This window comes from Bacillus sp. FSL K6-2861 (genome assembly GCF_038630725.1).
Taxonomy (GTDB): domain Bacteria; phylum Bacillota; class Bacilli; order Bacillales; family Bacillaceae; genus Bacillus; species Bacillus velezensis.
On record NZ_CP152037.1, the window covers coordinates 2057219 to 2114889 of the forward strand.

The 57671-nt window shown below is 44.5% G+C and carries 29 protein-coding genes (2 of these 29 running past the window's edge); 18 read left to right on the forward strand and 11 right to left on the reverse strand.

Annotation, left to right across the window (positions count from 1 at the left end; genetic code table 11):
- From NYE62_RS10285 to NYE62_RS10325, 9 genes are all read left to right on the forward strand, one after another.
- Positions 1-637 carry the 3' portion of an SDR family oxidoreductase gene (locus NYE62_RS10285; RefSeq protein ID WP_342497468.1) on the forward strand. The gene continues 200 nt to the left of window position 1, outside the view, so the window shows 637 of its 837 coding nt (coding positions 201-837); its start codon lies beyond the left edge, outside the window; its stop codon occupies positions 635-637.
- Positions 638-720: 83 nt separating this feature from the next.
- Positions 721-1722, forward strand: a complete 1002-nt coding sequence (locus tag NYE62_RS10290; protein ID WP_342497469.1) for a substrate-binding domain-containing protein — start codon at positions 721-723, stop codon at positions 1720-1722.
- Positions 1723-1796: 74 nt separating this feature from the next.
- On the forward strand, positions 1797-3068 hold the full coding sequence (locus NYE62_RS10295; RefSeq protein WP_254003773.1) for an MFS transporter: 1272 nt from the start codon (positions 1797-1799) through the stop codon (positions 3066-3068).
- Positions 3069-3186: 118 nt separating this feature from the next.
- On the forward strand, positions 3187-4002 hold the full coding sequence (locus NYE62_RS10300) for a hypothetical protein (RefSeq protein WP_342497470.1): 816 nt from the start codon (positions 3187-3189) through the stop codon (positions 4000-4002).
- Positions 3999-4607: a DUF4166 domain-containing protein gene (locus NYE62_RS10305; protein ID WP_060561630.1), complete on the forward strand. Its 609-nt coding sequence runs from the start codon at positions 3999-4001 to the stop codon at positions 4605-4607. The genes NYE62_RS10300 and NYE62_RS10305 overlap by 4 nt, the downstream gene beginning before the upstream one ends.
- Positions 4601-6229, forward strand: a complete 1629-nt coding sequence (locus NYE62_RS10310) for a YndJ family protein (protein WP_342497471.1) — start codon at positions 4601-4603, stop codon at positions 6227-6229. Before NYE62_RS10305 ends, NYE62_RS10310 begins: the two co-directional genes overlap by 7 nt.
- Positions 6230-6336: 107 nt before the next feature.
- Positions 6337-6555 carry a hypothetical protein gene (locus NYE62_RS10315; protein WP_342497472.1) on the forward strand — a complete coding sequence of 73 codons (219 nt, stop codon included), beginning with the start codon at positions 6337-6339 and terminating at the stop codon, positions 6553-6555.
- A gap of 306 nt (positions 6556-6861) precedes the next feature.
- Positions 6862-7002 (forward strand): hypothetical protein, encoded by a 141-nt coding sequence (locus NYE62_RS10320; RefSeq protein ID WP_186314451.1) that lies wholly within the window; start codon positions 6862-6864, stop codon positions 7000-7002.
- Between the two features lie 501 nt (positions 7003-7503).
- Positions 7504-8106, forward strand: a complete 603-nt coding sequence (locus NYE62_RS10325; protein ID WP_060674251.1) for a hypothetical protein — start codon at positions 7504-7506, stop codon at positions 8104-8106.
- A 121-nt stretch (positions 8107-8227) separates the two neighbouring features.
- Here NYE62_RS10325 and NYE62_RS10330 read toward each other — a convergent pair whose 3' ends face one another.
- Positions 8228-8563 (reverse strand): hypothetical protein, encoded by a 336-nt coding sequence (locus NYE62_RS10330; protein WP_031379082.1) that lies wholly within the window; start codon positions 8561-8563, stop codon positions 8228-8230.
- Between the two features lie 772 nt (positions 8564-9335).
- Here NYE62_RS10330 and NYE62_RS10335 point away from each other — a divergent pair.
- The 3 genes from NYE62_RS10335 (at position 9336) to NYE62_RS10345 (ending at position 11021) form a co-directional block, all read left to right on the forward strand.
- Positions 9336-10433: a Rap family tetratricopeptide repeat protein gene (locus NYE62_RS10335; RefSeq protein WP_232321919.1), complete on the forward strand. Its 1098-nt coding sequence runs from the start codon at positions 9336-9338 to the stop codon at positions 10431-10433.
- A complete protein-coding gene (locus tag NYE62_RS10340; RefSeq protein WP_186314450.1) occupies positions 10430-10570 on the forward strand; it encodes a hypothetical protein in 141 nt (46 codons plus the stop codon). Before NYE62_RS10335 ends, NYE62_RS10340 begins: the two co-directional genes overlap by 4 nt.
- Positions 10571-10742: 172 nt before the next feature.
- The gene (locus NYE62_RS10345; protein WP_144664859.1) at positions 10743-11021 is read left to right on the forward strand and encodes a hypothetical protein; all 279 of its coding nucleotides are present in this window, start codon (positions 10743-10745) and stop codon (positions 11019-11021) included.
- A gap of 163 nt (positions 11022-11184) precedes the next feature.
- Here NYE62_RS10345 and NYE62_RS10350 read toward each other — a convergent pair whose 3' ends face one another.
- Positions 11185-12303, reverse strand: a complete 1119-nt coding sequence (locus tag NYE62_RS10350; RefSeq protein WP_199021962.1) for a DUF2325 domain-containing protein — start codon at positions 12301-12303, stop codon at positions 11185-11187.
- 313 nt (positions 12304-12616) lie between these two features.
- Here NYE62_RS10350 and NYE62_RS10355 point away from each other — a divergent pair, with 313 nt between their 5' ends.
- From NYE62_RS10355 to NYE62_RS10375, 5 genes are all read left to right on the forward strand, one after another.
- A complete protein-coding gene (locus tag NYE62_RS10355) occupies positions 12617-12976 on the forward strand; it encodes a lactococcin 972 family bacteriocin (protein ID WP_199021963.1) in 360 nt (119 codons plus the stop codon).
- Positions 12977-13072: 96 nt separating this feature from the next.
- A complete protein-coding gene (locus NYE62_RS10360) occupies positions 13073-15238 on the forward strand; it encodes a DUF1430 domain-containing protein (RefSeq protein WP_199021964.1) in 2166 nt (721 codons plus the stop codon).
- Positions 15235-15855, forward strand: a complete 621-nt coding sequence (locus NYE62_RS10365) for an ABC transporter ATP-binding protein (RefSeq protein WP_059367392.1) — start codon at positions 15235-15237, stop codon at positions 15853-15855. Before NYE62_RS10360 ends, NYE62_RS10365 begins: the two co-directional genes overlap by 4 nt.
- A gap of 13 nt (positions 15856-15868) precedes the next feature.
- A complete protein-coding gene (locus NYE62_RS10370; RefSeq protein WP_144664855.1) occupies positions 15869-16078 on the forward strand; it encodes a bacteriocin-like WGxF protein in 210 nt (69 codons plus the stop codon).
- 250 nt (positions 16079-16328) lie between these two features.
- Entirely contained in the window at positions 16329-16598 is a 270-nt protein-coding gene (locus tag NYE62_RS10375; protein ID WP_052250225.1) for a hypothetical protein, read from the forward strand.
- Positions 16599-16889: 291 nt separating this feature from the next.
- Here NYE62_RS10375 and NYE62_RS10380 read toward each other — a convergent pair whose 3' ends face one another.
- Together NYE62_RS10380 and NYE62_RS10385 are read right to left on the reverse strand one after the other, a co-directional pair.
- Positions 16890-18026: a choline esterase gene (locus NYE62_RS10380; RefSeq protein ID WP_039063171.1), complete on the reverse strand. Its 1137-nt coding sequence runs from the start codon at positions 18024-18026 to the stop codon at positions 16890-16892.
- A gap of 259 nt (positions 18027-18285) precedes the next feature.
- Positions 18286-19785 carry a cellulase family glycosylhydrolase gene (locus tag NYE62_RS10385; RefSeq protein WP_342497473.1) on the reverse strand — a complete coding sequence of 500 codons (1500 nt, stop codon included), beginning with the start codon at positions 19783-19785 and terminating at the stop codon, positions 18286-18288.
- Between the two features lie 449 nt (positions 19786-20234).
- On the opposite strand from NYE62_RS10385, the gene NYE62_RS10390 reads away from it, so the two are divergent.
- Positions 20235-20546, forward strand: a complete 312-nt coding sequence (locus tag NYE62_RS10390) for a DUF4870 domain-containing protein (RefSeq protein ID WP_007410147.1) — start codon at positions 20235-20237, stop codon at positions 20544-20546.
- Positions 20547-20597: 51 nt separating this feature from the next.
- Here the strand turns inward: NYE62_RS10390 and NYE62_RS10395 are convergent, their stop codons facing one another.
- The 7 genes from NYE62_RS10395 to bamA form a co-directional block, all read right to left on the reverse strand.
- Positions 20598-21998, reverse strand: coding sequence for a HAMP domain-containing sensor histidine kinase (locus NYE62_RS10395; RefSeq protein ID WP_094032675.1), 1401 nt, complete (start codon positions 21996-21998; stop codon positions 20598-20600).
- A gap of 2 nt (positions 21999-22000) precedes the next feature.
- A complete protein-coding gene (locus NYE62_RS10400) occupies positions 22001-22708 on the reverse strand; it encodes a response regulator transcription factor (RefSeq protein WP_094032674.1) in 708 nt (235 codons plus the stop codon).
- Between the two features lie 143 nt (positions 22709-22851).
- Positions 22852-24123 carry a glycoside hydrolase family 30 beta sandwich domain-containing protein gene (locus NYE62_RS10405; RefSeq protein ID WP_158185892.1) on the reverse strand — a complete coding sequence of 424 codons (1272 nt, stop codon included), beginning with the start codon at positions 24121-24123 and terminating at the stop codon, positions 22852-22854.
- Positions 24124-24184: 61 nt separating this feature from the next.
- Entirely contained in the window at positions 24185-25723 is a 1539-nt protein-coding gene (locus NYE62_RS10410) for a glycoside hydrolase family 43 protein (protein WP_342497481.1), read from the reverse strand.
- Positions 25724-25893: 170 nt separating this feature from the next.
- A complete protein-coding gene (gene bamC / locus NYE62_RS10415; RefSeq protein WP_342497474.1) occupies positions 25894-33753 on the reverse strand; it encodes a bacillomycin D non-ribosomal peptide synthetase BamC in 7860 nt (2619 codons plus the stop codon).
- 83 nt (positions 33754-33836) lie between these two features.
- Positions 33837-49961 (reverse strand): non-ribosomal peptide synthase/polyketide synthase, encoded by a 16125-nt coding sequence (locus NYE62_RS10420; RefSeq protein WP_342497475.1) that lies wholly within the window; start codon positions 49959-49961, stop codon positions 33837-33839.
- Between the two features lie 44 nt (positions 49962-50005).
- Positions 50006-57671, reverse strand: the 3' portion of a protein-coding gene (bamA, locus tag NYE62_RS10425; protein WP_342496922.1) for a bacillomycin D hybrid PKS/NRPS BamA. Its footprint extends 4283 nt past the window's final position; the window shows 7666 of its 11949 coding nt (coding positions 4284-11949); its start codon lies beyond the right edge, outside the window; it ends in the stop codon at positions 50006-50008.

The window sequence follows — 57671 nt, forward strand, 5'->3', positions numbered from 1 at the left end:
TGTTTCAGCCCGTGATTCGCTCGAAAAGGCAAAAGACGAGATTATCAGCCGGTTCGGTTCTGTCAATCTTTTAATTAACGGAGCCGGGGGAAACCACCCTGATGCGATCACTGGCAGCGAGACGTATGAAGAGGATGAGCAGGGCACATCATTTTTTGATATGGACGAAACGGGGTTTTCCAGCGTATTTTCAACCAACTTTACCGGTGCATTTCTGGCATCGCAAGTGTTTGGAAAAGACCTACTGAAGGCGGAATGTCCCGCGATTATTAATATTTCTTCTATGAGTGCGTATACACCGATGACAAAGGTGCCCGCCTACAGCGCGGCCAAGGCGGCGATTCAGAATTTTACGATGTGGATGGCTGTTCATTTCGCAAAAAAAGGGCTGCGGGTGAATGCCATCGCTCCGGGTTTCTTTTTGACAGCGCAAAACCGTGGGTTGTTATTACAGGAAGATGGAAGTCTGACAGACCGATCCAATAAGATTATGGCACATACACCGATGAAACGTTTCGGGAAACCGGAAGACCTTCTGGGAACGCTCCTGTGGCTTTCGGATGATTCATGCTCGGGCTTTGTCACCGGGGTCACCATTCCCGTCGACGGAGGTTTTATGGCTTATTCCGGAGTGTGACAGAATCCATGTCCCTGTCAGATTGTAAACCATTTACTTCTGACTTATACTAGTGAAAAATGAAGACAGACGGGGATGAGTCTATGAAAACCATTACAATTTCTGATGTGGCGAAATATGCAAACGTATCTAAAAGCACCGTATCTCAATTTTTAAATCAGCGCTATGACTATATGAGCGAGAAAACGAAACAAAAAATAGAAGCGGCCATTCAAGAGCTGAACTATCAGCCGAATTTCGTCGCCCGCAGCTTAAAACAGAAATCAACATTTACAGTAGGTGTGGTGGTGGCTAATATTCTTCACACTTTTTCCACTCAGGTCATCAGGGCGGTGGAAGACTATTTTCATGAACAAGGATTTCATATTATTGTCTGCAATGCGGATGATGAACCGGAAAAAGAAAAGAAATATATTGAAATGCTGCGGGCTAAGCAGGTGGACGGAATTATTATTTTTCCGACGGGCGAAAATCTCTCTTTATATGAAAAGATGAAACGTGATACGTTTCCGGTCGTGTTTATGGACAGAACCATTGAAGAACTCGGGATTCCGACAGTGATGCTTGATAACCATCATGCAGCCGGTCTTGCCGTTGACCGGTTTATCGAGAGCGGCATTAAGAGAATTGCGATTATTACGACGTCCATTATTCGGGAAATCAGTCCGAGGGTAGAAAGGATTGAAGGGTATAAGAAGGCGCTTGACCGCCACGGAATGATGGTGCGGGACGAATATATCAAAACAGCCGATGCGGCTGATATTTCCAATGTTTTGTCAGAGCTGTTCTCACTTGAGGAGCCTCCGAAAGCGATATTGGCGGCAAACGATATCGTTCTTGTTGAGGTGCTGAAGTATATGAAGGAGCATGATATGGCAATTCCGGATAAGGCAGCCGTCATCGGAATTGATGAAGTTCCTTTTGCTGGTTTTTTTACTCCTCCAATTACGACGATCGTCCAGCCTGCGGCAGAAATGGCGCGAAAAGCGGGAAACCTTCTTCTTCGCCAGATACAAGAAAAAGATGGCGGTGAAAAACGGATTCACCGCTATAAACCGGCGCTGCTCGCAAGGCAATCCGGATAACCGGTTTCATTGCATAAATCGGTTTACTCCGGCAATTTAAATGTCTGAATATTATGAAATTAGAGGGGGATTTTATGTTCTCAAAAGATAGATTCCCTATTATTCTTCTTTTATTTTCAGCCGGGGTGATTAACTATTTAGACCGCTCAGCGCTGTCTATTGCAGCGCCGTTCATACAGCAGGATCTCACATTGTCGGCAACCCAAATGGGGCTGATCTTCAGCAGTTTTTCTGTCGGATACGCTGTGTTTAACTTTCTCGGCGGTGTTGCATCTGACCGGTACGGGGCTAAATTGACATTGTGTACGGCGATGATCGTTTGGTCTCTTTTCAGCGGAGCGGTTGCGCTTGCTTTCGGATTTGTAAGTCTATTGATTATCCGTGTTTTATTCGGTATGGGGGAGGGGCCGCTGTCGGCTGCCATAAGCAAAATGGTCAACAATTGGTTTCCTCCGTCTCAGCGCGCCACGGTCATTGGCCTGACAAACAGCGGCACGCCGCTCGGCGGGGCGATTTCCGGCCCGATTGTCGGGATGATTGCTGTGGCGTTCAGCTGGAAAGTTTCCTTTGTCCTGATCATGATCATCGGTTTAGTCTGGGCGGTCATCTGGTTTAAATTTGTCAAAGAACGGCCGGCGCCGACGGAAGACGCCCCGGCAATGAAAGCGGAGATTCAACCGCATGAGCAGCATATCCCGATGACCTTTTATTTGAAACAAAAAACGGTTCTCTTCACGGCTTTTGCCTTTTTCGCCTACAATTACATCTTATTTTTCTTCTTAACATGGTTTCCGAGCTATCTGGTGAAAGAACGCGGTTTAAGTGTTGAATTTATGAGCGTGGTGACTGTTATTCCCTGGATTCTTGGATTTATCGGTTTGGCGGCAGGCGGAATGATTTCTGATTATGTATTCAAAAAAACCGCCGGAAAAGGGGTTTTGTTCTCACGGAAAGTCATTCTTGTCACTTGTTTGTTCGCTTCCGCTGTACTGATCGGATTTGCCGGACTTGTTACCACTACCGTAAGTGCCGTTATTCTCGTTGCTTTATCAGTCTTCTTTTTATATATAACGGGCTCTATCTATTGGGCGGTAATTCATGATGTGGTTGATCAAAGGAATGTCGGGTCAGTCGGCGGCTTTATGCATTTTCTTGCAAACACGGCCGGTATTATCGGGCCTGCTTTAACCGGCTTTATCGCGGACAAAAGCGGATCATTCTCCGGGTCGTTTTTGCTTGCAGGCGGATTAGCCGTTTTGGCCTCGGCTGCGGTAATCCGTTTCGTGCGCCCGATTATCATTCAAACCGCTTCTGAAGATAATAAAGACACGATACCTTATTCATAAGTCATCAAAGCCACTGAGGCTGTCCTGCCGATAACGGGATGGCCTTTTCGTTCTGCCGCTTGATCTGTTCCTATGATAATATAGGAATTGTTTACAAAAGAAGGGAAGAGGAGGGGGCATGAAGCAGAAGCCGATATATGTTGCAATCAATATTGCATCTGATATAGAAACGCTTTGGGAATATACGCAAAACCCGCATCTTCATAAGGAATGGGATCTGCGGTTTTCTGACATTACATATCTTCATAGGCTGCCAGATGAACCGCAGAGATTTCTATATGAAACACGAATCGGTTTTGGGCTGAAGGTATCCGGCACGGGCGAATCAATAGGTGACATAAGGCCTCGCTCGTCAGAAAGAGTGTCTTCGCTCGCTTTTGCCTCTGATCATCCGCTGTCACTTATAAAAGAAGGCAGGGGCTACTGGAAGTATATAGAGCGGGATAACGGACAAACCGCATTTTTGACTCAATATCAATATGAAACGGCCCGCGGTCTGCCGGGAAGTTGGATAGACCGGTTTTTATTTCGTCCTCTGCTAAGCTGGGCTACCGCATGGAGCTTTGATGCGTTGCGGCTTTGGATAGAACAAAACAGACATCCGAAGATATCAATCCGTTTCGGGTTTGTCTATGTCTTTATGTGTCTCGTATTCAGTCTGTATTGGTTTTTTCAAGGCTTTCATGATGGCTGTGCCGATGCAGAGATCGTGAGGGGAGCGCTGGAGACAGGGTTAGGGGTATTATGGCTGCTTCCCATGCGGAGAAAGTGGCTGATTCACACCGGGCAGTCAGTCTTCTTTTGTGTAACGGCACTGCTATATTCGTGCGGCGGATTCGTGATCTCATTAGGAGTGCTTACGATAGCCGCAATGATTCTTAAGCTCAAGCTGCCGAGCGCCTGGCATACAAAACGAAAGAGAGAAGTGAAATGACGGATTCAATGTATGAAAAAGCGATTACTCATTATCAATCACTGCACCCGATGCTGCAGAAGCGGTACAGATTTGACGGATCACGCACGTTTTGCGGAGAAGGAGTTATGTCAGAAATAAAGGGAGGTTCTTTTCTTGTCAGAATGCTTTTAAAGACAGGTGTTTTTTTCAGATGTTTTTTCTCAGAGAGGGGAAACGATATCCCTTTCACTATCGAAAACAAAAACAGGCAAAATGGCGTGGAATGGAATCGTACCTTTTTCTTTAAAAGCAAAACGCGTTTTTTTGATGCAGTCATGGAATATGATGAGCGGGAAAACAGAATTCTTGATTACTTCGGCAAACCCCGCATCCTACTGTCTGAACTGCATTTAGAAGCGTCTTCAGACGGAGGGCTTGTTATTACATCCGGAAGGCAGTGGCTCCTGATAGTCGGAAAGAAAATCCCGCTTCCGGCATGGCTGTGCGGCAGTTCAACCGTTTATGAGGCTTATGATGAGGAAATGAATTGCTTCAGCATAAAGGTTCATGTGAAAAACCGGATACTCGGCACGCTTTTCTCTTACCGGGGGACTTTCCGTGAAACAGAGGGGGAAACATGCTGAAGCGTCATCTCATGGTAAGCGTGATTTGCTTTTTGGGATTTGCGGCGGCTGAAGCTCCGTATATATCAGCTGCTGAGACGTTTGTTTTATTTTCCGTACTTTTTTTCGTTCCCGCTGTATTCGATTTTGCTTTTCGGCCGTCAAAGACCTTAGAGAATGTGTTATTACGAAGTTATCCTGTTGCCGCTTTATGTGCGGCGCTTGCGCTTGTCACAGACTTCAGTTTTTTTGCCGTTGTGTGGCTCATTTATACGCTTGGGCTGGCACTGTATGCTGTCCGGCGGCTGATGAAAACAAATATTCACAGAACAGAAGAGATGTCTGTTATGGCGGGTTTCATTTATTTGGCCGGGGGCGGATTCTGGTTCTTCGCATATGTCCTTGAGATTCCCGTTATGAATTTCGGTCCGCTTATCGTTCTGCTGACGGCGGTGCACTTTCACTATTCCGCTTTTCTCATTCCGATCTTTAACGGATTGCTCGGCAGGATCATACGGGAGAAACGGGTTCTTTACAGATGGAGCACGGTCATTATTTTGATTTCGCCGATCCTTATTGCCTTGGGGATTACATTTTCAAAAACACTTGATGTGATTGCTGTCGCTCTGTATCTGGCGGCTCTGTATGTAAATGCATATCTCGTCTTTACGGTGCCGTTTGTTACGAAAACAGGCAGGATCTTGATCAGGAGTTCTTCGGCTGTGTTAATGATCACAATTGCTTTTTCTTTGATATATTCGTACGGTGTCTACCGCGAGGAGGCAATGCTCACGATCAGCCAGATGATTTGGATTCACGGGGCCGTCAATGCATTCGGCGTTATCCTTCCGGCTTTGGCGGGGTGGAGGTTGGAAAATCCGAGACCGTTTGATGAGGGCAGCGAAAGAACGTTCAGCCGTATTTACGGGAAGAGAACGATAGGCAAAGACTTTTTGACTGATATTCATGCAACAAATGACATCCATTATACCGGCCTTCTGGATCAGATGAGAGAACTGCATTCTGAAGACTTTTCAACCCAAAAACTGGCGCCGGCCGTTATTTCCTTTTATGAAGAGACAATTGATTATGACATCATGGCAAAAGTGACGTGGAGCGGATGGTTTCGTCCGTTCGCGCGCGTGTACGAGCCGTTCAGCAGAAGAGCGGGGCAGATTCACCTGTCCATGAATCCGGATTGGTATATCATGCACAGTGATATTATAGGAGTTGACTCTGACAAAGACGGCAGAAAAAATGTCCGTGCGTGGATCAGAACAAATGAAAAGCAGGAAACCGTTTTTACTGCGCTGTATTCAGCGTACAGGGCAAAAGGGGAAGGATACATGAATATCTCTCTTCCGCTGCCGTACGGCCAAATGACGGGCATTTTAAAGCCTTATGCGCGTAAGCAGAATCTTGTTTTGACAAGCAGACGGCGAAAAAGCGGAGCGGGTGATGAAGGGATTTATCTGCAGACGAAATGGGGGACGTGTCATCTTCCGCTGGCAGAGACATTTCTTATTTCAGCCCAGAGCGAAATCAGCCTGAAGGCCGTTCATCATATGTGGCTGTTCGGACTGAAATTTTTAACTGTGCATTATCGGATCACTCATGCTTCCGCAGGTAACCGAAGCAAATAACTAGCTGCAGCGCCGCCTGTTCATCAGGCGGCTTTTTCTCATCTACATGGGTTATATTCACCTTTTTATTTACGAGCTATTTTGCGGCGGATGACACGAAAGGAGCCATGCGCTGGATCTCATTTATTCTCGTGTTAGCTCAGCTGTCAGGGATGAGCCTGAGCGGTTATGTTGTCAGTGAATGGGGATGGCACGCAGCATTTTGGATCGGGAGCGGCCTCGGTCTTTGCCTGTCTTTCATGATTCGCGAAATTAAAACGACCGCTATGATTGGCTTCACAATGGCGAGAAAGAAATCAGCTTGTTGTCTTTTCGTTTATGACTAAGCACGCACTGGCTCTGCTAGTGATAGGAACTTTAGTTCGCAGGTGCGGAAACGGGTAACATTAAAGCTGTTTTACTTACTCGCAGCTGTTTTTATTTTTATCATTCCTTTTACCGTCAGCCCGATGGCGCTTTATCTCGTCCAGGTTTTAATAGGTTTTTCACTCGGGCATTATTTTTCCTTTGCTGCTTGGAATGTCGATTGAGTCTGTTCCGGCAGACATGAGAGCAACATCGACGGGGGCATACCAGGCGCTTTATGCACTCGGTATTTTCGGAGGACCTTTGGCCGCAGGATTTTTTAATGATTGGCTGGGGTTCAGAGCCGGATTTTATTTCGCGGGGTGCTCGGGCTGGCGACTGTCATACTTGCTCATATGTGGGGAGCCGATGCGAAAAAATCGTCGGAAAAGTGCAGGGAAGATGCGGCAAAGTATTACCAGACATGATTTTTTTATATGCTTGCCTAAAGAAATGATCTCATTGCGAATAAATTTCCCTTCCGTCTCAATAACTAAAGTATACTTAGTTATTGAGACAATAATTCATTCCGTCAAATCACATTACCAAGCACATTGATACATAGATTATAAAATTAAAAACAAGCATTTACAGGAGAGAATACCTCTCAAGATAAATAATTAATGGATTAATTGTTGTATTTTGGATAATTATAGGGTAAATTGGTAGTGGAAGAACAAACATAAGGAGGGGTGATTTGATGATAAAGCTTAATTCAAGAAACGCAACATGAGTCCAATGGCATATTTGACAAAATTCTGACTCTAACAGTTCGTAGCTGGCCCGTAATAGGGCACAGGAAGAAACTCTCCTAAAAATAACTGGCCTCAAACATTTAGACACCACGAAATAGCTATCAAGCTTAAGATCTAACTTCATCAATAAGAACAAACATAAATAACCCGAAAATGGAAGGAGTATGTTTAAATATGAAGGTGCATTTTAAGTTCTGGTCAATTGCGTTTGTTTTAAGTATTGTTCTTTATGGAATTATCGGGACAGGCCAAGCACATGCCGCCCAAAAAGACAATGCAACCACAGATATTACACTCGATGCTAAGAAAGAAGAGGTAGCTTCTCAAATAAAAATCTATAATGAAGAAAATAATCAGATTCATCCTTACACGTTGAAGGAATTAAAAGATATGATCAAGCTACAGGAAGAAATGCCGTTGGATGGCTCATTTCATGTTTTATATTCAACATATACAAGCAAAGCCTTTAGTTTCAAATATAACTTTTCAATTGGTGGAGGAACATACGGGAAAGCATTTAAAAACCCTGGTACTTTGTTGATTACCCCGCAAGGGACTGCGAAAAAGTTCTCGGTAGCAGCAAAGTATGACAATGGGAAAGGTGGAGTAGGGGGCCAAGCAGGGAAAGTATCATTACCCGGCGGATGGACAGGCCAGATTCATATGAACTGGACTCATTTGAAAAGAGGAAAAAGCTATCACTTTAACTTTATTAATGACAGCAGCAGTGATGTAACTGTGAAAATTAAGGAAGTAATTGTGTGGTATAACTGGTAAAGAAGAGCAGGCCCTAAAAGGGCCTGCTTTAATTATAGGAGGCTAATAAGCTTCACAGGAAACCTCTGAATACAAAAAAAGAAACCCTTTTGCCTTGTCGGGTTTCGGAACACACAGTTTTTTATTGCTTTGTATCATTTAAATATTTTTGATGTTCCTTTTCCAAGACTTTTCTATCCTCTTTAATAACTTCGATTTTGTATTTCTCTTTTACGTCTTCAGACAAATTGTCATTTAAATATTCTCGCAGCTTCGTCTCGCTTTTGGTTTTATCCATTCCAATTGAAATAACCGGATCTGTTTCTCCGATTCCGTAGCTGACCAATCCGAATTTCTCCCAAGCATTGTCTAACACTTCATCTGGTGTTTTTTGATTACCGTTTACTGCATATAGAGCAATACTAAACATGAATAAAGAAGAGGCTACAACCAAGATTCCAACTACTGTTTTTTTCATCTGTTCCTCCTTTTTCTTGAAAAGTAAATATATCTCTCTTAATCCAAAGTATATCATAGGTTATTTTGATGGCAAAGTCACACCGTACCTCAAAATGTTAAAGAACTGAAACGGTGGGACGAAGAAGTTGCTATAATAGAAGAAAGAGTACAAAGTCATACGTTGTTTTTTTATTCAATTCAGATAAAGTGGAGTTAGCAATAGATCGGCTTTTCGTAGTGGCGTTCGGCTCACCTCCATATCTGGAAAGAAGGGAGGTGAGAATATGGCAGTAGAAAGCGCACTTGGATTGATGTTTCAATTCGGAATCCTCATTGTAGGGATTCTAACGCTTGCCTATAGTTTCTCAAACAAAAAAAGTAAGAACGCCCCAGACTCCTACATCTTGGCGTTCCCACTCATAAACTAGACTTTTGGAAAAAAGCCGACTCCCTTACAGGAGCTATTCTATTGCCGATCGGAGATGTTACCAGCATCTTCGATCTTTTTTATTGTATGCTCTTTCTGTGTATTATATTCACAATATCATCAGAAAGGAGAAATATAATCATGTAATGCTTATTGAATCTATACTGATTGTATCTTTTCGTTGACCGAAAATCAACCGCAAAGATGTGAAGAATACGTTTCCATTAATTAGAATTGTGATAAAATATTAGGTAATGACAAATGAATATGACGCACATCTGATTGGGACTTCTGAAAAAGATTATGAAATAGTACGCATAATTTAAAATCAAAATTCTGAATATTTAAAGAAAGGATGAGGAAGGTGGAAACCAAAAAGATAGAGTTTGAAAAGGTTGCCCAAAGTCTTAATGAATGGTATACAGTTATCAAGCAAAACAATATCCCTAAAGCAACAGCAATGAGGGGAAAAATTGTTAAAGCATTACCTGACATGGAAGAAAATCAGAATGTGTTGCTGTACTTCAATCTCATAGATTCACGATTTAAACTCATGACTGAAAACTATAGGGAATCAGGTCATCTACTTGGAAAAGCAGATTATGAAACATGTACAGATGACATGATTCAATATTATTTTTATCTCTTTAATGGCCTGTATAACTTCTATCAGAAGGATTTTATCGAAGCAATTAACTTTTACAAAATCGCTGAAAGCAGACTCAGCAAAGTACCCGACGAAATAGAGAGGGCAGAATTCCATTATCAAACTGCGATTGCCTACTATGAAATTCGCCAGAACTTTTTCTCGCTCAACCATGCTGAAAAAGCGCTAGAAAGTTTCAGAGCAGTCGATAATTACACCAATCGTGTAATCAAATGCACCATGCTCTTTGCCATGAATAAAGTTGACCTACAGCAATGGGAGCAAGCGATCAGTTTGTATAAAAACGCAATACATATCGCTCAAAAAGTTAAAGACGGGCTTTCAGAAGGTTTAGGGCATTTTAATCTAGGTGTATGCTATGAAAGACAGGAACGCCTTGAATTAGCCAAGGAAAGCTTTTTAAGGGCTTTGGATATTCCTGAACATTGCGATTCCGTCTATTCCATTCGCTCAATGTACATGTTGAGTCGTGTTTTTTACAAATTAGGATCAATTGAATCAGCGCGGGTATGGAGAAGTAAAGCACTTGCATATGCTGATAAAGTAAACGAAGAAGTATACAGGGCAAAATTGAACCTCATATACTTTGTATACGATGCGACTGATCATGAGTCCTTTGATTTGAATATGAATGTACTGAAGGGGAAAAACTTGTGGTCGGATGTCGCTGACCTGTCTCTAAATGCAGCATTGTATTACAAAAAGCAGGAAAACGCTGATCTGTCATCTAAATACTTTGAGGAAGCTTGTACTGCTAAGGATCAAATAATAAAGTTTACGGAGGCGTTGTCATGAAAAAACGTACTGTTTTAATTACTGCTGCTATTCTCGGACTGCTTCTTGTGTCAGGAAATGATTATAGGACAAAAGAAAACGGATGGCTCGGCATATCAAATGGTTTCCAAACAGCCGAAAATGGAGCACTGGGATAAGAAGAAAAACGGATAAAAAGATCGCTGATAAAAGTATTTTAAGCCGGCCAAAGTGCCGGTTTTTTAATGAGAGAATGTCAGCTGCCAACCTTTATGTTAAAAGCCTTAATTAAGGGCTTATTTTTTGGACACTAATGAGTGAAAACTGCGAACATGAAAGGAGAGCTTATATATGAGTGCATCTAAAGAGCTTTATGCTTCTATGGGATGGAGTGAGCCGAAAAAGAAAGAAGACCCAATTTTTAAAGTCGGCCAACGGTTTACAATAAATTACGGATTTCAAAAAAACCTGAAAGGCACTTGGGAAATCATAAATGACAGTGACTCTCCACACTATGAATGTGTTAAAATTTTAAAAAACGGCAAGCTTTCAAAAGGGGAAAACTTAAACTGCAAAAGACACTTTGATGTATCATTCATAAAACAAGCACTCGAACATTCAAAACTTTAAACAAGCATAAGAGGAGAGAAAAACAATGATTCAAGAACAAAGGTACATTAAACGAGTTATATGGTGAGGGAAAATACTAGTTTGAATACATCGCACAAGGCAAAGATGCTTGTTTATGCTTGGTATCAGCTCAAAATCGATTTGAGCTAGTTCGGCTGCATAATCAAAAGGCGGAAATAAAAGTTAGCATAGATGCCAAATTCAATCCTGAGAAAATCAGGACAGATATCAAGTTAGTTATTGTTTTCACTCCATATGTTTTTGATTGCCTAAAAGGGACGTTGTACTCTTTACAATATTTATTTGCTTGTTGGCTTCCTGCATGTCTTTCAGTGAAAGGCGTAATAACTATAACAGCATCACTTTTCCTTACAGCAGAACTAATCTTCACTCCACTTTCATCACCTCTTAATAACTGATGATTGATGCCAGCTGAACCGAATAATTTTTTAAAATTTTCCTGTGTTTCGGTTGCGCCCATTATTGTCACAGTTTTATCCTTTAGTCTCCCCTCAAAAGGATCTGAAGCAGCAGTCTGTTCAGCAGATTCTTTCTTTGCAGATCTTGAAGACGAAGAAGGGCTGGTGACAAACGAAAGCGAAGAATGGTTATGATTATGTCTCCATACAATCTGTAATTTCTTTTCAGACATAAGATAGGCTACATCTACGATTGAACCCTCAGTCAAATTAAATTTTTCTTTTGTGTAATCGTTAATAAATAGGGATTTCTCCTGACCGTCTATGTGAATAGGGCCATCCAAAGCGCTTTGTTGTACAATTAGTTGATTATTCACAGCTTCTACAATGCAGTATCTAAATTCTCTTCTATCTGGTTCAATTCCATCTATATTGATTTTTTTGTAAAGCGAAAAATCATATCTTCCATCAACCTCTGCAGGATCAACTTGAATGATATCACCTGAAGCTATTTCAAGATCCCGAATTACGGTTTCTGGAATAAACAAAGAGGGGCGTGACTCTGAAAGTGATTGAAGTTCTCCGCCAACTGCTTTTCTTTGAAATTCATAAAGTGATTGGTTAACTATTTCATCTTTTTCATTAGTTGAGCTTTGATCGTTTTCGACAGATAATGTTTCCTCGACAGTCTGACTCTCAGGATCAGGGTCTTTATTTTCTAACGGCTGAATCCTTTGTAATATATCAAGCAACTCTAATCTTTCCTCAATCATTTGTTTTGATTGGGAAAAGTTATGCTTGTCTAACTCTTCAGCTATGCATTTCACTTCACTTTGAACAAAATTAAAGAGTTCCTTATACATAAAAGCACCTCAGTTTATGATTATACTTATATCATATAGGAAGTTGATTTAACCCTCAAATAGCTATAAGACACGGTTTGGGAAGAGGAGAAGGTTTTGGGCTATTACGATTAAACCTCTTGTATTCTATCAGTACATGTTAACAAGAATTATGAGTCTATCAAGCTCTGATTTGTCCATTATCTATATCCATTTTCCGAATAAATGCAAATATATTGTAAGATTAATTAAGATTCTCATTGTAAACACTTTCTTAATATGGTAATTTTGATTTGTAATACCAAATAAACCCTAATCAGAAGGAGAGATTTCATTGAAAAAGAAGGTTCTTGCTTCAATTGTATTAGGTATAGGTTTTCTAGGAGGACAAGCTGCTTTTGCCAGTCAGTCGAACGATGTCAATCATGGGGAAGTTAATCTGGACGAATCAAGAGATTTAATGAGCGCCATGAAGCTTACTAAATCAACACCGGGCGGGGGTACTTGGTATCATGGCTTCGAAAAAGGCCAAGTTCATTCCAATTACAATCATAAGAAAAAGACTCACAAATCAAGTGCTGCGGCTGGAGCAAGATTCTATGAATCTAAATGGAAGAAAAAAGATGAAGGGTATACCTACGCTGCCGTGTATCAAACCCTTTTTGGAAACAAGGCTTTTTGGGATACAAAATAAAGAAAACGATAGCAAAGTGATTTTTTAATTTTTCTTCCGGTGTGGTCAAACTTGAATACAAGACAGCACCGGATTTCTTTTTATGGAGGCTGTCCAATGAAGAAAACAATCTACATATTGTTCATTCTGGTTTTGCTCTCAATGAATATGTCAAGCTATCATTACACTCTTAACAAACAAATCTATTACACTTTATTCTCCAATAAAGAAGCATTGATAATCGATTATACCTCAGAAATTAAAAGTGAGGACTTTATAAAGAGATTGGTCGCCTTCTCCAAAGAAAACAAAGTGAATATTTCTCAATACAATTTCTTAGATGAGAAGAGCTTAAACATCTATTCTACAAACCCTAAAAATGAACCATCAATACATAACGGCAATAAGCTTGTGTCAAATTTTCTAAGAGATCATTCAAATCAGAAGATGATCGGCAGCATTTCTTTTCCACTCTCGACATGGAAAATCAGATATTTTGATTTTAACCAAATAAAGAATATAGGCATAGGAAGCAAATTTTATATTTCATCTAACGATGAAAAGGTATTGGAAAAAGCACAAAACCTTTTTGCTGACTATGGTGAAGTAAGTTTTGAAAACATCACTGAGAATACTGCTTTTATGTTTAACAAAACTTTGCTTATGCTAGTGTTGCTTTCTATGCTGATTTTGTTTATTGGTGTCCTTTATTTTGTAATTAAAAATCGCAAACGGCTTCTGCTGCAAAAGTTATGGGGGTATTCCAAGGTTAAAACACTGCTTTCTTACCCAGCAATGTTTTTGAAGCCTCTAATTATAATCATATTTTGCGGTGCAATTATTGTGGCTTTGCTAACCTTTCCTTTCAGTTTAAATGACTGGCTGGCTGCATATCTTAGAATTTACATTAGGAACGCGGTGATTGGTGCGCTTATCATGATGGTATACACCATCATTGTTACCCTAATCTTGTTTAACAACAGCGACATTAGTGGTTCGATCAAAGGCAGCACACCGATTAAAAAATTCCAATGGTTATCTGTAGGCTTTAAAATTGTTGTCACGATATTGCTTTTCAATATTGTTGCGTTTTCACTTTCTAACTTATTCGATCTCAAACAGCAGCTTGATAATCAATCGTATTGGAAAAAGACACAAAACACTTATAAAACAAGCTTTGCAAATACCGGCATCGACTATGGTGATTTAAAATTAGACAGGGAGAAAAATGTTAGAGTTCGCGCGTTGTATCATCAATTAGAGAAGCATAAAAATGCGTTTGTCATTGATGCACAAAACTATGGTTTACTAAGAAAAGACGGGAAAAAAACTGTTTATTTTTACACCTTAAATACGACAAAGAAAAATGAAATTTATTCCCCTTCTGGACGCAGCATTACAATCAGCCCTAATTATTTAAAGGTAAATCCCATTGTCGGTGCTAATGGGGAAGCCATAAGCCAAAAGCAATTAAGGGTTGATTCAAATACATTGAACCTGCTTGTTCCACAAAAGTATGAAAAATATAAAGAAAAAATAATAGCTGCATACAGGGATCACTTTTTCTTTGACAAAGTTGAATTAGATAATATGTATAACAAGGAGATTAATCAACCTTTAAACACCCTCAAAAAAGATGAATTGAAAATCAACATCATTTATACTAAAAATAGACAGGAGTATTTCACCTTTAATAGTCAACTTGGTGATGCCGGCAATAAGAATAACATTGTTGATCCAATAGCTGCTGTTTTCACAGATAACGTTGATCCATCTGTTATAGGTGCTTACTCAACCTCATGTTTATTCTTTTCAGATTCTTCAAAAGGCATGGCGTATGATCGCATAGTTCCTTATTTGGAGAAGACCAATACCAGAGATCTAATTGATTCATCAATTTCGGTTTATCAAGAGTTAAGCGACAATATAGCAAGAATTCAGAATCAATTCTTACAGAATTTAATTGGCCTAACAATAACGGTTATCCTGTCCGCAGCCTTTCTTGTCGCTTATATTTGGTCGTATTACAGCGCAAATGCATATCGGCTGTACCTTAAAGAGCTTTTTGGATATTCATATTGGGCCAGAAATAAAAATTTAATCATCTTTTCCCTTTTAACCAATTGCCTTATAGGTTTAGGATGCAGTATTTATTACAAAATCTTCGAATTAACAATTTTCATCGCGCTGTTTATTGTAATCGAGCTGCTTATTCTTTATTTTCTGAGTGTCTATTTAAACAGGAAAAACATGAATAAGATCTTAAAAGGAGATAGAATATGATTACACTCAACAACATATCAAAGACTTTTGATGAAAAATCTGTTCTTTCGAATTTCTCTCTTCAGATAAAAGAAAATGAATTTGTTTCAATTGTTGGTAAGAGCGGTTCAGGGAAGACAACCCTTCTAAATATAATAGGCCTTCTTGATACTCCATACTCAGGAGATATTGAGATTTTAGGCTTTCGAAACCCTAAACCTAACGACGTGATGAAACTACGGAGAGAGAACTTAGGGTATATCTTTCAAAATTATGTCCTTATGGACAATGAAACAGTATTAACAAATTTACAACTTTCGACGGCTTATGCAAAAGACTTTAAGAAAGAAAAGTTGACAGAAGCTTTAGAAATGGTTGGTCTGGATAAAAGCTTTTTAAAGAAAAAGGTTTATCAACTGAGTGGCGGAGAGCAACAACGTGTGGCCATCGCAAGAATTATTTTGAAGCCTTGTGATATTATCCTGGCTGATGAACCGACAGGAAACTTAGACGAATATAACAAAAGCATTATTTTGTCTTTATTCCATCAGTTAAAAGGCATGGGGAAAACGATTATTTGTGTTACACATGATCAAGAAATCGCCAATGGGTCTGACAGAGTTATTAATCTTTCATAAGGAGAGGTTTAAATTGAAACACTTTACTTTTGCGTTATCAGCAAGCATCCTGGTCATTATTACCGGGGTGGTACACAGAATAATTTTTAGAATGTTTGGTTTACCTTTTGATCAAGCAGTAATCTTCTGGGGCGGATTTGTAGTTGTTTATTTTGTACTAGCTCTGCTTTCTTCTTTACTCTTTAGGAATTTAGGTTCAAACAGCAGAAATTACGAGGCTTAATAAAGGCTTTAATGCTTCCTCACGAAGTATCAAGAAGGGTACATGTTGTTCTAGAAGAAAGGACCGGCCAACACGCCGGTTTTTTTATGTAAGCATATTTGCAAAAAGAATCGCCATAATTTTGTATTTTTCCCGAAAATAATACTCTCATCTACAAAATATTACAAATTTCCCTCTTGCAAGGTGATAAAATCAGATTGCCTGCTAAGTGAGTAAGCAGCAGGCAACAAATCAAAAGGGGGCAATAAAAATGTTAAAAAGTAAATTCAAGAAGATAGCAGGAGCTACAGCACTGGTGGGGGCCTTGCTAGTATCTGGAGTACAAGCGGCTGATGCAGCAACTAAACCAGGAAATTTAATCCCAATTCGAAACAAACAATTTGATGATAAGGTTGAAGAATACAGATGGCTTGGTAATGATACTGTTAGAATTTTCTTTAGAGACAGTGAAGGAAAATATTATTGGGAAGATTTTGAGTGTGTAACTACAGAAGGCGGAGTTTGTTACGTATATGAATGAAGAAGTCTTATTCATAGTATATAGCGAAGATAAATCGTAATAAGTCCTATTTTTTCTCATTTTGTCTCAATATCTAAGTATACTTAGGATAATGAGACAAAATTTTTTATTCACTATTCAACTTCCTAGAATATATATTATGTAAACTAGAAATTGTGAAGAGAATATAAAAGTGGATCCATATTCTAAGAACATCCCCTTTTTGTAAGGTAATATTAAAAAACCTCTACGTCCTTAATAAATTAAATTGGTCATAAAGGTTTTTCAGTTTGAGTATTTTAATCGGTTATGTCACTTGTTGCTGGTCTTCTTGATCAAGTCCACGCCATCGTATGCCAGACTTTCCACACTTGCAGCCTTCTGCAGTATGTAATGATCAAAAAAGTTCTTCGTATAGTCTGTAACAAGATTTCGCATCTCCATGGCATCCCGTTCGCCTCTAAGTTCCTCATTCACACTGGTAAACACGATGTCGCAGTAATCTAAATGCGCAGCACGATCAACAGAGAAATAATAGGTATCCATGCTATTGTTAGCGCCAATGATCGCATTCATGTTATAGTTCGGTTCAGAAAACAGCAGCAAAAAGGGTTTCTTAAGGTCGCTGCCCTGAAGGCCGAACGCTCCGCTATCCAAGCCAATCCCGCAGATGAACCGTTCGTCGTCCCGGCAAACAATCGCCGTCGTAGGCCCTCCATAAGAATGTCCGACTATGCCCATGCCGATATCAAGCAACAATCTGCCCTTAAAGATGGAATTCAGCTCTCCAGAATCCAATTTGACAAGATAATCGGCTACATACCTTACATCTTCTGCCTGTAATTCACTATACTCTGTTAACTTGTCAAGTATCGGCAGTGTAAGCACGTTTTGGCACATCTCAATGGCAGTTTCATCGTCGGGCCGTATCTCCATCTTACCAGCCAAAGCCAGCATCTCCGGATCTTCAGAAAACGCCATAATGACATCCGAAAAATCCTTTGATACATTAAACAGGCGCCCATCTTTACGCTTATACATCGTGCTATTTTGATGGCCGATGCTTACTACAACATATCCCATGCTTGCCAAGTCTGTACAGATCACTGTACCCCATTCTGGAGAACCGCCCCCGCCGCAAACATAGAATAACACCGGATAGCGTTTTTCCTTCCCGGAGAGAGCAAGGTCGTCGTAACATTGGGTCTTGATATCTATAGAGTAAGCATCCTTCAACGCAGTGAGAAGCGGCTGCTCATCAAGCATTTCGCAGACTTCAGGAAACATGTACGCTGATGTAGTCTTCCCTTCGCTGCTGTCGGACGGATAGTACACAAACGCCGTCAGTTCTCTTTTTGTATGATCTGATGCCGTGTACTCAAAATCCATCTGGGTTCGGCCGACAGTATAGCCGCCAATTGGCTCTGGAAATGCGTCATACTTTTTCATTCTCTTGTTCCCCCTTACGTAATAAAAGTGGCGGATGTGAAATACACACATTGCGCTATAAACGCTTTTCAAAACTGTGAAACGATTACATCATATGTTCAGTGAATCATAGCTACTCCTTGGCTTTCTTGAGATTGCTAACAACATTTGTACAGGCCCATATACTGTTTCAGAGTTTCATCCGCCACGTAAACCTCCTTGTATTGCTGTTTAAGATGATAAAAGCGGACATCGTTGCTGATGTCCGCCTAAAGCTTAACTAATTGGGTTCTGTTCCCCAAATCAGTTTTCCTTGATGATATAATGTGATTTTTTTCGTTGTTTTAAACGTATTTGATTGGAAAAAGGAATAATCGTCGCTTTGTGCATAATTGCTCCAGTCATCGTTGTGAAGACGAAGCTGAATATTCCCTGTGCTTGCTCCCGGTGACAGTGTTCCTTTTTTAAACCCCAGTTCCAGATAGGTATCTGCGCCTTGCATAGGTTTATGCAGCGTCACAAACTTGTGGGTCAGATTGCCGCATCCCATCTGCGCGTAGTCACAGTCAACGTTTTGGCCTTTGTTTTTCGCGTTATACCAGTAACGGGCAGTGACATCTTTTAAATCAACCGTCGCATTGCCATTATTTTTTATGTGAAGCTGCGGGCGGATTTGATTGCTGTTCACACGCCCATCCCCTGCTTTGTATTGTACAGAAACGCCTTTTTCCTGTGTGGGGTTATCTTGTGCTGGCGTTTCAGGGCCGTCCTTCGTTGAATCTTTAGTACCGCGAATGTTTTCTCTTACGAATGTTCCTGAAGCAGTTAAATCTGTAAGCGGCCAGCCGCCTGTTTTAGATGCTCCCGGCTTTAAAGCCGAAGATGATTCCTGCTTATCAGAAAGATTCCAGTTCACCCAGCTGATGTTCTTGCTGTCGAGATAATTCAGCCATTCCCGCGACTGGTCTAGGAATACACCGCCATTTCCAGACGCATCGCTTGTTCCCCATTCCGTCACGAAAATAGGCGCTCCTTTGCTGAGTGCGTAGTTTGCTTTATCCCGTAAAAATTGGCCGTGTGTGCCGGCATAAAAATGAAGCGCGTACATGACGTTTGCATCTTTTAACTGGTCATCGGCAGCATCATTCACATCCTGGCTCCATGTACCGGTTCCGACAATGATGATGTTGTCTGGATCATTTTTGCGGATAACGGAAATCACTTCTTCCGCATACGGTTTAATATCACGCTTCCAGTTCACGTCACCGTTTGGTTCGTTTGCAATTTCATAAATGACGTTCGGCGTGTTTCCGTAAAGGCTTGACATCTCCTTGAAAAATTCTTTTGCCTTCTCTTTATTTTGGTTTGGGTTGCCGTCATTTAAAATATGCCAGTCAATGATGACATATATCCCAAGTTCTTTTGCCGCTTCAACCGCTTCTTTTACTTTATTTTTCACGGACGGGTTGTCAATATAACCGCCATCTGCCGTATACATCGCCGCGCGGAAAACGGTTATGCCCCAATCGTCTCTCAGCCATTTTAAGCTGTCTTTATTGACGAAATCGCCATACCATTGCAATCCATGTGAACTGATCCCTTTCAATTGTACCGCTTTGCCGTCCCGGTTTACGAGCTGTGTTCCTTTTATGCTAAGCTGCCCATTCTTGGCTACTGGGGTTTTTGTCCCTGCTGCAGATGCCGGCGAAGCCTGCAAGCCGCCCATTGTCAATACCGTAATCAATAAACACGTAATAAAAATAGAAATTGACCGTTTCATATCTGATCTTTTCCTCCTTCGCATCATTTTGGCTCTTTCTTATGAGCTCGAACTCATTGTAAAAATCTTTCTCATGATTGTCTATCAACCTAATTTCTTGTTTTTGGGAGGTGTAAAAGCCTGTCAATTTGCCCTATCTCTATTGAATAAGACACACCTGACACATATAGAACAAAGAAAACCGGGCTGAATCGGGACTTTACACGTCATTTTTCAATCGAATCGAAAAATTAAATGTATTTCCAACGTAGACACGCTGAATGTGATGAGTCTCAGTATGGCATTGAATCTTATGATTGCTGTAAGAAGACGAGTCCTTGTTAATTTAAGGTTGATGTAAGGTTCGGATTAATACGGGTTAAGGTTCGAGTTGTACAATAAGATTGTACTTCAGTGAGGGATTCAGCCAGAAGAATTCCCCCTTCAATAAATCATAGAGGTGAAAAGGTTTGAGAGAAAATAAAATGTTGTCTTCATTATGTTACTTCAGTATATTTTTTGCGCCGTTTCTGTTTCCGATTATCGTCTATTTCTTAGGCCAGGACGATGTGAAATATCATGCGAAAAAATCTTTGTGGACGCATCTGATTCCTTATTTGATTTTTGGAATTGGCATCATCGCTTCAGGTTTACTTGGTATGAATGACATCAGGCACGCCGGGCCTTTCCTGCTTGCGACGTATGCTGTTACATTCCTTGTGGCGATCTATTTTTTCATTTGGAACATTGTCAAAGGAATCAAAGTGTTTTCGGAACAATAGGAAAAAACGGTTCTGTTTTTAATCAACAGAACCGTTTTTTTTGTATAGCCATTATGATAATTGTATATCTATCCTTGTCCCTTCTCCCGCGGTGCTGTGAATGGTGATATCCCCTCCGTGCTTTTGGATAATATCCTTTGCTATGGCCATTCCAAGACCAGAGCCTGCATGCGTCGTTCCTGTATTTGTGCCCCTGTAATAGCGATCAAACACTTTTTCCAGCTCCTCTTCTTCTATCCCTTTGCCGTTGTCCTTAATTGTCACATGGGTCCGTTCTTTTTGTTCAAGCCGTACAACGATCTTCACATCAGGATCATTGTGAACGAGGGCATTTAAAATGAGATTCGTGACCGCTCTCCTAATCAATATCGCATCAAGGTTCAGCATCAGCTTTTCCACGTTCGTTTGAAGTTCAATGGACTTATCCGCATATCTAGAATCGTTTAACATATCAATTAACGTTTCCCGCAGCAGCGATACAAGGTTTACCCGTTCTGTATGTAACATCACATCGTTGTTTTTCAGCCTTGTCGTTAAATTTAAATCTTCCATCACATCTTTCATATAGAGGGATTTACTCTCAATGATCTGGGCGTACTCTCTGACCTGTTCGACTGTGAGATGGTAATTTGGATCTTTGATGATTTCTGCATAGCCTTGAATAGATGCTAATGGTGTTTTAATGTCATGAGAAATATGACTGATCCACTCTTCACGCATTTGCTCTAATTTGTCTTTTTCTTTTTTGCTTGAAGAGAGTTGTTCCGATAAGTGATTGACATTATAGAAGACATCTTTATAAATGCCTTTGGATTTCATTTTGATCGTATAATCTCCATTAGCTAACCGCTGGATTCCTTGAATGACACGGCCGAGCGGTTTTGTGAGCTGCCGGCTGAATAGATAGCCAATGAGTAACGCGATCAATGCATCTATTGATAATAATATGATGGTTCCTGCATTGAACTTCGTCACAAATTCCTTGGTATCATATGAGAGGACAAATTTCCCGAGAGAGGGATTTTTAAACCCTATAAAGTAACTGTACTCCTTGCCGTTTACTTTTTTTCCGCCGGCGTAAATGGTTGATAATAATCGTTCATCCTTGTATTTATGTAAATTTACAATTTCAATAGGCGTATATTTTTTCTTCAGTCCTTTAGGTTCTCTATCATGATAAACATCCTGTCCGTTTTCATCTAATATTTGAATCCATGCATTCTGCTCTTTTAAAGCTTTTTGGCCCTCTTTGTTTACTGTGATACCATTGTTCGATAACGTGACATATTGTCGGAATGATCTTGTGAAAGTTTCCGGTGTACTTTCTTCGTCATGTTGGCTGTTCGCCTGGAAAACGAGCCAAAACATAAAAATAAATAAATTAATGAAGACTGTAATGATGGTCACGATAATGACAGAGACCATATATCTGCCTGTTAATCGCCAATTCATCCTTACGCATCCTTTACAACAAATTTGTAGCCTAACCCTTTCACAGTGACGAGAAAGTCTGGTTTTGATGGGGTGTTTTCTATTTTCTCACGGAGCCTGCGTATATGAACCATCACCGTGTTGTCAGAACCGAAGAAATCTTCTCCCCATACAGCTTGATAGAGTGTTTCTTTACTGATCACCCGATTGGGATGCTGCAGAAAATAGGTCATAAGCATAAGTTCTTTAGGTGTTAACTCAATAGCCGCTCCATTTTTGGTGAGCTCGGCTTGTTGTTGGTTTAATTCAAATGGCCCTTTTTTTATTACGGTTCCGGTTTGAGAAGGCTGTAAGTAAGAGACCCGTCTCAGCTGGGCTTTGACTCGATATGCAACTTCCTTAGGGCTGAAGGGTTTTGTAATGTAGTCGTCCCCGCCGATGGCAAGTCCTACAACTTTATCCGTTTCCTCCCCCTTTGCAGACAAAAAGATAATAGGAACGTGTGAAATGTCTCTTATTTGCTTGCAGATATCATAGCCTTCACCGTCTGGCAGCATGATATCCAATATCACCAGATCGGGATTTTCTTGATGAAATTGAGCCAATCCGTCACGGGCAGTCGAAGCGGTCACTACGCGATCAATGCCTTCTCTTATTAATACGGTTTTGATCAGTTCCAAAATTTCTTTTTCGTCGTCTATGATTAATACTTTGCTGTGAAGCCGTGACATATATTGATCACTCCTTGAAGTCATTGTCATTATTATACCCAATGTCTGTGTATCGTTAAAAAAATCAACACTTCTCTCCCACAGAAAATAAGCCAATTTTCTTTTTCAAGTAAGAAAATTGGCTTATTGCGATGCTGATGCCTTTAACGCTTTACAACAAATGTTGTCACGCTTTGAGCCGGAAGATGGGCCCAAAAATGATTATCCGTTACTTTGAGATCCGTTCCAGGTTGAAGATTGCTGCTGCTGCTCGTGATCCATCTGGATACTTGCGAAGCAGTTCCATTCTGCAACACAAAGTTTTGGTTGACCCCTGTGTTATTTTTATTAATGGCAACAATCACGACTTTATTGTCTCCTTTATAGGCTGACACGTAAACATTCGGTTCAGGATTTTTCGTTGCATCAATCCTTACATAGCCTGGGCGCACAAATTTTGAGAAATGAGCCATATTGTATCCGCGTTTGCTGATCATCCCATCTTCTTTCATAGGGCCGTATGATCTGCGGATGTACCACCACACATAAGCTTGAAAATCTCCCTCTACCATTGAATGATGAATATGCTCTGAAACACCTAAAGCCTCAGGCCAGCGATCCGCTGAATTGTTGTCACTATTCGGATAGTATACCTCCGTCATCCATAGCTCTTTCCCTCCTCCTTTTTGTTTGAAAAGAGGATAAGGAAACTGACTGACCTGAGTGCCGTACAGGTGGGTTCCGAGGATATCCATATTCCTAAGCGCCTGCGGATCGTTCAAAATGGGGTCTGATATATTTTTCAGGTATTGAAATGATTCTGGCGCAATCACGCGGGCATTAATGGAACCGGCATTCTCTCTCATGAAACGCAGGATTTCTTGGGGCGTCCACCATGTCCATTCGTGAGCGTAATCAGGCTCGTTTTGCATAGAAATCCCATACAGATTCACACCATTACTCTTCATGAAATTAACGAAATCGTTAAGATGCTGCGCGTATGCGGCGTACTTATCGTATCTCAGCCGCTTAGCTGTTGTGTCACCATTATGATTGAAAGTCTCAACCATATCGTTTGGCGGATTCCAAGGGGAAGCAAAAACGATTGCTCCATGTTTGATCGCACTCTTTGCAGTCTCCACTTCCTTGTACCAATTATTTCTATTTTCATCTACATGAATTCTTAAGATCGAAAAACCTAACTGATTCTGTCCATTGCCAAAAGCGGTCTCCCGTTGAGCCGCAGTCAAGTCTCCAATCCAAGCCGGGTGGTTCATTCCTCCAAAACCGCGAATCACTTGTCTTTCTGCAGATATATTAACTGTTGCATCACTTGCTGCTGAAACTTCAGTAACTCCCGGTCCTAAGAGCATGACGGACAGCATTGTGAAACATACCAATAATACACAAATTGTTTTTTTTACGCTCGACATCATTTTTTCCTCTCCTTCATATGTCGTTTATGGACTTAGAAAACGTACCTTTGTCTCCCTTTGCTTATCTTTGTGTAAACTGCCAGTAATCAAAATTAAACAAGTTTCCTGTACCAGTTCCGCTAAATACAAAGAATACGTTGTGAACACCGGATGCGCCGCTTACCGCAGTTTCTATTTCTCTCCAGGATTGCGTTCCGCCTGTGGAAGGGACATTCAAGGTTCCGACAAGCTTACCGTTTGCACTGTCTAGCCGCACTTCTATTTTCCCGCCAAGAGCGGACGCTACATTTGCTTTAAACGTTCTGGCGCCGCCTGATCCGAAGTCTGCATTTCCAACAGCAATCCAGTCTCCGTTATGAATGTTTGTGACATGTTGATTATTGAACGGCCCGCCGGGTGCTGAGGATGCCTCTGTCAAAATCCGTCCGTTCCAGGCAAACGTTTCCGCTTCTACCCGGTTATATGGATTCAAGTTGGATAGCTGTTTGACACCTGCAAAATTTGCCGCTACCTCTTGCAGAGAGCCATCTGGATTATGCACAAGCTTATTAATATGGGGAGAACGGTATCCTTTGCCGGCCCCGTAAAGAGCGGAGCTGACAGTTTGAGTATGATACACCACATACCACTCGTTTTTAAAATTGAAAACAGCATGGTGATTGTTCCCGCCGCCTCCGAAAAATGCTCCCGGATTTTTCAGAAAGTGCCCTCTATACGAAAAAGAATCCATAGGGCTTGAGCTGGTCATATAGCCGATCTCACCTGGAGGTTTATCGGCCGGGTGCGCGCCCCCGAAATTGATACAATAGGAATAGTAATATTTTCCGTTATACTTATGCATTCCCGAATCTTCAAACATAAAAGGCGCATCAATCGTAGATGCACTTCCGGCAACACTGGTCATATCAGGCCCTAATTTCATGACTCTTGCTGTTTTAGGATTGGCCCATTGCCCCTGTGTGGGATTTGAACCGCCGGGAACGCCTCCGCCGGCATATAGGTAACCGGTACCGTCATCATCTACGAATACTGCCGGATCAAAAAGCCATACAACACCGGACATTCCTGGCGTATTTGGCGTTACCAGCGCTTTTCCGATCGGATCTGTCCATGGGCCGGTCGGGCTGTCTGCGGTGAGAACCCCGATACCTCCGCCGCCGTTTGCGAAATAAAGGAAAAATTTATCCTTACCATTGATCTTTTTCACCGCGGCTGACGGGGCCCATGATGCTCCTGCCCATTTGGCAATCCCCCGGCCGCCATTCAGCCCATTGGCACCCGCTGCGGGAATCGCTCCGTGATCTGTCCAGTTCACCATATCCGCTGAAGATATGACGGATATTTTATTCAAATTGGCAAATGAATTATCCTTAATCGTTCCGTCGCTATTATATTCATAGTCATCGCTTGACATATAGATGTAGACTCTTCCGTTATAGGTCAGCGCAAACGGATCTGCGCCCAGATGATGGTCGATAAGCGGATTTGAATTCCCGGCATGTTTTGCAATTGGAGTGCTTACCGCATTCGCATATTCCCCAGGTAAACAGCTCAATAATAAAGCAAGAATCAATAAACATACGCTGTACTTTTTCATCAGCTTAACATCCTCCTGTTTCCGCATATTAGGTTTGTAAAAAATATGATAACAACAGGTCATGAAGAATGCGTAAAATGAATGATTTTTAGAGTGAAAACGTTGCAAATATCTGACCCTCTTTTATGAGAAATGCCGCCGATTACAGTCAGCGGCATTTTGCCCTGGATCATTTACATTTTGTCAAACTTCGTGTCGCCAGCAAACGATCCTATTGACAGTTGTTCTTCAAGAACAAGTCCGTGATGATGCCGTTCTTCAATCCTTTTAATAATAGATCGAATTGTATCCGTATTTTCTTCAATATTGTGAGGGTCAAAGATCGTCACATGGTCTCCTTTTAATTTGTACTCAAGGTAATGCTGTGCGGTTGATTGCTTCCATCCTCTATCGGTCAACTCGCCGCATAGAAAATGATGAATGTTGGCGTTCACCGCGCCGGAATTAATCAGTTTATTGTGATATGTGAGATAGCTTCTGATTTTATCCTTAATGGAAGGAATGGTTAATAATTCTCTATAATAATCCGGAATGATATCCAGATTCCGATGAATGATCTCTTCGGTTTCCTCTTCCGAAAAATAATTCACCGAAACGGCTCTTTTAGAATCAAGCATCATAATGTCCGATACGATGCGTCCGCGCTTCTCCAAGGCTTTGGCAACCTCAAAAGCCAAATTCGACCCCGAGGAGTAACCGAGTAAAACAAAGGGCCCTTGTTCCTGAATGCCTATCATGCTTTCTGCATACCGGTCAACGATCTCTTGCTCGTAAGACGGCTCTTCTAGGAAATCAGCGGCATAGACGGTGCAGCGGCCGTCAAGTCTTTTCGCCATTTCATTATAGACCAGCCCGTACCCGATTAAAGGCGGGAAACAGAACACAGGGATTGAACCGTTCTGATTCATCTTGACGAATACGTTATCCGTCTTGGACTCGAAAACTGCCGCTTGAATGGCGCGTGCCATTGTTTCGATGGTAGGAAAATCGTATACGGCTTGATAATGCATTTTGATTCCCATACGGTCGTTGATTTGATGAATTACTTGCAATACTTTGAGCGAATGGCCGCCAACGTCAAAGAAGTTATCTTTAATTCCCGGGTCGCTGAGAGCTAAAATGTTCTTCCATATCTCGGCCAGCTGCTTTTCAATTAACGTTCCGGGCGCTTTGTATTCGGTTCCGGTAAGTCTATTTCCCTCAGGAGCCGGCAAAGCTTTTCGATCGATTTTTCCATTTGCGGTTATCGGCATCTTCTCCATTTGGACAAAGTAAGCCGGTATCATATAAGCGGGCAGTTTATTCAGCAAATGGCGCTTCAGCTGCGCCGTATTTAATGAATCGTCTCCTGACAAGTAGGCGCACAGCTGCTTTGAGCCCTCTTCTTCAATTGCGATGACGACCGCTTCTTTGACAGATTCCAGTTGCAATAAAGCCGCTTCGACCTCGCCAATTTCAATCCGATAGCCCCGGATTTTTACCTGATGATCAATTCTTCCCAAATACTCGATATTGCCGTCAGGCAGCCACCGGGCGACATCTCCCGTTTTGTACATTTTTTCGCCTGCGGCAAACGGGTGTTCAACAAATTTCTCAGCCGTTAATTCCGGGTGGTTCAAATATCCTCTGGCCAGTCCCTCTCCTGCCACATAGAGTTCGCCCGGTATGCCCATTACCTGAATGTGCTGATATTCGTCCAAAATATACGCTTGCAGAGTAGGAATAGGTTGTCCGATGTTGCTTCTGCCCTCGTCGATTTCCCGTTCCGTGATTTCTTTATATGTGACATGAACGGTGGTCTCGGTGATGCCGTACATATTGATTAATTGGGTTAAAGGATATTTAAGCTTCCAGTCTTTCAAGAAGGATGGATTTAACGCCTCTCCGCCAAATATGATTTTTCGGATGTTTAAATTGGATTCGGGATCTGCTCTCTCCTCCTGCATCAGTTGATAGAAATAACTCGGCGTTTGATTTAAAATAGTCACAGCTTTCGATTTTAACAATTGCAAATACCTTTCCGGGTTTTTTGCTATTTGTTTCGGAACAATCACTAATTTGCCCCCATACAGCAGCGCTCCGTACATTTCCCATACTGAAAAGTCAAAGCAGAAGGAATGAAACAAAGTCCATGTGTCCGATGCATTAAAATCAAAAACATTTTTGTTGTTAAATAACAGACGAACCACGTTTTTATGTTCAATGAGCGTGCCTTTCGGATTCCCCGTTGTTCCTGATGTATAAATAACGTAGGCTAAATGATTTGGCATCACGTTCAGATTGAGATTAGATGCTTCGGCGCCGTATGATGACGGATCGTCAAGGAAGACAGTATGACTTTGATAATCGGTACCTTCCAGAAGATGATGCTGCAATAATAAGATAGAGACGTTAGAATCCTCAAGCATATAATGGATGCGTTCTTTCGGATAATCCGGATCGATCGGTACGTAAACGCCCCCGGCTTTCAAAATAGCAAGGATGCCTATCACCATCTCCGGTGAACGTTCGGCCATAATGCCGACAAGCTCCTCGGCCTGAAGTCCTTTGGCAACCAAGGTTCGGGCCAGCTGATTGGCGCGTTCATTTACTACCCGATACGTCAGCTCCTTATCTTCAAAAACAATCGCCGCTTGCTCCGGCGTTCGCTCCGCTTGTTCTTCAAACAATTGATGAATCGTCTTTTCCTTTGGATACTCAGCCGCCGTATCGTTGAACTTATCTATCAGGAGCGATCGCTCATCCGCTGTTACGATATCAAGGTCTTGAACGCGAATTTCCTGATCGTCCGCCATTTGCTTCATGATTTGCATGAAATGCGTCTGCATCCGTTCGACACTTGCTTGGTCATAAACATCGCGATTGTATACAAAACGAATGTCAATTTCTCCATCCGGCATCACTATAAAAGTAAAGTCGTAATGAGTATGTTCTTCCATATGAAAATCGAGAATGTCTAATGCGTTGTCATCCTGCTTCATATGTTCTATTTGTTTCTCAACCGGGTAATTCTCAAATACCATAATATGATTGATCAACTGCTGCTTTTGCTCAGTTTGAGCCTGAATGTCATACAACGGAAATGTATCATATTCTTGAGAAGCCAGTGCCCGCTCCTGGTTCATTTTCAATACTTGTGCAGCTGTCATTTCAGGCTGCGTATGAATACGTACGGGAATGGTATTGATAAATAAACCGACCATGGTTTCAATTCCCGGAATTTCTGCCGGTCTGCCGGATACGACCGTGCCGAAGACGACATCCTGACTCCCGTTGTATCTTTGCAGCAATAAGCCCCATGCGGTTTGTATCCATGTATTGACGGTGACTTGCTGGCGGCTTGCGGCCCGTTTTATTTCGTCTGTGAGCCGCTTTCCTAAACGAAACTCATGCTCACCTTTTTCGTATCCTTTCGCCCGGTCGGAAGATTGTTCTTGTAACAAAACAGTCTGCCCTTCATAACCTTCTAAATAGTTACGCCAATAGGCTGACGCCTGCTTGTGATCTTGTTGATCCAGCCATTCGATATATCGGCTGTATGGAGTGACGGCTCCCCGCTTCGGCTGCCTTTGCTCGAGTATCGCATAATAGGTTTCAAACACTTCTTTCGTAACAAGAGGCAAACACCAGCCGTCCATTAAAATATGATGAAAGCTCCATATCAACCGCGCTTGGTCTTCCTCTGTCCGCAGGATCGATACGCGCATTAAAGCATCCCGGGTGAGATTGAATCCCCGCGCCTTATCTCTTCTTGCAAAATCGGCAATAAACTCGCTGCGCTGATGACTGTTCATGCTGCGAATATCTTCAACGGCCGTTTCAATCGGCTTTTGCCGGAATACAATCTGCAAAGGCTGATCTTTCCATTCTGTATAAAAAAGAGTCCGAAGAATGTCATATTTTCCGGCCAGATGCGCCAAACTCATCCTGAATGCATCGATATCCAAGAAACCTTTCAGATCAAAGGCGGCTTGTTCAAAGTAAGCTTCGGAAGCTGAATCGATCAAGCTGTGGAACAACATTCCTTTCTGCATGGGGGTTAATGGGTATATATTTTCAATGTCACCGAGATGATTCGTTTGCTGTACAAATTGATCCAGTTCACCGATCGTTATACCTTTTAACGAAATATCGCTTGGCGTCAGGTGAATTTGATCTTGAGCATCACAATGTGCGATGACTTGCTGCAGGCTGCTTTTTAAGAGTGCGGCACAGGCTTCCATTGTTTCTCTTTGATATTGTTTACCGCAATAGCTGATGGCCAGCGACAATCGGCCGTCTGAAATCATGCCGTTGATATCAAGTGTATAGGTCAAGGGACGATTGTCACTGGCTGTTTTCCCGCTTGAGTAAGGGGATACCTCCATCTTGCCGTTCCGGACATCTTGATCAAATTGACCCAAATAATTGAAACGTATTTCCGGATGTCCGGTCCATTCATGTGCCTTCGGGTGATCGGACAAATATTTGATCAGGCCGTAACCTATTCCTTTTTGGGGGATCTGACGCAAATTTTCTTTCACTGTTTTAATCCGCTGCTGGATATCTTGATCAGCTTTGATTTGAAGCGAAACCGGATATAGGCTTGTGAACCATCCCACCGTACGCGAAATATCGAGATCCGGAATGATAGACTCTCTGCCGTGTCCTTCAAGATCAATGAGAATGTCTTCACATCCGGACCAACGATGAATAGCAGTTCCCAGACCGGTCAGTAATAAATCGTTCATATCGGTCGAATAAGCCCGGTGAGCGTTTTTTAATAAACGTTCGGTTTCCTCAACGGTCCATTGAACGATGACCGTTTCCTTGTCTTTGGCCAGACCGGTCTCCTGTTCATTGTCCTTTGGCAATGTATGCTGCGGATTATGTTTCTGTCTGAACCAGTATTGATTTTCCGCTTCGAATTCCTGACTTTCTGCATAACGATTCAACTGTTCAGCCCATAACAGGTAAGAGTCCGTTTTCTTCGGAAGCCGGATCGCTTCGCCATTTTGAAGCTGCTCATAAGCTGCTGCTATATCCTCAAGTAAAATCCTCCACGATACGCCGTCGATGACCAGATGATGAACCGCAATCAGCAAATGATCTCCCTCTTGACATCGGAACAATCCCAGTTTCATGAGCGGCCCTTCGGCTAAATGAATGGATTGCTGAATCTCATTGGAAATGGTTTCTATCGTCTGGGACACATTTTTTTCTTCGCGTAATGAGATCACTTCAAGGCTGAACAGATCACCTTCATCGATCCCGCGATTTCGGGCTTCATGTCCATCTTCTGTCGGAACATAGACCATGCGTAAAGCATCGTGATGCTCTGTGATCTTCTTCATGACGTCCCGAAGCTTTGATTCATCCAGTCCCTCTTTCCAATAAAGCATAATTGCTTGATTATAATGGTGTAATTCCGGGTATTTCTGGTCAAAAAACCAATGCTGAATCGGTGTCAGCAGCGCCCGGCCTTTGATTTCTCCTTGTTCTGCGATTCGGGTTACCGGCTCTACGTATGGAACAAGCTCGGAGATCGTTGGGTATTTAAACAAGTGTTTGATTTCAAACTTATACCCGGCTTGGTATAATCTTGAGGACACTTGAATCGACTTAATGGAATCGCCCCCCAATTCGAAGAAATGATCTGAGATTCCGACCCGTTCTAAGCCTAAGACCGACTCCCACACCGCGGCCAGTATTTTTTCCAGTTCTGTTCGAGGAGCTTCATAGTTCATGCCTGTAAGATTCTCTCTTGGAGAAGGAAGGGATTTACGGTCTATTTTCCCGTTGAAAGTAAGCGGCATCTCTTCCAGCTGAACGAAATAAGCAGGTATCATATAGGATGGAAGCCGCCGGGACAGCTCTTCACGGAGCTCGCCTGCAGTTAAAGCATGTTGTGCAGTATAATAGGCGCACAAGGATGTTTCCCCATCGATTTCCCGGGCGATAACGATGGCTTCTTTGATCGCCGGCAGCTGAAAAAAAGCGCCTTCGACTTCGCCGATTTCAATGCGGTAACCGCGGATTTTCACCTGGTGATCAATCCGGCCCAAATACTCGATATTGCCGTCCGGCAGCCATCTTGCCAAGTCTCCCGTCCGGTATATCCGTTCTCCTGATGCAATCGGATGGTTTACAAACTTCTCGGCCGTCAGTTCGGGACGATTCAAGTAGCCCCTTGCAAGCCCATCGCCCGCTATGCACAGTTCTCCCGCCACACCGGTCGGCTGCATATGTTCCAAATCAGCATGTAATATATACAATTGAATGTTGGAAATCGGTTTGCCTATCGGAATCGATGCATATGTTTCTTCCGTCTGGCAATCAAAGTATGATACATCAATTGTTGCCTCAGTCGGTCCGTACAAGTTGATGATTTGAGCCTGGCTCACCGATGTGATGATGCGTTTAAAGCCTGCGACATGTACAGGCTTCAAAGCCTCTCCGCTTGCAAACACATGTCTTAATGACGCTAATTTTTGTTTCAACATCCCGCTTGGCTTCTGATCCATGGATTCCAGGAAGGCATGCAGCATCGCCGGTACAAAATGCATTGTGCTGACACCTTTTTGTGCAATTGTATCTAAAATCAGCTCGGGATTCTTTTCTCCTCCGTTTGGCAACAGAACCAATCTGGAACCTGATATCGTCCACCAGAACAGTTCCCACACTGATACATCAAAGATGATCGCAGTTTTTTGCAGAATCGCATCCCGCTCATCGAGAGGGTATTTTTCCTGCATCCACACCAGCCGATTGATGACCGACCGGTGCTCAACCATAACCCCTTTCGGCTTACCCGTTGAACCCGATGTATAAATAACATAGGCCAGATGATCCGGACCAGCAGCCGGCTCTACATTCGACCCGTCTTCACAAAAGTTTTGCGGATCTTTCATATCCAGCACTTTTCCCGTAAAAGGTACTCTCTCTCGCGATTGATTCTGCACGAGTAACAACTTCGTATCCGAATCCTCCAATATGTATCGAACCCGTTCCTCCGGATAGCCCGGGTCAATCGGTACATACGCCCCGCCGGCTTTCAAGATCCCGAAGATCCCTACAATCATATCCAGGGAGCGTTCGGCCATAATCCCGACCGGCTGATCCGGCTGCACGCCCTCAGATTGCAGTGTCCGAGCGAGTTGATTCGCCCTTTCATTCAATTCCCGGTACGTCAGACGGCTATCCTCGTAGACAACAGCCGTTTGATCAGGGGTACGTTCCGCTTGTTCCTCCAAAAATTGATGAATCGTTTTTTCTTTTGGATACTCTGCAGCCGTTTGATTATAGGCGATGAGTTGATTTGTCTCTGAGTCTGACAGAATATTAAGCTGTCGGATCATAAGGTCGGGTTGGAATAACAAAATCGAAAAAATCCGGTTTACATGTTCCATCACTTGCATCATATACTGGCGATCATAAGCTTGTTCATTATAAGTTAACTTTAAATGAATCGAATCATTTTCTATAGAAAACTGAAATAACGTATCAGCAGCAGCCGTTTCTATAAAACGAATGGGGTGAAGCTGATCTAGTGATACGATCGTGTGAATCATTGGCAAATGATTTGAATCGTAGTTCAGATTTAATGGACCGGCCATTTTATCGAAAGGAACGTGCTGATGTAAGATGGCTCCGTTCAGCGTATGCTTGAATTCATTAAATATGGATTTAAACGTGCCGTCCGCATTTATGTTTTGTTTGATTAACATGACTTGATCTAAACGAAGGTCTTCATCGGTTTCGTCTTCAAAGGTCGGTACACCTACAATAACGCCCTCTTCCCCCGTATATTTGTACAAAAGACACTCGATTCCGACCAGGAGAACCATATAAACGGCCATTGGCGATTTATTCGTCATCTTCATGATGCGCAGGGATACATCGGAGCTCAATGAACTGTGAATACGGTTGGGTGCACTCGGCGCCTCGTGCTCTATTGTTGAGTCCGACATTTGAAACGAAGGGATTGCACTGGGACGATCTTCCGCATCGAACATGCTGCTCCAGAACAACTCCTGTTGCTTAAATTCTGACATTAATATCCCTCCAGTAAGTTTTAGCCGGCTGACCGCTGTCCCCGTAAAAACATCATGCCGGGGACAGCCAATACCGGCCGTTTTTAGAAATTCAATTCGATTTCGCTTGCAAAGTGTTCACTTTTGTTTACTTTCTCACTTAATTGAATTTCTTTTAAAGGAATCGATGGGTCTTTTATGATCGCCGACAGAATCATGGCGTAATCCTTGCTCAGCGTAGCGATGGTTTTCTGTTTAAACAGCTTCGTGCAGTACTCAAAGCTTCCTTGAATCTCGTGCGGTTTCATCACAAAGGTCAGCTGCAAATCAAATTTGGCCGCCGTATTTGTTTGTTCATATGGTCTGACCGCGAGAGAGTCTAATTCGATATCCGTTTGTTCCGTATTTTGCAGAACAAACATCGTATCAAATAACGGATTACGGCTTAAGTCCCGTTTCACTCCCAATTTCTCAACTAATTCTTCAAAAGGATATTCTTGATTTTCATAAGCTTTCAGCATCGTTTCTTTTGTTTCCGTTACATAGTCCATAAAGGTCTTTTCTCCAGCCGGTGCCGTACGGATGGCCAGCGTATTCACAAACATCCCGATAATATGCTGTAAATCTTCATGCATTCTTCCCGCAATAGGCGTACCGACGACGATATCTTCCTGACCGCTGTATTTGGCCAGCAGTATGTTATAGGCTGACAGCAAGATCATGTAAGCGGTCGATCCGGTCAATTCTTCCATCTGTTTTATACCCTGGACCACGGTCTCATCGAGAGCGAAATTGTATCGCTTTCCTTCAAAGCTTCGAATTCGCGGTCTGGCAAAATCTTTCGGCAGCTCAAATGGCGGGAGTTCCTCATGAAATACGTTCAGCCAATAGTTCTCCTGCCTCTTGATGCGTTCCCTCTGCTCCGCCTGCTGCTGCCATACAGTGTAATCTTTGTATTGAATCCGGAGCGGGGTTAATTCTTTGCCGTCATACAATTGAATCAGTTCTTCAACAAAAATATTCATAGAAGCGCCGTCTGAAACGATATGATGCATGTCAAACATGAAAACATGTCTGTCCTGTTCTAATTCGATGAGTCCGGCCCGAAGCAATGGAGCCTGACTGAGATCGAAAGGCCGCACGAAATTGCGGAACAGCTCCTCGACCTCTTCATCAGCTGCTTTGTACCTTTCTATAGAGAAATCCGCCTGCGGCTTGATCACCTGCACCAGCTCTCCGCGGACCATTTCAAATCCGGTTTGTAGCGATTCATGGCGCTGGATCAGACTTTGGAATGCAGATTGTAAACGATTCATGTCGATCCTGCCTTCCAATGTCAAAATCCCCGGCATGTTGTAACTTAGTTCTCCGCCTTCAATTTGTGTAGACAGGTAAACCATCTTTTGTACAGAAGATACAGGATAAACATCTTTGGCTTCTGCAACAGGGATTTCATCCGGTCCGCTGGTTTCCGCGCCTGCAATGACCCTCGCCATTTCTTCAATCGTCGGGTATTGAAACACTTCTCTCAATGAAATGCTTTTGCCGAATTGCTTATGGATCCTGGTAACGAGCGTCATCCCCCGTAACGAATGCCCGCCTAGATCGAAAAAGTTATCTTTTACGCCGACTTGTTCTACCTTCAGTACTTCTTTCCAGATGTGACCCAGCTGCTCTTCCGGTCTTGTCCTTGGAGCAACATAGTCAATCCCGGTCTGCAAGCCTGCTTCAGGCAGCGGTAACGCGCTGCGATTCACTTTTCCATTGGAGGTTAACGGCATTTGCTCCAGTTGCATCAAGTATGAAGGAACCATGTAGCCTGGTATTTGATCGGAGAGTTTTTCTTTAAGCTGATTGGTCGGCAGTGACTTCTCCCCTGTAAAATAGGCATACAAATCGCTTTGCCCCTCTGCACTTTCTCTGGCCAGGATCACCGCTTCTTGTACATGCTCGATGTTGAGAAGAGCGGCTTCCACCTCGCCAAGTTCGATCCGGTAACCGCGAATTTTGACCTGGTGATCCTTTCTTCCGGCATATTCAATGTTTCCATCCGGCAGGTAACGGGCAAGGTCGCCTGTTTTATACATCCGCTCTCCGATTACAAACGGATCGGCCACAAACTTTTCGCCCGTTAATTCAGGCAAGTTCAGATACCCCCGTCCTACTCCGTCTCCGGCGATGCACAGCTCACCTTTTACACCTATAGGCAGCATCCGATCATGGGAATCAACAATATACACACGGTTGTTGCCCAGCGGTTTGCCGATCGGCACGTAACCGCCGTCGTCAGCGGATGCCAATGTCTCCGGTACGATGTGAAAGACCGATGCATCCACGCAGGTTTCCGTCGGACCGTATACATTGGTTATGAGCGGCATTGATGACCCGTTCGAAGCAAACAATTCAAGCAATTGCGCCACCGTCGCCTGCGGGAGCGCCTCTCCTCCAATAAGCATGTGCCGGATCGTTACCCCATGAAGGCTGTCTGCAGCGATAAGCAATTGCAAATGTGACGGTGTTCCGTCTGTTACGTCAATGCGGTGGGTGCGATAATAGTTTGACAAGGCATAACCGTCTGATACTGATGCTTTAGGGACGATATACAGTGCATGTCCCCCTAACAGTGCCGCGAAAATTTGCTTGACCGATGCGTCGAAATAGTACGGTGCCAACAGAGACACACGCAATCCCGAATCATAAGCATCGTACACTTGTCCGCGGAGCCCCTCCATCAAATGAAGGACCTGGCGATGCTCGATCAGCGTGCCTTTTGGCTTGCCGGTTGTGCCTGATGTGTAAATCACATACGCCAAGTGATCCGGTCCGGCTGCCGTCACCAGATTCGAGCCATCCCCGCTGTTCATTCGTTCGTCATTCAGCAGTAAAATCTCTCCGGCAAAGGATACACGATCTTGTAAATGGGGCTGTGCCAGCAGAACCTTTGCTCCTGAATCCTCCAGAATATAGCGGAGGCGTTCCTGCGGGCTGTCCGGATCCATCGGCACATACGCGCCCCCGGCTTTCAGGATCGCCATAATCCCCACGATCATTTCCAGAGAACGTTCTGCCAGAATACCCACAGGCTGGTCAGGCTGCACGCCTTCGCTTCTTAAAATCCGCGCCAGGCGGTTGGCCCGCTCATTCAGCTCACGGTATGTGAATCGGCTTTTCTCGTAAACTGCGGCCGTATGTTCCGGCGTGCGCTCCGCCTGCTCCTCGAACAATTGGTGAATTGTTTTGTCCCTTGGGCAGTCTATCGCCGGTTGACCCCATCTCTCCACAATCTGCTCTTTCTCCTTCGCGGTGATCATCTCCAGGGATGAAAGCGGCGCCTGCGGATCATTCGCAATCGCCTCGATCAATTGGATAAAGTGCTTTGCCATGCGTTCCGCAGTTTCCTGCTTGTACAGCGCTGCCGCGTAACTGATCATACCTGTAATTCCGTCTTCATTTTCTGCCGCTTGGAACGTCAGGTCGAACTTCGCCATCGCATGGTTGTCCGGATAAGGGGTAAAACGCACATCATCGAGGGTCAATTCTCCCTGTTCTGTGTTTTGCCATATGAACATCGTGTCAAACAGCGGATGGCGGCTGAAATCCCGGGACACATTTAGCTTGTCCACCAGTTCGTCGAATGGATACTCCTGGTTTTCGTACGCTTTTAATGTATGCTCTTTGACTTCCTGCACGTACTCCCGGAATGTTTTTTCCCCGACCGGATTCGTTCGTATCGCCAGCGTGCCCACGAACATGCCGATTAAGCTTTCCAAATCCGAATGGGTTCTTCCGGCAATCGGGCTGCCTACTACGATGTCTTCTTGCCCGCTGTATTTGGCAAGCATGGTCGTATAAGCAGCCAGCAGCACCATGTACAGCGTGCTTTCGCTCTTCACCGCCAAGCCTTTCAGCTGTTCCGTCAACTCCGGCCCGATGACAAACTCGATTTGTCCTCCTTCAAAGCTCCGCGCAGCCGGTCTTCCGTAGTCGGTTGGCATATCCAGCACCGGAACCTCTCCGCTGAACACATCCAGCCAGTACGCTTCCTGTTTCTTCATCCGTTCGCTTTGCATATCCGACAGCTGCCACGCCGCATAATCTTTATACTGAACCCGCAATGGCGGCAATTCTTTTCCTTCATATAATGAAACGAACTCTTCAATCAAATTCTTGATAGATACGCCGTCTGAAATGATATGATGCATGTCAAACAGCAGCAAATGGCGGTCTTTTGCAAGCTCGATCAGTCCTACCCGCAGCAGCGGTGCTTTCTCCAAGTCAAATGCCCGCACAAACCCATGAACGAGGGCTTCCGCCTGTTCTTCTTTCGCCTGAGTGAATTCCACTGCAAATGGGACGTCGTCATAGATCCGCTGCACCGGTTCTCCGTCTATCAGTTCAAAGCCGGTACGCAGCGTTTCATGGCGCTGAATCAGCTTGCGGATCGCCTTCTCGACAAGTTCCCGATCCAGAGCTCCATCGACTCTCATGACACTCGGCATGTTGTAGCTCAGCTCACCGCCTTTCAGCTGATTCAAAATGTACAGCCGTTTCTGCGCCGAGGAGACGGCATAGTATCCTTTTGCTTCAACGGTCGGGATAGATGTATATGCTGTGTGTTTCATACCGGTAATCGTTTCTGCCATTTCTTCAATTGTTGGCGATCGGAACACTTCCCGCAGCGGCAGGCTGACCCCCATCTCTTTGTGCAGCTTCGCCGTCAGCGTCGTTGCCCGCAGCGAGTGACCGCCGATGTCGAAGAAATTGTCTTTCACGCCGATATGCGGAAGTCCAAGCACCTCTTGCCAGATATGCGCCAGCTGCGCTTCCGCCGCTGTACGGGGAGCAACGTATTCGATCCCTGTTTGCACGCCTCCTTCTGGTGCTGGCAATGCTTTGCGGTCGATTTTTCCGTTTGCCGTTAACGGCAAACGCTCCAGTTGGATAAAGTACGACGGGATCATATACCCCGGCAGTTCCTGCGACAGCGCTATTCGCAGCTCGCTCACCATCAGCTCGGTGTTCGCTGAAAAGTATGCGCATAGCTGCTTTTCTCCGTCTCCGTCTTCAAGAGCGGTGACTACTGCTTCCTGTACCGACTCTATCTTTAAGAGCTGAGCTTCCACCTCGCCGAGTTCGATCCTGTATCCTCGAATTTTCACTTGATGATCGATCCGGCCCAAATATTCGATGTTACCGTCCGGCAGCCATCTCGCCAGATCGCCCGTCCGGTACATCCGTTTGCCGGGTTCGAACGGATGATCCACGAACTTCTCCGCAGTCAGCTCCGGACGGTTCAGGTACCCCCTCGCCAGTCCGTCGCCTGCGATACAAAGCTCTCCCGGTACTCCGACTGGCTGTAGACGCATTGATCCCGGTGCCATCATATACAGCTGTATATTCGAGATCGGCTTGCCGATCGGTACCGATGCATACGCTTGGTTCGCTTCGCAGTTGAAGTACGACACATCGACCGTTGCTTCCGTCGGGCCGTACAGGTTGATCAGTTGGGCGCCGTTCACAGGCGTAATAAGGCGATGAAATCTTGCCGTATGTGCCGGCATTAATGCCTCGCCGCTTGCAAACACTTGCCGCAACGTACGCAGCTTGCTTGTCTGTCCGCTTGCCGTCTGTGTTTCCGCAAACTTCAGGAAGGCGTGCAGCATCGCCGGGACGAAATGCATTGTCGTGATACTTTGCTCTTCTATTGTGTTCCAAATCACTTCAGGGTCTTTCTCTCCGCCGAGCGGAAGCAGGCACACCTTCGCACCGGTCAAAGCCCACCAGAACAGCTCCCATACCGAGACGTCGAAGGTGATCGCTGTCTTTTGTAAAATCGTATCGCCGCTGCCGATCGGATAAGCCTTTTGCATCCACATCAACCGGTTTATAACCGGACGATGTTCAACCATAACCCCCTTGGGCTTGCCGGTCGATCCGGACGTGTAGATTACATATGCCCTATCGCCCGCACCAGACAGCGGCTCCAAGTTAGAAACGTCATCATCGTAAACGGAAGTATCATCGAGATCGATGACCGTTCCTGCAAAAGCAACCCGTTCTTTCACGTGACGCTGTGACAGCAGCAGGGGCGCCCCTGAATCTTCAAGGATGTAGCGGATGCGTTCCTCCGGGTAATCCGGGTCGATTGGCACATAAGCGCCTCCCGCTTTCAGGATTGCATAAATCCCGACCATCATTTCTAGAGAACGCTCAGCCATGATCGCAACAAGCTGGTCGGCCTGCAGGCCTTCAGCTCGTAAAGTGCGTGCTAGTTGATTGGCCCGTTCATTTAACTCAAGGTATGTCATACGCTGCTCCTCGAATATAACCGCCTCATGGTCCGGCGTCCGGAGTGCTTGTTCCTCGAACAGCTGATGAATCGTTTGTTCACGTGGGTAATGCATTTCGTTAGACTGAAAACGGCTGTGCAGCTGTTCTTTTTCTTGCTGCGTCAGAAGTTCCATTTCTTCTATTTTGACAGACGGCAGCTGCAGTACTTGCTGCATAAGCTGTTCAAAATGTCCGCGAATCCGCTCTGCCTCTGATTGTTCATATTCATTTCGGTTAAAACTAAAATGAACGGTGAGTTGTTCGCCAGGGATGACAACTACATTAAAATCGTAATGGGTGTGTTCTTCTATATGGAAATTCACGATATTTAAATCCGCAGCATCATGGCCCTCTTCAACTTGCTGCCCTATCGGATAATTTTCAAAGATCATGATATGATCAATTAAGTTTTGCTTTTGTTCCGTTTGGGCCTGAATTTCGTATAAAGGATAGGTATCGTACGATTGGGAAGCCAGCGCGTTTTGTTGAACCATTTGCATCGTATCAGCAAAAGTGCTGTCCTCATCGCAGCGGATGCGAACCGGAATCGTATTGATGAACAGACCGATCATCTGTTCCACATCAGGAATTTCCGCCGGCCTTCCCGACACGACACTGCCGAAGACAACGTCTGCGGACCCGCTGTATTTCTGTAATAAAATTCCCCATAACGTTTGGATCAACGTATTTAACGTAACCTGATGCTGATTTGCGATCTGCTGTAATTGTTTTGTCTGTTCGTGATCAAATCGGCAGATCACATTGGCATAGGCGTATTCTTTTTGTTCATGCTGCGCTATTTTATGAAGAAGCGTGGTTTCACCTTTATATCCTTCAAGATACCCGCTCCAGTACCGCTTTGCCGCTCCCTGATCTTGGCGGTCAAGCCACTCGATATAGTCGCTGTAAGGAGCTGCCGATGGCGGTTCTGGTTCCCTGCCTTCCTGTAAGGCGCTATAATGATCAAACACTTCCTTCGTGATAAGAGACAGGCACCAGCCATCCATCACAATATGATGGAAGCTCCAAATCAAATGATATTTGCGGTCTTCCATACGGAAAATCGCTATGCGCATCAGCGGATCCCGAGCTAAGTCAAATCCTTTTGCCTTGTCTTCTCTTTGATAGGCTGCGATTGCATCCTCTCTCAGGTGCTCCTCTATATCACGCAAATCTGCAAAATGAATTTGCGGTGTTTGCGTTTTATAGACAATTTGTAAAGGAGTATCGTTCCAGCCGCTGTAAAAACGGGTTCTGAGCACGGCGTATGTTTCAAATAATCGTTCAAGGCTTGCTTTAAACCAATCAATCTTTAACTCTCCCTGCAAATCGAACGATGCTTGTTCAAAATAAGAACTTGAGGCCTCGTCCAGCAGGCTGTGAAAGAGCATTCCTTTCTGCATCGGAGTGAGCGGATACACGTTTTCAACCTCACCTGCATGCGGTAGTTGAATGAGGAGCTGATCCAATTCGTCAATGGACATGCCCTTTAACAAAATATCGCTTGGCGTCAGTTCCGATTGTTCTTTATGAACGCAATGCGTAATGATTGTCCGCAGGCGGCTTTGAATCGTTTCTGATAACCGCATGATCGTTTCTTTTGCGTACTGTTTGCTGCTGTAGCTGATCGTAAGCTTCAGCCGGCCCTCGGTGATCATTCCGTTTATATTCAACACATACGGTCTTTCTTGATGTCCGCTTGAGTCTGAACCGCAAGAATAAGAAGATAACTGAACCCCATGCTGCTGTAAATCTTGGTCAAACTGTCCAAGGTAGTTAAAGCTGATCTCGGGATTGAGTTTCGATGGCATTCCGCCGCTTAAGTACCTTGCTATTCCATATCCGATCCCTTTATACGGAATTTGGCGCAATCCTTCTTTGGTCGTCTTGATATAATCAGAGATTTCTTTGCCCGGCTGCGCGTGCAGCACAACCGGATACAGACTTGTAAACCACCCGACCGTGCGGGAGATATCTATATTTTGTATAATCTGTTCTCGGCCGTGTCCCTCTAAATGAATCGGAATTTTTTCCAGTCCTGACCAATGCGATATGGAAAGACCCAGAGAAGTTAAAAGCAAATCGTTTATTTCCGTGTGATAAGCGCGATTCGCTTGTTTTAATAAGAGCTCCGTTTCCTCTTTCGTCCATTCCACAGTTGCTGTTTCACTGTCTTTTGCAGTTGTATGGGTCTCATGAAAATCTTTAGGCAGCGGTTTGACTTCGGTTTGTTCGATTTTTGTCCAATATTCCTGTTCTTGTTTTATGGTTTCACTTTGCGCATATTCTGAGAGTCTCTTAGCCCATAATTGGAAAGAGTCTGTTTTTTGCGGCAGTTGAATCACTCGCCCGTTCTCGGCTTGCTTGTAGCCGCTAACGATATCTTCCAGTAAAATGCGCCATGAAATCCCGTCTATAATCAAATGATGGATGGCAATGAGCAAATGATCTCCATCTGCGCATTGAAACAACCCGGCTTTCATTAACGGCCCATCACTTAAATGCATACTGCTTTGTATCTCATCAGCTTTGGCTTCAATTGTCCGTCCCGGATCGGGATCTTCTTTCAGATTCAGGACTTCTAAGCGGTACAGTCCGCTTTGGGCGATTTCTTCATTCTGTGCCTCACAGCCATTTTCCGTAGTCCGGAATGTCATGCGGAGCGCATCGTGATGTTCAGCAAGCTTTTGCAGGGTTTGATGAAGCTGCGTTTCCTGAAAACCTTCCGGCGCATGCAGCATGACGGCTTGATTGTAATAATGCTGATCTGTTGTTATTTGTTCAAAAAACCAATGCTGAATAGGAGTCAGGCTGACTTTTCCTTTGACCTCACCTTGATCGGCTATACGCAGATTCTGCTTGATATGCGGACTCAATTCAGCAATTGTTGCATATTGAAACAAGTCTTTGATTTCCATTTTGTATCCTTGCTGATTTAATCTGGAGGAAACTTGAATGGATTTAATGGAATCTCCGCCAAGGTCAAAGAAATTATCAAGAATACTGACGTTTTCAGCGCCTAATACCGATTCCCAGGCAGAAACTAATATTTCTTCAGCTTTTGTTCGGGGAGCTTTATACTCTGCTCTGTCCTGCAGCTCGAAATCCGGAGCCGGCAGCCCTTTTCTGTTTATTTTTCCGTTAGAAGTTAAAGGCATTTCATCAAGCTCGATAAAATAAGCCGGAACCATATAACCCGCCAGGCTGTGTGACAATTGTTTCCGGAGCCGGGCTGCCGTTATTTGTCCGCCGCTCACGTAATATGCACACAATTGTTTAAACCCGTGGACATCCTCTCTGGCTGTGACGACAGCTTTCTTGATCGCTTCTTCTTGAAGCAGTGCCGCCTCGATCTCGCCTAATTCGATACGATAGCCTCTGATTTTCACTTGTTCATCTATTCTGCCCGCATATTCAATGTTTCCGTCCGCCAGCCACTTCGCCAAATCCCCGGTCTTATACATCTTCGCTCCGGGTTCAAACGGGTCATCGACAAATTTCTCTGCCGTTAATTCGGGCCGGTTCAAATATCCTCTTGCCACACCGGCGCCGCTGATATAGATCTCTCCCGGCACTCCGATCGGCGCGGGTTTCATATTCTCATCAAGAACGTAAATGCTCGTGTTTGCCGCAGCGGTTCCGATCGGTACCGAATCCCGTCTGTCCTTTGCGGGATCATAACGGTAAATCATGCAGCCGACAACGGTTTCCGTCGGACCGTACTCATTGCATATTTCAATCCGGCCTTCGAACTGTTCATGAATGCTGCGGGCTAACCGGGTGCTTAAGTTTTCCCCGCCCACAATCATTCTTCGGACAGCCGTTTGATCGGCAATGTTCATTTCTTTCAAGACCTGCAAATGGGCCGGGGTCAATTTAATGATATCCACCCTCGGGTCCCGCACAATTGATTCAAGCAGAGCTGTTTTATCCTCTCCGTCATAGACGATGATTGCATTGCCTGTGACAAGCGGCGTGAAAATAGAAGTCACCGTCAGATCAAAAGAAATTGACGAATACAATGGGAAGTTGGCTTTCTCGCCTTTTACATAAACTTCTTTCGCCCACCAAATATAATTGGTCAAGCCTCCGTGCTCGATTAGTACGCCTTTTGGCCGGCCTGTGGAACCTGACGTATAAATGACATATGCCAAATGGCTCACATCATTTATCGGAGCAAGGTCAGAGCCATCTTGGTGATAAGAACTTTCATCATCAAGTAAAACCGTGGCGCCTTCATAGGCAAGCTGTTTCCTGACGTCCCGCTGCATTAAAACGATTCCGGCTTGGGAGTCATCCAGCATATACCGGATGCGGTCTTGCGGATATTCCGGATCTATCGGGACATAGGCTCCGCCTGATTTTAAAACGGCAAGGATTCCGACCACCGATTCGATGCTGTTTCTTGTGATGATGGCTACAGGCTGATCTGCCTGCACTCCTTTCGCTCTTAACGTTCGCGCCAGTCGGTTGGCCCGCTTATTGAGCTCTCCGTACGTGAGCTGCATGTCCTTATCAATGACGGCTGCTTGATCGGGCGTACGCTGCGATTGCTCTTCAAATAATTGATGAACCGGCGTCTGCGGAAACGGCGCGGCCGTGTCGTTAAGCGTCTGCAGAAGGGTTCTTCTTTCGCCTTCCGTTAACAATTCAACTTGATCCACCCGAATATCCGCATCTGTCACGACTTGATGCAGGATTTGCATGAAATGTTCCCGAACCCGCTCTATGCTTGCCCGCTCATACACATTTGCATTGTATTCAAAAGAGATGTTCATCTCGTCGCCCGGAATAACAGTCAAATTAAAATCGTAGTTGGTCTGTTCTTCCATTTGTACGTTGGAAATCGTGATGGATGTTCCGTTTTGGCGGCCTATACTTTCCATATACTGATCAACCGGATAATTTTCGAATATCATTAAATGTGTAATTAAATCTTGCTTTTGCGTTGTACGCGCTTGAATATCGTACAGCGGGTGCGTCTCAAATTGTTGAGACGCTACAGCCCTTTCCTGCGCCTCTTTCATAAGCTCAGCAAACGTTGTCCCGGCTTCACATCGGAATCGGACGGGAATGGTGTTAATGAATAAGCCGATCATGGTTTCCACGTTTGGAATTCCAGCAGGTCTTCCGGATACAACACTTCCAAACACAACGTCCCGGCTGCGGTTATATTTCTGCAGCAAAACCGCCCATGCCGTCTGCAGCAGCGTGTTCAGCGTGACATGATGCTTGCCTGCCGTCCGCTTCATTTTCGAAGTGAGATCGGAGCTTATGTCACACGTCACTTTTTCCGGAACGTATCGTCCGTCTTCCGCTGCATGGTGATCTTTAGGAAGGCCGGTTTGCTCCTCATATCCCTCCAAGTACTGATCCCAATAAGCCGCGGCCGCTTTCGCATCTTGCCGGCCGAGCCATTCAATATATTGACTGTACGGAGTTATTGACGATTGTTCAGGCTGCTTTTGCTGAAGCAAAGCAAAGTAATTCTCGAAAATTTCTTTTGTAATCAGCGGCAGGCACCAGCCGTCCATCAAAATATGGTGGAAGCTCCAGATAAAACGGTATGTCTTTTCATCCGTACGAAGGATAAATAACCGCATTAACGCGCCTTTTTCTAAGTCGAACCCCCGCATCTTATCTTCTCTGGCATACTGCTGAATCATCGCTTCTTTTTGTGATTCCTTCATCTCTCGTAAGTCATTGAATTGAAAACCGATTTTTTTCGTTTTGAATATGATTTGGAGCGGCTGATCCTTCCAGCCTCTGTAAAAATTCGTGCGGAAAATATCATATTTTTGCGATAAGCCGTCCAAGCTTTTTGAAAATGAATCAATTTCCAGATCTCCATGCAGATCAAACATCGTTTGCTGAAAATAAGCACCTGAATTCGGATCAAATAAGCTGTGAAACAGCATGCCCTTCTGCATCGGCGTTAATGGATAAATATTTTCCGCTTCGCCTAATTCACGCGTCTGCTCCAAAAGCTGTTCCAGTTCGTCGATTGAGATGTCTTTTAACAGGATGTCACTTGGTGTGAGAGAAGTCTGCTGCCGGCTTACACAATGTGCAATGACTTCTTGCAGACTTTCTTTCAACCCCCGGGCAAATTGAGCCATAGTAGATCTTTCGTATTGTTTGCTGCTGTAGCTCAGTGTCAGTGATAATGTCCCTTCGGCAATCATGCCGTTCAAATCAAGCACGGCCGTTCTCTCTTGGTTTTCGTTCATTGATAACCCTGTGGAAAAAGGCGAGATGCGCAAAGCTTGATGCTTCAGGTCTTGGTCAAATTGTCCCAAATAGTTAAACGATATCTCCGGGTTCAGCTGCAGGCTGTCGGCTTCCGGATGCCCGGATATATATTTGATGATGCTGTAATTCATTCCTTTGTCAGGGATACGGCGCAGCCCTTCTTTTACGATCTTGATCCGCTGCGACAGGTTTTTTCCGGCTTCCATCCTCAGGACGACAGGGTACTGGCTTGTGAACCATCCTATCGTGCGGGAAATGTCAGCATCCGGAATAATCGGTTCTCTCCCGTGGCCTTCCAAATTCACGACAATGTCTTCCGTGCCTGTCCACTTGTGAACAGCCAGCCCTAACGAAGTCAGCAGCAGATCGTTGATATCCGTGTTGTAGGCGCGGTTCGCTTGTTTTAATAATTGCTCCGTTTCCTCTTTTGTCCATTGAATCGTCACTTCTTCGCTGTCTCTTAATAACGATCCTTCGCTGATAGTGTCCTTAGGCAATGGCTGAGGCTTTATACTTGAAAGCTCAGCCCAATACGCAATCTCCTCTTCCATATCGGTTTCCGCCGCATACTTGGACAATTGATCGGCCCAGAATGGAAACGAATCTGTTTTTTGCGGGAGCTGGATCGTTTGTCCGCGTTCTGCCTGCTCATAACCGCTTGCAAAATCTTCGAGCAAAATACGCCAGGATACTCCGTCAATCAGCAAATGATGAATTGCAATCAGCAAATGATCTCCGTCCGGACATTGGAACAAACCGAGCTTCATCAATGGGCCTTTGTCTAATACCATGCTGCTTTGAATCTCATTCGCTTTATCGGCAATCGCTTGAGCCGGATCGGTTTCCCCTTTATAATTCATCACTTCCAGATGGTATAGTCCACTTTCATCTGTTCCTGTAATTCGCGGAGCGTATCCATCCGGCGTTTTTTCAAAAATCATCCTCAAGGCATCGTGATGCGACGCGATCCGTTCCATCGTCCGACGAAGCGGGCCCTCTTTAAAGCCTTCCGCCGAATATAACATGACGGCCTGATTGTAATGGTGTGCATGCGGCATTTTTTGCTCAAAAAACCAATGCTGTATCGGGGTCAGCTTGGTTCCGCCATTCACTTCTCCTTGATCAGCCACCCTGCTGACCGGTGCTACAAACTGACTGAGTTCAGCAATCGAGGGGTGTTTAAACAAATGCTTCATATCAACCTTGTATCCGGCTTGATACAATCTGGATGACACCTGAATTGATTTAATCGAATCTCCGCCAAAATCAAAGAAATTATCCAAAATTCCTATACGTTCTGCCCCTAATACTTCTTGCCAGATAGACGCCAGCAGTTCTTCTATTGTGTTCCGCGGGGCTATGTATTCGTTTTCCGCCCGCGTATTTTCGTCAGCAGCAGGCAAAGCTTTCAGATCAATCTTCCCATTGGAAGTGAGCGGAATGCGTTCCAATGGGATAAAGCGGGAGGGAATCATATAATTCGGCAGTTCCCGGGATAATTCTTCTCTGAACTGCGCAGCGGTCAAAGAAGGCTCGCCGACATAATAGGCATACAATTGTTTGGCCCCGTCTGCGTCTTCCCGCGCGACGACTGCGGCTTCACGAACGTTTTCCAGATTGAACATGGCTGCCTCTACCTCGCCGATCTCAATCCGGTAGCCGCGAATTTTCACTTGATGATCAATCCGCCCTAAATATTCGATTCTTCCATCCGGCAGCCATCTGGCGAGATCCCCTGTCTTATACATCTTTTGACCAGGGACATGCAGATGCTCCACAAATTTTTCCTCCGTCAATTCAGGCCGATTGAGGTAGCCGCGGGCCACTCCTGCTCCTCCGACATACAGCTCTCCCGGTACGCCGATCGGCTGGATTTGATGGTGCGCTCCTAAAATATAAGCTTGATGGTTGGCCACCGGGCTGCCGATTGTGATCTGTTCATCAGCGGACTGAACAGGGTGAAATGTAGATACCACGCTGTTTTCTGTCGGTCCGTATTCATTATTGATCCGAATGCGAGGCTGCAGAGAATGCAGCTTCTCAACTGTATCTGTTTCCAGCTGCTCACCGCCTACAACAACATGCTGAACATGGATGAAATCCTCTCTCTTCATCTGTTCGATCATCGTTTTCAGAAGACGGGGAGAAGTTGAAAAATGGGTAATTCTTTCTTGTTTTATGGCATTTTGAATGGCAAAAGTTTCTTTATTCTCTTCATTAGGCAAAAGGTGCAAAGTTGCTCCTGAGATGAGCGGGCCGAAGAAATTTAAAATGAACGCATCAAAAACATACGGGTACAAGACAAGCACGCGATCCGCCGGAGAATGCTTGAAAAACGACTTCTTCCACTGAAGCGAGTTCACAATGCCGCCGTGTTCAACCATGACCCCTTTCGGCTTTCCTGTTGTACCCGACGTATAAATGACATAGGCTAAATGGCTGTGTTCCGCTACTGGTGATAACAATGAGCAATCGGCATGGTATGATGTTTCATCATTCAAATCAATCACCGGGCCGTCAAAGGCGAGACTGTTTTTTAAATGTTGCTGAACAAGGAGAACGTCTGCGTCCGCATCATGAAGCAAATATTGAAGCCGCTCTTTTGGATATTCAGGATCCAGGGGCACATAAGCGCCCCCTGCCTTCCAAACAGCTATAATGGATACGATCATCTCTAATGAACGATCAGCGAGAATGGCGACTAACGTATCGGGTTGAACCCCGCAATTACGCAATGTTCTTGCCAAACGGCTCGCCTTCTCATTCAGTTCCCTGTACGTCAAATGGTCGTTTTTAAACTTGACGGCCGCATGCTCAGGCGTTCTTTCTGCCTGCTCTTCAAATAATTGATAGACTGTTCTGCTCCCGGAGAAATCTCTGACGGTGTCGTTAAAATCAAACAATAGCTTCTGTTTTTCCGCTTCCGGTAAGATCTCTGCCGTATGGATCGCGGCTTGAGGCTGAAACAGGATCACAGACAGCAGCTGATCCAAATGGGATACAATTTGATTGATATAGCGCTCATCGTACAGATTGCCGTTATAAAAAAGCTTCAAATGAATCCCGTTGTTCTCCAAATCAAAGTGAAACAGCGTATCGGTTGCAGTATCTTCTTTACATTGCAAGGAATGAATTTCGTTGAGCGAAACGACGGTATGAATCAAAGGCATATGCTCGTCATTGTATTGCACGCTCAGATGCCGGGCCATTTTTCTAAACGGCAGGTTTTGATTTTTCAGAGAATCATTAACGGCTTCTTTCAGCTGCCCGAATACGGTTTTAAATGTGCTCTCGTTTGAAAGCGTATTTTTTAAGAGGACAATGTTGTTAACGGCTGACTGGCCGGCTTTTTGCTTCGATACCGTTGGAATGCCAAGAATCAGGCTCGTTCGATCCGTATATTTATATAACAAGCACTCAATACCCGCCAATAAAATCAGATAGGCCGCCATATCGGAATGATTCGCCATTGTCATGATTCTTTGAGATACTTCCGGAGATAAGGAACGGCAGATGCAGTTTTCCTGGTAGCCGGTACGGGCCAACGACGCTTTATCCGCTGCTTTAAAGTAAGGGAATGCGCTTAGACCGTCTTCTTCATCAAACAGGTTTTCCCAGTACGTTTCTTGAGTTTTAAATACCGACATTGGAGCACCTCATTTTATATATTTTAAAGAAATAATGCTTTTCCCTAAAAGTTCAATTGAATAGAATCAAGCGCGTTCTCTTCTTCCTCATTGCTGCCGCTCAATCCGATATGTTCGATTAGAATGCTTGGCTGTTCCAAAATCGCCGATAGGATGTGTAAGTAGTCGTTTGATAAAACCTCGATTCTGCTTTTCTTAAACAGTTTTTTCGAATATTCAAACAGTCCGTGATAGTTGTCGCGGTCCGCCTGAATCGACAAGGTCAAATCGAATTTGGCAACCGGATGATGAAATGGATACGGCTTGAGTTGAAGGGAATCGAAAGTCAATTCAGCATGATCAAGATTTTGCAGCACAAACATCGTATCGAATAAAGGATTGCGGCTTGAATCTTTTGGAAGATGCAGATGCTGAATTAATTCTTCCAACGGATAGTCTTGATTTTTATAGGCGTTCAGCATGTTTTCTTTTACTTCATTTAAGTAGGCATCAAATGTTTTACGGCCCGCCGGGTGATTGCGAATGACTAACGTATTGACGAACATTCCCACGACCGGCTCTACATCCAGATGAGTCCGCCCGGCAGATGGCGTTCCTACGATAATATCTTCTTGTCCGCTGTATTTGGATAAAAGAATCGTATAGGCTGCCAATAAAATCATATACAGTGTTGCTCCTGTGTCTTCTTCCATTTGGCTTAAACGCTGTTTCAAGTGTTCGGGTATAAGAAATTCAAATGATTCGCCTTCGTAATCGCGTATGGCAGGTCGCTCATAATCCGCAGGCATATCCAGTAGAGGAATATCACCGTGAAACTGATCCAGCCAATACGCTTCCTGGCTCTTGATGTTCCGTTTCTGAATGTCCGATTGCTGCCAAACTGCAAAGTCTTTATATTGAATAGAGAGCGGGCCCGGTTCGTTCCCCTCGTAGATTCGGCTTAAATCTTTCATCAGAATATTGACGGACACGCCGTCAGAAATGATATGATGCATATCAACCACAAGCACGTGCCGCGCAGGTTCAATTTCAATCAGTCCGGCCCGCATCAGCGGCGGCTTGGCTAAGTCAAACGCTTTGATGAAATCAAGCACACGGTTTTCCGCTTCTTCTTCGCTTGCTTGAATTCGTTCTATCGTAAAGTCGACGTTCTGATGAATACGCTGTGCCGGCTCGCCTTCATATAAATCAAAGCTGGTACGCAACGCTTCATGACGCGCGATTAATTTTCGGAAAGCGGCGTTTAACCGTTCGGGATCGATCGTCCCTTCCACTTTCATGGCACCCGTCATATTGTAAGTCAGCTCGCCGCCTTCTGTGTGACTTAATAAATACATCCGCCTCTGAGCTGAAGAAACCGGATAATATGGCATTTCCTTTGCAGCCGGAATCGGTACATATCGATTTTTGTCCATGTGTAACGCCTTGTCAGCCAATTGTTCAATGGTAGGAAACTTGAATATGTCTTTGAGAGACAGATTCACATCCAGCTCTTTGTGAATTCTGGCGGCTAAGGCTGCCGCTCGGATGGAGTTGCCTCCGAGATCAAAGAAATTATGTTTGATCCCCGCATGGCTTATTCCGAGCACTTCCTTCCATAAATCTGTAAGTTTGGACTCCGTCTCATTACCCGGCGGAACATATTCAGCTGTCTGCTGCAGACTCGCTTCTGGTGCAGGCAGTGCCTTACGGTTTATTTTCCCGTTGGATGTTAACGGCATATGCTCCAGACGGACAAAATAGGACGGAACCATGTAGTCCGGAAGCTTCGATGACAATTGTTCCCTAAGCTGCGCAGCCGCTATAGGCTTGTCGCTTACGTAATACGCGCATAATTGTTTTAAGCCGTCTTCTTCTTCTTTCACTGTTACCGCGGCTTTTTGCACCGCTTCCGCGTTATGCATTGCTGCTTCAATTTCACCAAGCTCGATTCGGTGTCCCCTGATTTTGACTTGTTCATCAACGCGCCCAATATATACAAGATTTCCGTCCTTCAATCGCTTAGCCAAATCCCCTGATTTGTACATTTTCGCTCCCGGGACATACGGGTTTTCAACAAATTTCTCTTCCGTTAAATCCGGGCGGTTCCAATACCCTCTGGCAACACCCGGTCCGCTGATATATATTTCGCCGATTACCCCGATCGGAACCAGGTTTCTGCTTGCATCGGCCACATAAATATCCGTGTTGAGAGCAGGAGTGCCGATCGGTACAAATTCCCGCTTGTCCCGTTCTGCGTCGAAGTGATAAATCATACATCCGACGACAGCTTCCGTCGGTCCGTATTCATTGAAAATGTCCAGCCGGCCTTTAAACTGCTCGCTGACACTTTTGGCCAGACGGGTGCTTAAATTTTCTCCGCCGACAATCATTTTCCGTATGGCGGTGCCGCCAGCGATATTCATCTCCTTGATGACGTGCAGATGTGCCGGGGTCAATTTGATCATGTCTATTCTTGAGTCCCGCATAATCTCAGAAAGCACAGCGCTTTTGTCTTCGCCGTCAAAGACAATGATGGTATTTCCCGTAACCAGCGGTGTAAATATCGAGGTCACAGTCAGATCGAAAGAGATGGAAGAGTATAATGGAAAGTTGGTTTTCTCACCTCTTACATAAACCTCTTTCGCCCACCAAATATAATCAGCCAGCCCCTGATGCTCAATGAGTACACCTTTTGGATTTCCCGTCGAACCTGACGTATAGATCATGTAGGCCAAATCATGCGCATCGCTGTCCGATTCAAGATTCGAGTGCTCCTCATGGTATGAGTTTTCCTCATCCAAAAGCACAATGTCACCATCATACGGTAATTGATCCAGCAGGCTGCGCTGTGTCAACACAACCTCCGCTCTTGAATCTCTCAGCATATATTGGATCCGATCTTCCGGATATTCAGGATCAATGGGCACGTATGCGCCGCCGGCTTTCAGAACAGCCAAAATTCCGACAATCAGCTCGATCCGATGCGGGCAGATGATGGCAACGAATTGATCCGCTTGTACGCCTTTTGTCCGTAACGTCCGCGCCAATCGGTTCGCCCGTTCATTGAGCTGTCTGTACGTATACCGCTCATTGCCAAAAATAACGGCTTCATGATCGGGACTCTGTTCCGCCTGCATTTCAAACCACCGATATACCGTTTCCTTATGCGGATACGGCGTCTTTGTGCCATTACACTCCGTCAGCAGTTGATGCCGTTCGGTTTCAGACAGCATAGGAACAGAAGACAATGTCATCTCCGGCTGCTCAGCAAGGCTGTTTAAAATGGCGGTATAGTGTCTGGTGATCTGTTCAATGGTGTCTTTTGTGAATCGTCCCGGTTTATAATCAAAATGCATCTCTATCTGTTGACCGGCATCTTCGATCGTGAGCATCAAATCATATAAAGAGACCCCTGGATTTCGTTCTTTCACTTTAAATGTACATTCATTGTGCCGGATTTCATGAAATTCAATGTTTTGAAACACAAACATCGTATTAAACAGAGACTTTCCGGTTGTTTCCCGCTGTACATTTAATTTCTCCACAAGCCGGTCGAATGGATAGTCTTGGTTTTCGAAAGCGTCAAGCGTCTGCCGCTTTACTTCTTCCAGATAATCCGTAAACGTTCTATTGGCGTGCGGCTTCGTCCGGATTCCAATGGTTTGTATGAAAATACCGATGATCTTTTCGATATCCGGATGATTTCTTCCTGAAGCAGGCGTGCCTACGACAATGTCTTCTTGTCCCGTATATTTATGAAGCAGCACATTATAGGCGGCCAGAAGCACCGTATAGAGAGTCGTTTCCGCCTTTTGCGCCAAATCTTGAAGCGAACGGATGACATCCGGCTGTAAGGAGCATGTCACACGCTGTCCCTCAGAAGACCGTTCTGCCGCTATTGAACCGTCTGTCGGCAGGTCGAGAATGGGAATTTCGTCTTGAAATTGTTCCAGCCAATATGTCTCCTGCCGCTTCATGGCATCCTCATTCAGCCGTTGGTTTTGCCATTCTGCGAAATCTTTATATTCAAATTCAATGTCCGGTAATGGTTTCTGATGATATAAAGCCAGCAATTCATTTGTAAGGATGTTGACGGAATAACCGTCCGAAATGATATGATGCATATCGATGAGCAGTTCGGCCTGCTCGTTTTCAATCTTGATCAGCTCCGCACGAACTAACGGAGCTTGGTCCAGGCGGAACGGTTTTACAAACCGGTCTGAATAGGCATCAAATTCATCCCGGCTCATTGTCCGGACATGAACGTTAAAATCAACTTCGTTTTCAAGTTTCTGAACGATATCGCCATCTATAATGTCGAAATACGTGCGAAACGCTTCGTGCCGCTGCATCACTTGTTGAAGAGATGAGATCAGGGCTTGCTCATCGTACTTCCCTGTTATTGATATGTGGCCGAACATATTTTGCGCCAGCTGATCCGTTTCCAGCTGGTGCAGGAAATATACTCTTTGCTGTGCCGGCGATGTCGGGTAATACGCTTTTTTCTCGGCAGCCTTCATTGGGAGGTGCACGACTTTCGTTTCGTTCTGAATGAAACGTGCTAATTCCTTAACAGTCTGGTGATTGAAAAATTGTCCAATGGAAACCTTTTGATGAAATGTCTTCTGAACTTTGGAAAGCATAAGCGTTGCCTGGAGTGAGTTTCCCCCCAGAGCCAGGAAGCGATCTGATCTGCCAACCCGTTCAAGGCCGAAAAGTTCCTCCCAAATCCGCGCCAGCTGCCGTTCCGTTTCATTTACCGGCGCCTCATAGGCTTCAGTAAAATTTGCCGTATTGCTTCCTATTGAAGAGATCCGCTTCTGGTGTTCGGCGTAAAGTGCTTGTAAATCATGCTGTTCTTCATCGGAAAACATCATCATGGCGTCAAGAGGGATTGAATCTCCCTCAACCATTTTTTGCAGCAATTTTGTAAAACCCGCTCCCCACTTTTTCATGATTTCCGGACTGACGACGTTCGTATTAAAGTCGAAATCAAGAACATATTCTTGATGCGCGTCTGTTATGTTCAGAAATAAATCGTATAGGGTGCATTTTACCGGGTATGCAACGGGCTCCGCCTCCGCCTTTCCGAAATGCAGCTTTCGAAAAGGCCTGTCTAAATTAAAGATAATACGCATATCCGGCACTTGATCGTGCGGAAGCTCTCTGGCCACCAGTGTCATCGGGACGGCTTGGTGCCGCATTGCAAGATTCACGCTTTCTTTCATACTGCCAAGATAACCGGATAAAGTGCTTTCTGAAGAAGACGTGTTCTTCACCGGAATCATATTGACGCAATTTCCAATCAGATCATGCTGTTTCATATGCGATTGACCTGCTGCGGGGACCCCGATCACAAGGCCTGACTGTTTGGTAAGCCGGTGCAGAAAAAGATGAAATGCACCCAGCATCGTCACAAATACGCTATTTTTCATCTGAATGCTTAATGACCTTAAAGCCTCGCTCAATGGCCGTCCAAGCCTGACGGTACACCGGTCTCCCTCATACCCGTTCGGATAACGGACAGAATCTGTGCTTGGCAGAATTGGCTGCTGTATCGGTTCAGAGAAATGACGCCGCCAATAACGGACCCCTTCTTCATAATGGCCGCTGTCAATCTGTGCCTGCTGCCAGTCTAAGTATTGGCGAAACGAAACATCTGCCTCTTTCGGCGAAATCGGTTTTCCTTGTACGATTGCCGCGTAGTTGCTCTCCAGTTCTTGAACAAAAACGGCGATTGACCATCCATCGGCAATGATATGATGGAACGTGAGCACAATCAGATGTTCATTGTGAGCCGATGTAAGCACATGGATTCTAAACAAAGGTTTTTGTTCATGGAAATGAAACGGCCGCTTGGCATCTTCTGTCAGCCATTTTTGGATTTCCGGCTCCCGATGTTCATGCGGGTGACCGGTAAAATCAATGACAGATATTTCTATATTCATCCGTTCCTGCACTTGCTGTACCTCGTCATCGGGATGAATCACCGTACGTAAAGCTTCATGACGGTCAACGATATGCCGGACGGCTTGTTTTAATGATGTATACTGCAGTTCGCCCTTCACTTTCAGCATAATGGACTGGTTTAAAGCGGCGGAAGCTTCATTCCCGTAATGGGATGCCATAACCAACTGCTTTTGTTCAGGTGAAAGCTCGCGCGTCCCGGACTTTTTACGGCCTCCGCCATCAGGGGAATCCGGGCCTTCCGGAATAAATCCGCCTCGGCGAAGATCCTCCACCGTGTCTTTCACCGCTTGAATAATATTTTCGATATCATCCGCGGTATGCGCCGCAGACAAGAAGCAGTTGCGTCCCTCCCATACATAGACCCCTTTATAGTTGAGATGGTAAAAGAACAAGTCATTATCAAGCGATGAGACAAACCGGAATAAAGAACCGAATCGAACCATGCGGATAGGCACTTGCGCTTGTTCGAAGCAGCGATTCAGCTCATCGACCAGGTAGGCTGTTTTTTGATTAAGCTGCTCATACAGATGTTCTCCTTCGGTTTGTAAATGGCGAAGGACGGCTAATGACATCCTCATGGTAAGCGGGTGGGTATTGAAGGTGCCGGCCACAAACGTGCGTTTCGCCTCGTCTTGCGGGTAGGAATCGTCCCCATACTGCCAGGTACCCCCGTCGATCGCATTCATGAACTCAGCTTTTCCGGCAACTACCCCTAACGGCTGTCCGCCGCCGATGATTTTTCCGTAGGTCACTAAATCAGCCTGAATGCCGAACCATTCCTGTGCGCCGCCAAGACCGATCCGAAATCCGGTAATAATTTCATCCATAATCAGAGCTGTTCCGGATTGCTGCGTGATCGCCCGCAATTCTTTCAAAAATGCCTGCGGCTGCAAATCCGGTCTGCGGCTTTGTACCGGTTCCACCAGTACGGCTGCCAATTCATCACCAAGACTGCGGATCACGTCCAGCGAATCGGGATTGTTGTAATGTAAAATAATCAAATCATCCATAAAGCTCTGCAGTATGCCCGGAGCCAGCGGATTCGCAGACGCAGCCCCGCCTTTTGTGCCGGCAACCCCTAATACGCCGTCAAACGTGCCGTGATAAGATCCGGAGAACGCCACGACTTTCTTTCTTCCTGTTGCCGCCCGCGCCAAACGCAGGGCAACCATGACGGCCTCTGTTCCTGAATTATAGAAAGCGACCCTTTCCACTCCGGTACATGTGCGGATCCGGTCGGCAACTTCACCGGCGACATCTGACATCGGGCCGAGCGGAGGCAATGATGAACGGGTTGAATCATCGATAACCTGTGTAATAAAGGAAGGATGATGCCCGAAAAGGTTAACCCCGAATCCCATGGTGATATCGATATATTCATTTCCGTCAATATCCCACATTTTAGAACCGTCAGAACGTTCGGCGATAATCGGGTATACGATTTCCTTCCAATACGAACGGAAGCTGGACAAATTGCGGTTGTTTGCATGAGCAAATCGGGTGTTGTCCGTATATTGTTTGGAACCTTTCGTTTTATCGGCGTATTTCTTGATGAAATCTTCTAAGTATTGTTTTTGCCGTGCGGTATAGTGTCCCTGATCATTCAGGTTCTGAGGCTGAAAAGGAACATAGGGTTTCGCTTCTTGAGCCGCTTTCTTTTCTGCAGTGACGGTCGGAGGCCCCTGCTCGACAGAAGGAATTGATTTCTTTTGCGCTTTAGCGTATTCTTTCTCATCGGAATGATGTCCGCTGTTTCTC

Bases quoted from the DNA above. Each gene is read 5' to 3' on its own strand.
- NYE62_RS10310 (WP_342497471.1), top strand. From the start codon at position 4,601: ATGCTGAAGCGTCATCTCATGGTAAGCGTGATTTGCTTTTTGGGATTT.
- NYE62_RS10330 (WP_031379082.1), bottom strand. From the start codon at position 8,563: ATGAAAAAAACAGTAGTTGGAATCTTGGTTGTAGCCTCTTCTTTATTC.
- NYE62_RS10340 (WP_186314450.1), top strand. From the start codon at position 10,430: ATGAAAAAACGTACTGTTTTAATTACTGCTGCTATTCTCGGACTGCTT.
- NYE62_RS10350 (WP_199021962.1), bottom strand. From the start codon at position 12,303: ATGTATAAGGAACTCTTTAATTTTGTTCAAAGTGAAGTGAAATGCATA.
- NYE62_RS10295 (WP_254003773.1), top strand. From the start codon at position 1,797: ATGTTCTCAAAAGATAGATTCCCTATTATTCTTCTTTTATTTTCAGCC.
- NYE62_RS10345 (WP_144664859.1), top strand. From the start codon at position 10,743: ATGAGTGCATCTAAAGAGCTTTATGCTTCTATGGGATGGAGTGAGCCG.
- NYE62_RS10360 (WP_199021964.1), top strand. From the start codon at position 13,073: ATGAAGAAAACAATCTACATATTGTTCATTCTGGTTTTGCTCTCAATG.
- NYE62_RS10365 (WP_059367392.1), top strand. From the start codon at position 15,235: ATGATTACACTCAACAACATATCAAAGACTTTTGATGAAAAATCTGTT.
- NYE62_RS10385 (WP_342497473.1), bottom strand. From the start codon at position 19,785: ATGAAACGGTCAATTTCTATTTTTATTACGTGTTTATTGATTACGGTA.
- NYE62_RS10420 (WP_342497475.1), bottom strand. From the start codon at position 49,961: ATGTCGGTATTTAAAACTCAAGAAACGTACTGGGAAAACCTGTTTGAT.
- NYE62_RS10305 (WP_060561630.1), top strand. From the start codon at position 3,999: ATGACGGATTCAATGTATGAAAAAGCGATTACTCATTATCAATCACTG.
- NYE62_RS10405 (WP_158185892.1), bottom strand. From the start codon at position 24,123: ATGATGTCGAGCGTAAAAAAAACAATTTGTGTATTATTGGTATGTTTC.
- NYE62_RS10375 (WP_052250225.1), top strand. From the start codon at position 16,329: ATGTTAAAAAGTAAATTCAAGAAGATAGCAGGAGCTACAGCACTGGTG.
- NYE62_RS10325 (WP_060674251.1), top strand. From the start codon at position 7,504: ATGAAGGTGCATTTTAAGTTCTGGTCAATTGCGTTTGTTTTAAGTATT.
- NYE62_RS10315 (WP_342497472.1), top strand. From the start codon at position 6,337: ATGCGCTGGATCTCATTTATTCTCGTGTTAGCTCAGCTGTCAGGGATG.
- bamC (WP_342497474.1), bottom strand. From the start codon at position 33,753: ATGTCAGAATTTAAGCAACAGGAGTTGTTCTGGAGCAGCATGTTCGAT.
- NYE62_RS10380 (WP_039063171.1), bottom strand. From the start codon at position 18,026: ATGAAAAAGTATGACGCATTTCCAGAGCCAATTGGCGGCTATACTGTC.
- NYE62_RS10300 (WP_342497470.1), top strand. From the start codon at position 3,187: ATGAAGCAGAAGCCGATATATGTTGCAATCAATATTGCATCTGATATA.
- NYE62_RS10400 (WP_094032674.1), bottom strand. From the start codon at position 22,708: ATGTCACGGCTTCACAGCAAAGTATTAATCATAGACGACGAAAAAGAA.
- NYE62_RS10290 (WP_342497469.1), top strand. From the start codon at position 721: ATGAAAACCATTACAATTTCTGATGTGGCGAAATATGCAAACGTATCT.
- NYE62_RS10395 (WP_094032675.1), bottom strand. From the start codon at position 21,998: ATGAATTGGCGATTAACAGGCAGATATATGGTCTCTGTCATTATCGTG.